Genomic DNA, 57,671 nt, shown 5'->3' on the forward strand with positions numbered 1-57,671 from the left:
TTCTTTAGTCTCTCTGAGTTTACCTTGGACTTTCTTCCTGCTCGACTTCCGTTTTACACGAAATTTCCCTTGTTTACTTTTGCTGCAATAATGGGTAAATCCAAGAAAATCAAAGGTTGCTGGTTTGGTATTTTCTATTCGTTTTGCGTTATGTTCCGCAAACCTCCCGAAGGGAATGACCTTCGTTTTATCCTCTGCTATCTCCAAATTAAATTTCTTTAATCTCGACTTTAAAGACTCATAAAATTGTTGAGCCTCTCTTTTGTGTTGAAAACAACATACGAGGCAAGTAGACCACTGGAACCTCCCCAGTAGTCCCTCTCAGAACCGGACGTGAACCTCTCAGCTCATCCGGCTCCCATTATTCAGCCGTAGGCTTAATACCTAATTCCCAATGTTTAAAGAACTTTGGGTTCTGATTTGCAATTCTACCTAAGAAATATTCAGCTCTTTTCTTGTGACGAGCCAACCTTTTATATTTCTTCCTTGCCCACATTATTAAGGCTTTGTTGATATGCCTTAATGTTGAGTACATTTCTGATTTGTAGAACTTACCATAGAAATTTATCCAGCCTATTATCTTTGAGTTAAACATTTTGGATAGGTCTTCAAGGTCCTTTTCTGCTTTCAACTGTAATTTCCAGTTCCTTACTTCTTGTCGAATTGTTCTCTTTGATTTGTTACTAATCGCAGGTGTAAAGTTGATAAAGTGCTTTCCCCATCTATTCTTAGAACGTCTTGGTCTGAACGTATAGCCTAGAAAATCAAACGAAATATTCTCGTGATTTTCTTTTCTATCCTCATCTTTACAATATATAATTCTTGTTTTGGATGGATGTAGCTCAAGCTTACATTCCTTCATCCTATTGTTTAATGATTCAAGCAATCTAACTGCTTCAGCTTCTGAATTGCAATGGATAACTGCATCATCTGCATATCTAGCAAATGGATTATTGGGATGGTTAATGGTCATCCATTTATCAAATGTGTAATGTAGAAATAGGTTCGCAAGAACTGGACTTATGACTCCACCTTGCGGTGTACCAGAGATACGTTCTTTTATACCTTCTTTAGTTTGAAAAGGAGCACTAAGCCATCTTTCAATATATAGCTTTATCCATTTGATATTTGTGTGCTTTTCCACTGCTTTCATTAGTAATACATGATCAATGTTGTCGAATAAGCCTTTAATATCAAATTCTAGAACCCAGTTGTATCTCCAACACCTTTTGCGAGTTATCTCTAATGCTTGAATGGCACTTTTCCTAGGTCTGTAACCATATGAATCCTCATGAAAGTAAGGTTCCACCGAGGGTTCAAAATACAGTTTTGCAACCATTTGTGCAATTCTATCTGTAACAGTTGGAATTCCTAGTGTCCTTGTGCCACCAGCTTTCTTTGGAATATCTACAGCTTTAACAGCTGGTGGAAAGTAACTTCCTGAAGACATTCTGTTCCACAGTTTATAGAGATTATCCTTTAGGTTTAGTTCGAATTCTTCTATTGACTCCTCATCAATTCCTGCTGATCCTTTATTTGCTTTTACTCTTAGAAAGGCTTCATAAATCACCCTTTTTGATATTGCATATGGCTTTGTTTTATTCATAAGTTCCTCCCATTTTATGATGGTTGACTTGCTCATAAAACTGAATAACATAACCCCTTTGCTCTACCTCCGTTAGGAGGTTTCTTTGCTACTACGAGTTATTCCGCCCCTATACATAGCATTGGTACTCTAATTCTTGTGGGTCTTCCACTTGAATTTCTCCCTTAACATCCATGTCGTAGGTTCCCACGTTCCACACTCAAGCCTATATTAAGTTCACGCCGCCTTTATACCGGTCACCGAACGGACAGTAAACAGGTTTCCTCCGAACTTATCCTGAGTTAACGACTCCCCCTCAGTTTTGATGACAACCCTATGCTTTCGATACTTCCTCGGCGGTTCAATGATTTTCGTCTCCTTAATATGTACCTGACAAAGTCTTGCTCTGCCTTTTCCTTAACGCTCAATACCATAGCTTTTGACTATAGCACCATAAGGTGGTTTGCAATCTCTACCTGTATAGCGATTGCGAGAGGCCCACTCTCATCTTAAGTGCAGCATAGCTTCCTATTGTGCTTAAGCACATTTTGGTTGCTTTCGTGGCACACAATCATCTGCATACCTTACTATATAGGCCTGTCCTTCACACTGTTTCCTAACCACTTTCTCAAACCATAAATCGAGAACATAATGGAGATAAATATTTGCTAAGATAGGCGATACTACTCCACCTTGCGGTGTACCAGTTTCCGTTTTGTATTTCCTACCTTCTTCCATATATCCACCTTTTAGAAACCTACTGATTATTCTCAGAAGGTTTGGGTCGGCTATTCTATGTTTCAAGAACTCCATCATCCATTTATGATCAACATTATCAAAGAAACCTTTAATATCTACATCTACTACATAGCTTACTGCTCTCTTTTCAATATAAAAGTTTAGTATTTTCAACGCATCGTGGCAGTTTCTATTTGGTCGAAACCCAAATGAACAATTTAGAAAGTCATTCTCATAAATTGCATTAAGTATTTTGGCAATCCCTTTTTGTACAATTTTATCCTCGTGTTCTGGTATCCCCAATGGTCTTTTCTTGTCAGAATTAAGCTTTGGGATATACATTCGTCTAACTGGGACAGGGCGATAACTTTTGCTTTTCAGTCTACTTGCTAAGTCCATTATGTTTTCTTCCAGATTTTCGGTGTACTGTTCTTTAGTTGTACCATGCACACCGGTTGCCTTCTTGTTCGGTAGCTCAAAATGACATTGAGTGAGTGATTGTCCATTTAATAGATGCGCAAGAGATGTAAATTTCATTTTGGCATTAGATTTTGCTAATTCTGCTATCCTTAGTAGTTTTGTTTCCATTTATTATCCCTACCTCTGTGTGTAGTAAATGTTTCCCTAATAAGGGTGATAACTGATAGCTAGCCTTTCCTCCATCGGCATTACCCAACTTCATTGGTACTACGCTGCTATCCGACTCCCTAAACAGCATTTGGTTTCCTTGCTTATTATCGCTTGTACACCATACTCTTCTATAAAGAAGAGACCGATAGGGTCTCCCGAGTTGCCGTATCATATCGATGTATAACGTGCCAAGGTCTCTGACTCCAGAGAGGTTTTATCCTTCTTGCCTTTAACAAAGGATAAAATGTTGCTTTCTGCACGCAGGTAAGGCATCAGCCCTCTCGGTTTACTAACGTTTATGGAGCTCAATCCCTTCAACCATATGGCTTTCGGCCCGCTACCTCACTGTCTACGCTTAAAGATTAAAGTTACCTTTAATCCTCCAAGACTCGCTACGAGCGAATGGCTAATTCTTACTCGGCGGGAATCCCACCCGCTATATGATACGACCTAGGCTCGGCCGCACACCTGCCCCGTTTCTTCCATAAGCAAGTTTTTCATTTATTACAGAATTGCTGCCTGTCTTCCCTTTTTCCTTAGTCCTCACAGTTCATTTAAATATAATTAAATGCCTAAACATAATAATTGTCCATTTGTTTTTTTTGTCTGATAATTAAGAGTAGAGGAGAGTGAATGGTAAAAATGAAGAAATTTCAAATACATCTAAGTTTTAGGAATGGTAATAAACATACCTTTATTGAGTGGGCACCAGGAGATCGAGAAATTATAAATAGAATTACAAACTCAGCTCTCGGTCGTTGGTATGTATTTACCGATAACTATGTTAGGTATCAAGTATTAAAAGAAGAAATAGTAAGTATAGGAGTATCCTTAACAAATGAGCAAATGAATGATTACAACAAACAGCAAAATGATTATTTACAACAATATGGTGACAGTGAATCTTATTAAGGAAAGATAAGACATCCATTTTAGAGAAGGATGTCTTTTTATTTTGGGAGCTAGGAAGGTTTAAAACTGTCACTGATGATAAAACACTACACACTCAATGACTTCTTATTATTAACTTTGTGAATAAATATACTTAAATAAAACTGCCTCGTTAGTGATATGACGTTTTGACTAGTCACTAAAATCTTTAAAAAGAGTTTCTATTTCCTTACCATCATAAAATTCTCCATCGCTAATAAACTTTTCAATTTCTACAGTACCATCTTTCATAAACTCCACTTACCAACGTTGACCTGGCACTGCAATTTCAATCATAATGGCATCATCTCTAACTTTATTTAGCTTGTAAAATATATTCCTTAATTCTAATTTATTAAGGAAATCAATTAACTTCTTAAGATCCAACTGAATCTTCCCCCTCTAGGTATATTCTTATATTTTTATCTACCCTTATGGCACTATCCTGCCCCGTTTGTTTTATAAGCTATGTTTTCAGTTTCATTATAGTGCCATAAGACTTTAACAAAAGGGTATTAATCCTTATTGAATCAAATCCCTCTATTATTTAATAGTAACTATTCACAATCTATTAATTAAGTTCTTATAAGAATGCTGTCCAGACTTTTACATAAAGAAAGGTTAAGCCATAAATAAAATGCAGTTTTAAGTTATGTTTTCATTCAATATCTCCATTAATCCTTAGTATGTTACAACACATTAGAAACATCTGTTAATAAATGTAATCGCAAAATAAAAAGCCCGACTCAATTTGAGGGGGCTTTTTACTTTGCAAAAATTAATATTAATTATTAAAAGACCATGGCTTATTAATATCAAAAAATTCAGCAACAACTTCTTGTTTTTCATTTAGTATATCTAGTTTATAATTTGCTGGGTCTAATGCTTGATTAAGTTGATCATCCGATAAGTTTTCAACTAACCCACCATTAAGGTTTATGGAATAAAAACTTTTATTAGTATCCTTTTTTGAAGGTGAATCTAGATTTATACTAACTGGTTTAGGCGGACTTTTAGGGTCAAGTATATCGACTAATATTGAAGATTTTTCAGAGATTGTTACATACCATGCACTATTCAGCTTGGATAACTTCTCAATATAGATATCTCTTATGCCTATATTTATTTTAAAATTCAACCTATTATTTCTTTTTTCAATTTTTAATGGTTCCCATGCAAAATTATCTCCAGTAAGATCGTCTGCAGAAATATATTTGTTAGTTTCTGATGATGAAACTTCTTCTTGTTGATTGTTTCTAATACCCTCTGATGCAGTCTTATCACAACCGACTAGTGTTAAACCTAAGATAATTAGAATAAAGCTTAATGAAAAAGTCCTTTTTAGCATTTAGTTTTATCTCCAATTCAGAGTTTTTTAACTGCTTTTTAGAATACTCTTCATAAGTATATTTAGCATCAACCGGAGTAGATTTAATTAATTTTCCTCGGTTATATTTTACTATACTTCCTGTTGTTTTTACAGCTGAAGAACCATATTCAATTGATGTTTTTGTTCCACCTTCAATCGTCCATGTAAGACTTACTTCAACTGTGTCTGTTTTCCCCCAAGCTTTTTCTCCATTAATACCTATTTTTCCCTGAATCAATTTCCAATTTACAGCCGTTTCGAATTCACCACCAATTTTCCCACTTGAAAACTTTGTTCTAGTAACCTTTCTACTCACACTATTGTCCTTTTTCCCTCCATTACTAAATGAACCTGACCAATCAATATTATGATATGTTTTTTTAGTAGCCATTTGGTAGTATGTACCGCTATAATCTACTGCAAGGGTTGATACAGAACCAGGAGTACTAGTTGGATAACTTTTAAAATCCTTTTCAATAGGGGTAGTAAATACGTTTTCGGAATCCATTACTATATCTGAACTCGCTGCATGTGCTGGAGTAATTGGAGATACTAAAAATGATGCACCTAATAATAGTGATGTGGCTATTAAACTAATTTTTTTCATAATTTACAAACACTACTAATGTTGGTATTTTTTGTTATATCATACATATATCATGTCAATTGCAAAAAAATGTATAATATTGTCAGAAAAAATATATTTTGGAAAAAATGTTGAACTTTTACTTAAAACTTTATAAAAATAACAAAATGCTAATTTTACTTTTTATAATAACTCCCTCACTGCATAGGTAGGCATCCACCTTCTTTCGCTAACCTGCCATTATAGTTGCATAAACAGAATGCCTTACCTTTTTACAGCAAAGCTCCCTCACCTAACAAATACTTTATCTCTCAAATAGGAATTTCACACGAAACAGAGCGGTAACTCCTAATACAAGCGTTAATCCTTCTTAGATTGAATAATTCGCAGAAAAAAACTTCTAACCTCATATATACCAGAGGGTTCGATGGTCCCATTACTGCATCAATTGTTATTTACTGCAGACTTATATTTTCATATTTTTTGTTTATACTTTGTTATAACCAGAAAAAATACCCTATTCATAAGAAATAGGGCTAAAATGTTCTGCGATAATTATTTTATGCAATCATTTTTCGTCATCCTTTTATGCCTAGCCTTTTAACCTTCCATTCACAATGTGAATATAACTTTAGTAAACATTTCGTCACGACCTATAATACGTTCAAATATTTCTGGTCCCATCTTTAGCGGGACACGATGAGAAATAAGTGGTTTTACTTGTAATTGTTTATTGCTCATGGAATTAATAGTTGCGAGAAACTCTCTACCTGGAAACGGTGCCGAGACAGCATTCCAAGACCCAAATACCTTTAGCTCCTGACGGACAATCTTTTCAAAATAGAAGCGTTCTATAGAAACGTCCGAATATGGAATACCTAAAAATACTACTTCTCCCCCTTTTTTTGGTAAGGCGAATATTTGAGCAGATGTAGCTGCAGATCCTGCCGCTTCAACGGCTAAATCAACTCCATATCCTTTTGTAAATGTCATAATTTGTTCAAATGTACTTCCATCTCTAGGATTTACTAATATGTCTGCCCCCACTTGTTTTGCTAGTGTTAATTTTTCTTCTTCGATATCAATGGCGTATACCTTTTCTGCACCAAAAATTTTCGCCCATTGAATTGCAAGTAACCCAATTGTTCCACATCCCATTACCGCTACTGAGTCTCCTGGCTTTAAGCTTGTTTTAAAAAGTCCATGCACAACTACTGCAGAAGGCTCCACAAACGCAGCTTCTTCAAAGGATATACTGTCTGGAATGGAAATTACATTTTCTCTTGGTACCTTTACATATGTAGCAAATCCTCCAGGAACTTTTGCACCTGTTACAAGTAGGTCTGGACATGCTGCAATATAACCAGAACGACAATAATCACACTTCCCACAATATAGTGCAGGACATACAGCTACACGAGCACCTAAACTTAGATCGGTAACATTATCGGCAATTTCTACTACTTCGCCAGCATATTCATGACCCCAAATATTCCCAGGAGTCAAAGGACCTAACTTCTTATACCTAGAAATATCAGAGCCACATATACCGGCCCTTTTTACTCTAATAATTACTTCATCATTGTGTTCAATCGTTGGCTCAGCAGATTCTTCATACCTCAAATCTCGTGCACCATATAAACATAATGACTCCATATGAAAATCCCCCCGTTTTCATGACTAAGAATACTTTGGAATAAAAAATAGCATCATTCCACTCCACCTTCTTCTTGTGAAGTGGAATAAGTTAATTTGGCATTTATACCAGACAGAGCGTTAATGATAGAGCAAATTTCATTAACAGACTATTTAAGGATTTAGCTTAAGAATCCGAAAACTTAATAAGGTCAAACTCTCTTTTTATTTTTGAAAGCGGCATGTAAATCTGTTGATAATACTCATTAAATAGGTTTTTATTTTCTTGTGAAGGAAGATACCTATCATAGGAGTTAACTGGTAATTTATCAATATAGCCTTGTTTAATTGCAGCTAATATTCCAGCACCTCTTGCTACCGCTTCGTCTGTTTTATACGAGAGAATTTCGCAATTAAGAATATCTGCTTTCAGCTGCAGCCATAATGGATTCAGTGTTGCTGGACCTATAACCTTCATGCTTCTAATTGGCTGATCAGTAAATTCAGTATAAGCATCCTTTAAGGTTCTCAGCTCAAAGCAGAGTCCAGCTAAAACGGCAAATAACATGCTTTTGTTATCAGTGTTATCTTGAAGACCATATAAGAGACCCCTAGAGCTAGAATCCCGATATGGGGGGCCGCTTCCTCTTAAGTGTGGAATAAATAACAGTAGGTTTTTGATTAATTCCTTAGAATTTTTCTGATAATCTTGATAAATAGTATTACTTAGCTCAACTAATTCGGCAAAAGAAGCTAAAAAGTTTTTCGTAAACCAGTTCAAGCTATGACCTGCTGTAGGCATTGATCCATATAAACTGAATAAATTGTCCTTCACATACAAGCCATTTGAAATAGCATATTCCTGAAATTTACTATTTAAGAATGGCTTGTTTTTTAGCAAAAGTAATCCCTCCGTCGTCCCAGTTGAATTGAGAAGTTCGTTATCAACAGCTAAATTCGTACATATGGAACCTGCCATATGATCATGACCAGCTATCGCTATATTTATACTCGGATTTAATCCAATTTCGCTAGCTATAGTTTTGCTTATTACAGAGAGAGAGGCGCCTGACTCGACTAGTTGAGGAAATGTCTGAGTATTCAAGTCGAAATATTCAATCATTTCAGTTGACCACTTTTGACTAGATAGGTCGAGCAATAAAGTTCTTGACGCAAGACTTACATCAGTAGCATATTTTCCAGACAGCTTGAAGGCGAGAAACCCAGACAAGCAGGTCCATTTTTTTAATTTTGCATAGCGCTCTGGAAATTTATTTTTTATCCACAGGAGCTTAGTCAGACTATGATTACTATGAGAAACTATCCCTGTTATCGCATATAGTGATTGCTGTCCTACAATATTGTTAATTAGTTCAGCTTCAGATTTTGAACGTGGATCAAACCAAGTAATTGTTGGCTCAATAATTTGATCTTGTTCATCTAATAAAACGATGGATTGAGCTGCGCTGGCTATGGAAATAGACTTCAACTCTGAAGGATTATCTATTTTATTTGATAAGAAGTGAAGACCTTTTTTGACTCCGTTCCAAATCTTTTCCATTTCAAATTTTGAATCATTATTATCCCACTTGGTAGGGGTAGAAAAACGGTATAAATCAACTAATTCAAAATCTGGTAGTTGAAATAAACAGACCTTTACATTTGTTGTTCCGATATCAATCCCAATAACATACATATTTTATCCCGCCTAGACTTATCTGTTTAGCGTACTCAGTTTTTCAATAACTACTTCTTTCACTTCAGATTGTGCTTCTAGTAATACACTAATAAGATTGTACTCATTTGGATTTTGTTCATATCGTTTTCCAACAGATGAAATAAACCGTTTACGGAGATCGCTGGCAAGATTGATTTTCCGGACATTATAATGTTTTAATTGTCCTAGAATTTCACCAGGAATTCCTGATCCGCCGTGTATAACTAATGGAACAGTAACACTATCTGCAATTTCACGCAGTAATTCTAGATTAATATTCGGCTGCTCATCTAATCCGTGTATGTTACCGACTGAAACAGCAAGTAAGTCAATTCCTGTACGCTCTACAAAGTCTTTTGCAAGCAATGGATCTGTTTGAGCAGATTCATCTGAAACATGGTCATCTTCTTTACCACCTAACTCACCTAATTCTGCTTCTACTGCCACCCCTCTTTCATGGCAGTATTCCACTACTTCTCTTGTAAACTTAACATTTTCTTCATACGGCAATTTAGAAGCATCAATCATCACAGAATTAAAACCAGCAGCAACTGCTTGCTTAATGTCTTCAAAGGTCATTCCGTGATCTAAATGTAATGTTACTGGAATATCCACTTTTTCCGCTGCCGATTTAACTATATTAGCGATATAATCATAGCCTGACAGCTTCACATTCGTAGGGGCAATCTGGACAATAACTGGTAACCCTACCTCGTTAGCACCTTGAATAATAGAAAGGGTCATTTCTAGGTTCGTTGTATTAAATGCTGGTGCAATAAGGTTTTTCTCCCCTAATGTATTTAAAAACGATTTCATTTCAACTAATGGCATAGCTTTTTCCTCCTATTAATCTGTGATAACTACTTTTATTACCTTTTCAGCAGGGTTTGCAGCGAAATTAATCGCCTCCCCGACCTGGTCTAGTGACATTTCATGTGTGATCATACTTTTAGCATCGATTGTTCCATTTGAAATGTGTATAATAGCTTCTTCAAATTCAAATGGAGACACACTATAAGTACCTACTATTGATATTTCATCTTTAAAGAATCTGCTTGCATCTATTTGCACCTCTGAATTCTGCTCAAATGGCGAGAAGCAAATTACTCGACCTCCGCGTCTTAACAACTGTATCGCCTCTGGTAATAAAGAGGAGATACCTGCAGCAATGATGACAATATCTACACCCTCATTATTTGTAACCTGATTTACTACAGCTTTTAGATTTTCATTTTTTATGTTTACAGGATAATCAATGCCAAATTTCTTCGCTTTCTTCAACTTATACGAAGAAATATCCGAAATGATTACCTTGCTTACATCCTTATGCTTAAGGAGTTGACCATGAATCAAGCCGATAGGACCAGCACCCATTATTAATACATTATCTCCTGGACGTATATCCGCTGCTTTTTGACCGTGTATACAACAAGCGACTGGTTCTGCTAAGGATGCATGAAGGTAGCTCATACTGTCAGGAATTTTGAAAAGTAAATGGCGGACATGTCTTTCAGATAAATGAATATATTCGGAGAAGCCGCCCGGAACAATATTTGTTTGTTTAAATTCAGGACAGAGTGTATATTGCTGCCGTTGACAATAATGACAGGTGAAGCAAGGCACATGAATGGCTCCAACCACTCTGTCCCCAACATTAAACTTCGTAACTCCCTCCCCTATCATGACAATCTCACCTGCAAATTCGTGACCGAGAACCGTTTCTGGCGGAACACTTCTATGAATCGCCTTATGAATATCCGTCCCACACACTCCACAAGCCTTTAGCTTTAACAGCACTTCCCCATAGCCAATGTTAGGAGTTTCCATGTCTTTTAAACGAAAGTCATTTACATCATGGTATACACTTGCTTTCATTATCTTAATCTCCTTTAATAGAGAATAATTAGGAGAAAGGCTTCTATTCTGTTACCTCTTTAGCAACCAATTATTCTCTAATTGTTAACAATGTTTCCATAAAAATTAAGCTTTAAATTGTCCATTGTCATCAAAGTCTCTTCTTGTAATCTTATATGCCAGCCAAATAAAGAAGGCAATAAAGGGAATAGCTCCTATAGCAAAGAGATTTCCTTGTGAGATCATCACTAACCAGTAGCGGAACGGATTTCCACCATCTAAAAAGCTGTTAACCAATGATGATGCACCTTCCGGAAATTTAAAACTAATGCTTTTAGCTACTTGTGTAACCAATGGCGCTAAATACGATGCGATATAGAGATTGGCGATAATTACTGGTATTCCAATGAAAATGGAGCGAATGATATTTCCTCTACAAGCAAGAACAATCATAGCAAGTGGCACAGTTAAGGTTGACAAATCACCTAGCGGAATAATTTTATTCCCTGGTAAAATCACTGCTAATAATATTGTAATCGGTGTCATTAATAGAGCAGTAGAAATTACAGCAGGGTTGCCAATGGCTACTGCAATATCTAGACCAATTGTAATATCCTCCCGTTCAGGGAATTTCTTTTTAAGCAATGCACGTACAGCATCAGATAACGGAATTAACCCTTCCATTAAGATACGAACCATACGAGGCATAATAAGCATGACAGCGCCGAGATTCATTCCTAGTTTTAATACACCCTCCGTATTAAATCCCGCCAGTATACCAATAACTACTCCTAAAATTAAGCCGATCATCATCGGTTCCCCGAAAACCCCAAAGCGTTTTTGAATGGATTCTGGATCTGCTTTTAGTTTGTTTATCCCTGGAATAGAATCAATAATTTTGTTCCCTAAAATCCCAATCGGGAAAAATATAGCAGATGATAATGTCGGTAAGGATATGCCAGGAAGGTTAAACCTTTTTTGGACATAAGGAGCCGACCAATCTGCAAATTTAAGAATGGTAACAGTTGCTATTGCCGAACCAAGTAATCCTAAGAAAAAGTTTCCTGTTGCACTATAAACCAATGCACCAGCAAAACAGAAATGCCAATAATTCCATAAATCAATATCAACTGTTTTTGTCCAACGCATCATAATCATCGCTATGTTTAACAAAACAACCATTGGAATAACAAATGGTGCTACCGGAGAAGCGAAAGCAATAGCAGCAAGTGGCGGCCAACCAGTGTCGACAACAGGTAGATTTATACCAGTTCTCTCTACCATTGCTTGTGCAGCAGGACCAACACTTTCTATAAGCAAATCAAAGATTAAGAATATCCCAACAAATCCCATGCCTATAACTACAGCAGATCGTAACGCTTTTCCCGGCTTTACTCGAAAGCAAAGTGCCAATATGAAGACAACTATTGGCAACATAACTGTAGGTCCTAAATCAAGAATGTACTGAAAAGCATCTAATATCTTTTGGCCCATATTACTCATCCTCTCAACAGTTCAATTATCTTATCTAACAGCTCATCTTCCCCAATACCTGTAATAATAGGTAATGCATTTACAAGAGGTGTAGTTAATTTTGTTTCTACTTGTGATGTCACGACAAATAAATCGACTGAGTTATCTAATGAAGGCAGTTCTCCAATAATGGCCTGTTGATATGTCACATCTATTCCATTATTTTTACAATGCTCTACAACTTTCTCTGCTACCACTGTTGATGTCGCAATACCACTTGAACAAGCAAATACAATACTCTTTTTCATTTACTGTCACCCCTTCAAAATTCCGACTATTTTATCTAGCAATTCATCCTCCCCAATACCTGTAATGATAGGTAAAGCGTTTACAAGAGGGGTAGTTAATTTTGTTTCTACCTGTGATGTCACAACAAATAAATCGACTGAGTTATCTAATGAAGGCAGCTCTCCAATGATGGCCTGCTGATATGTCACATCTATTCCATTATTTTTACAATGATCTACAACCTTCTCTGCTACTACTGTTGATGTCGCAATACCACTTGAACAAGCAAATACAATACTCTTTTTCATCCTTATTTCCTCCTCTTATTTAGTAGATAATTCCTTTACAAGGTAACTGTACAACTGATCGTTAGACATAGAAGATAACTTTCTAAGGTTTCCTTCTTCTTTTAATAGATCAATAATTTGTTTTAATATATTTAAATGCTTAGTGCTTTGGGATAGGCTTAATAAAAAGATAATTTTAACGGAAATAGTATTCTCCTTATTCACCATATCTTGAAAATCTACTGGCTTATCTAAGACAGCAACAGCAATCGAATCTTGTTTAACATGTTTTGGCTCAGTATGTGGTATGGCAATACCGATATCAAATGCCTCCAATCCAGTTGGAAAGTTTTCTTCCCTGCTTATTAAGCTTTCATAAAAACTATCATAAATAAACCCTTGTTCAAAAAGAGAATCTGTTAAGATTTTCAATGCCTCTTTCTTATCAGAGACTTTTAAATCTGTAACTATCGATTTTTCAGTAATGACAATTTCAGACAAGATCACCACTCCTTTGTACTTACATTAGAGAATTTTTCTATTATAGCTACTATTTCTTCTTTCGTTTCTGCCTTCAATATTTTGTTTATATCCTTTTGGCTTTCTGCAAGTCTTCTAAGCTGCAGAATCGGCTTTATATGTTGTTCCTTATCAACTGCGGCAATGACACAAATTAGGTTCACTGAGTGGTTTCCACTAAATCTAACTGGTTCTTTAAGTTTCAGAAAACTCATACCTACTTTGTAAACTTCATTCTTTGGATTGGAATGAGGAATAGCCATGTTTTTTGCTAACATAATATAGCTACTATCGTTTTGATATTGCTCAATCATTGCTTCCACATAATTAACACCAATAGACTGATTATTCAACAGAGGCTCTGACGCTAACCAGATCGCTTCCTTCCAATCATTCACCTTATCACATGTTGTAATAGTCTTAACATTGATTAAATCTTTCAGGGTTAGCCTAGTTTTCACCTCATCACTGGCTTCACTAACAGGATTATATTTATTTAAATAATTATTTAAACCTTTTAATAATCCTTCCGGATTCTTTATTTCTGCATACTCACTAACTACTTTTAATAGCTCATGGACATTAACATGAATAGGTACAGAACCATATTTTTCATGCAATACTCGTTTCCTAAGCTCTGCTCTCTCTCGCTCATTTAGTACAGTTGGCACTATGAACTGCTGTATACTAGTCGGCAATCTGTGAGTAGTGAACAAGATATCCATTTTCCCTTTATAATTGGAGAAATCCCGATGAGACATGGCCTCAAGAAACAAAAATTCTGGAAATATTGACCGTAAATTTACTTGAAGCAGCTTAGAGACAGATACTCCATTCGGGCAAACAACTGCTGCAACCTTCTTTTGATTGAATTGCACTCCATACTGAATTAACCAACCACCAACAATCATTGTTAAAAACGTATTCTCACTCTCTGGAATGGAGCATCCTAATATGGTTTCAACTGGCCTAGTAGACAGCTTAACTATCTCATGTAAATCCTCCAATTTTTCGTCAAACTCGATAGACATTGAGTTTACTAATCCTAAATTATATTTAATACGATAGTAAGCCGGCTTAAAATGAAGGTAGAGCTTATCAATCAATTCATGCTTATTTGGTACATCGATTGCACTTCCCTTCTCGATAATGTTCACCATCTCAAGTAGTGCAGCTTTTAAGTCAAGTAGTTTATCATCATTCAATACCTGTGAAGACGATACATTCATTGTAAGGAGCTGTAAGGTAAGAAAAAGCTGTTCTTTAGGTGGAATATTATCCAATTTAGCAAAAACCTGCATCACAGCTAAATATTCCTTCGTATCTTTCAAGTCTAAGAAGTCAATATGGAAATTAGGTTCAATTATTTTCCCCATGTTCACACGCTTTTTCCAAACTGCAATGATATAAGGCAAGGCAAGAAATCTCTCATCTGTAAATTTAATACTTAAATAAACTTCAATATGCTCTAACTTCTCCCGAAGGTCTTCCACTTCACTTTCTACCAGTCCTGAATAACTTAAGAGGATTTTTTCCCCATTGAAGAATGAGAGTATTGATTGGATAACCATTACTAACAATCGTCGCTTATCATACTCCTTTCCAGTAATTCTGTATCCTTTTTGGCGAGAGTAATTAATTTTAAGATTATAATTTTCTAGTTCAGCTTGTGCTGCACTAATGGTTCTTAAAATAGTATTCTTTCCTAATCCCAATGCGGATACTAAATGATGTAAAGATAAATCCTCTTCTCTGCAAAGAAGCATAATAAGAATAACGGAAATGCGTTCTTTTTCAGAAAGAATATATGTTTCTACAACAAGATCTAAATCGTCATTATTAATTGGGAGTAAATGAATCAGTGTAGATGGAACTAAAAAATTCCCTGTTTTCGTTCTTTCAATTTTGGGATGATTCATTTCCCTTACCCAATTATTAATTTTTTCCAAGCTATAATTAATTTGGCGACGATTTAAAACGAGTTTTTTCTCCAAGGCGGATAAGTTTGTTTTGGGATCGTTGATAATTTCTTGTAGGATTTGCATGCTTCTTTTATCCATATACACGTTTAACACCTCCTTGTTGTTTCTTATTGTAACCGTTAACAGTCTATCGAGTAAGCCCCATTTCATCCCCACTTTTCTTATTGTGTATTGGTTCACATAAAAATGAATTGTTATCATAAATTAAATTGGTATATATAAATAGCTTTCTTTTCTACCATTTTCTCAAATTCAATAGCTTTCCTAGTGGAATATTGTTATAAAAAAAAAAACGTTTAACCCTCTTTATATCCAGGGTTAAACGGTTATATTGTAATTTCCATTAAGACTTATAGGTTTATATATTCATTGTTGAAGCGTCTTCTCTTGTTTAGAAAAAATCATTCTTGTTTGCAACACAAAATATTTCAGTTTTACACGATTGCTTTCCCTTCCGAACAATAAAAGCTGATTAACTCTTGTTAATCAGCTCTAGTTAATAGTATCCTCTTTATTTGTTGAAATTAAAAATCATGTTTTGAGATGAAAATAGCAACCATTTTTAAAATGAAAATTTAACTACTACATATCTAAATCCGTGAATGCATATGGTAATAAATCTTTTAATGTTAATTCTAATATATCTTTATTCTTATTTGTTAAATAAACAGGCATATCAGGTAAACAGAATTCTGCAAGGACTTGTCTGCAAATGCTACAAGGTGGAAGATAATCTGAAGTATCACCTGCGACAGCTATTGCTTGAAAATCACCTTTTTTATAACCACTTGTTATGGCAGTGAATATGGCTGTTCTCTCTGCACAATTAGTTGCACCTAATGAAACATTTTCTACGTTAACACCATTAATTACAGTACCATCTTTTAGTAGTAATGCTGCTCCAACTGGAAATTTAGAATATGGTATATATGCTTTTTCCTTTATATTACGTGCACTTTCCATTAATAGCTCTTTTTTCATGTTATCGATTCCCTTCAAGAATAATGAACTTTTCATCGTTCCCTTTATACCAACCAATTGATTGGCAGGATTTTCATCATATAATTATTTGAAAAGTTTGTCAATATAATAAATTCCTATTGTTACTGATACTATATACTCATATATTTATACTTACAGCAGTTTGTATTCTTTAGCTATGTATTTAGACAACTTTAGTTTGTAAGAATTCGATTAAATTCAATTCCCTCTTATTGTGTTAAGCCCCTATTAAAAGAATGCGAACTCAATAAAAAAGCTAAGGGATTGCTAATGGAAGCAATCCCTTAATAAAGGAACCCACTGTCACTTAACTTTAAATCCACTCTTTTCCATGCTCATGAATAAATTGAAGTTCCTTTTGATAGTGCTCAAGTTGCCCTTCATCCAGCATCTTTTGAAAAGCAATATCTCCTTCTTCTGCTTTTTTAATCATATATTTACATAATCCTTCAACTCTTAGAATCACCATATCTAAAAAGTCCTTATCCATATTTTCAACACCATAACATTCAAAAAACAATTTAACTCTTTGTTTTATACGATCAGCATCTCTAAATGTATTATAATGTATTGTCTCGCCCTTCTCGGTATGCCAAAGTCTACTTAAAGGCACACAGGTGTAAAGAGTATAAGCTATATCCCAAAGTCTTGGACCAGGAGCTGCCACGTCAAAATCAATAATCCCAACTGGTTTTTCATTATTAAAAATAATATTGTACACAGCAAAGTCATTATGGCATACAACTTCTATTTTGTTTGGAGTATTATCCATTGGTTTCCATTCCTTTAATAAAGAGAAATCACTCACAGCATCATGATAAAGACGAAGCATATTCGCTATTTCTTTTAATACATTATCAGACCACATATATTTTTTTAGAGGATAATTACCTGCTTCCCCTTCAATATAAGTTAATATTTCTCTATTTTTCTCATCAATTCCTATGAACCTTGGCGCATAATCAAAACCTTTATTTTCAAGATGCTTCAATACCTTATGAATTTTTTCACTACCTGGCTTTAAATCTCGCCGAACTGTATTTCCAGAGCGATATACGTCTGAGATATTCCCACCCGTTAGCATTTCTTCCTTTTCGTACTCATTTATCATAATAATCACCCCACAAAAATAAGGAATTCAATCATTGTGTAATAGAGATGTGTTTTTACCCATTATAAGAACAAAAAAACAAAGGTATCTGTCTAGGTAATTGAATTTTTCTTCACACTATATGAATCCCTTGAATGATTGTAGAAGACAAATAAAACGTATCCTTACTTAATAGAAAAGAATCGCATTTTGTCTTTATCACATTAACTAATCATTTCAAATATCTCCACATGAGTAATACAGGTTCCCATTTCTTTACATCTCTAATGTAAACTTTACCAAAGATACCCACAAATCAAAAGGGCTTTCATTATTTTGTGTATTTTATTTAAAAAATTCTTCATATACGCTAAGGAATTCAAAACCAACATTAAGTAAGCCCCTTTCTTAAATAGAAAGGGACTTACTTTAAATTTTGCCAAATTCTATTCTCCTACTTATTTCCAGGATTTTGACATAAGTATGGCTCTCTAGGGGAGACTTCCCTATATTTTACTTTGTTGGTCGCACTAATATTTTTGCTTGTTTTTTATCATTAATCAATGCTTCAAAACCATTTTCAACTATATCTTCCAGATTAATTTTTTTTGTGATAACTCCTTTAACATCTAAACGGCCTGTAGAAATCATATCAATTACTTCAGGGAATACATGTCTATAAGCAAGTCTTGATGTTACATTTGCACCTTTATATAATAGTTGCCCCATATCTATAGCTACTGGGTTTCCAAATACAGCTATTGCCATTACTTGTCCACCTTGTTTTACTGAAGCTACTGCATTGGTCATTGTCGGTTGTACCCCTGCACATTCATAAGCAATACTAACTCCGCCATTTGTCAATTCAAGGATTTGTTGAACAATATCCTCACGCAAACCACTAATGACGGTAGTAGCTCCTAATTCTTTAGCTTTTTCCAGACGCTCCTCAGATATGTCTACTACAATAATCTTTGTTGCTCCTGCAGCTTTTACAGACAATAATGTTAACAAACCAATTGGACCAGCACCAAAAATAGCTACAGAGTCCCCTGGTTTCAAGTCGCTTTCTCTAACTGCATAAAAGGAAACAGCTGTTGGTTCAACTAATGCACCTTCTTCAAAAGATACATTTTCAGGTAGCTCATGAACCATATTTTGATCAACTACTACATATTCAGCAAAACCACCATCCTGATTTAATCCGACAAATCCCACCATGCTGCATTGATTATAATAACCTCTTTTGCATGCGTAGCATTCACCACAATAAATAAGTGGTTCAATAGCAACTCTTTCACCAACTTTATGACTCTTTACATCATCAGAAACCTCCACAATTGTACCAGAGAATTCATGTCCTAGTGTGATTGGAGGTGACTGTTTAGAAATTGGATGTGGCTCTGGAGATTGGCCGTGTGAATATGCATGAAGGTCACTCCCACATATTCCTCCCCATTCAACCTTCACTTTTACTTGACCTGATGAAACAGTTGGTTCTTGCACCTTTTCTATACGCAGATCTTGACTTCCATATAATCTAGCTGCTTTCATTCTAAAGTCTCCTTTTTTATCATTTTATAAAATGTAAGTGCCTACAAAAATAATTATAACAATTTGTATACTTAGGCAAAAGTTAATATAATTAATGATGTTATAAGTTTTACTTAAGGAATGATAATATGAACATAGAACAGTTAACGTATATAGTGGAAGTTGCAAAAGTAAAATCATTAGCGGAAGCAGCAAAAACATTAAATATTAGTCAGTCTGCTTTAAGTCAAGCCATTACCAAATTTGAGGCTGAACTGGACATTAAAATATTTAATCGTACTAGATCTGGTACTATACCAACAAAAGAAGGGGACCTCTTAATAGCAAAATCTCAAAATGCATTAAAAGCGATCTATCAGATTGAAGACGAAGCAAAACAAATGAATCATTTAAATGATTTACTGCGTATAACAGTTATTCCTGGTTTAATTGGTCCAATAGTGGATACTTATCTAGATTTTAAAAAAAATGACTCCACCTTAAAGATTGAGATAAATGAGAAATCAAGTATGGATATCATTGCAGATTTAAAAAATGACAAAATTGATATTGGATTTATCGCCATCAACAGAAAAAATATGGATGCAGTTACCGGATTTCAATTCACTCCGGTTACAAAAGGAAAACTGTTAGTCTTCGCTTCAAAAGATTCAGCTATAGCTAAAACAAAGGAAATCATTAAACCTAATGTGCTGAAAGAACAATTATTTGTATTATATAAAGATGAATATGTACATAGCTTTACATCAGATTTCCACCGCTTATATGGACCTATTAATATTTTTCTTAAAACTACAGATACACAAATAATCACCAATACTATTATAAAACTCGGCGCTATAACAATCGGGCATGACATTTCAGCCGAATTTAATCAAAACTTTCCATATAAAGAAGAAATCATTGCTTTAGAAACGGAAGATTTCTTTGACACATCTTTCACCTTTGGTTGGATTAAAAAATACGACAATAAGCTTGCAAGAGAAACAAACTTATTTATTGAAAAGGTTAGCAATATACTCATTAAATAGAGGGGATATTATATTTCCAATTATCCTCTCATTTTTCTTTATGGTTACATCTGGAGATTCTTTGACAATGCTATACCTTTAACAACGAAAAAACCAAGTTGGCTTTATGTAATAATGCCTTACTATTGAAATTGAATTAATGAAAGTTTTACATTTTCTGTTCCAAAAGCGACTGCAATCTTAATAGATGCCAATGCTTTTTTTCCTGCATTTACGCTTTTCATAATCTTAGGTCTGTAGACACTCCATATAAAAATACTAGAGCCAATAATGGAGTCTTAACATAGTGACCATCCTTAAAAAAACCTGCTTAAATCAGGTGCTTTAATAGTAAATTATGATTAAAACAATGATAGCCTTACATATATAGTGACTATATATAGACACCATAAACAAATCCTTGATAATACTCGCATATTTCAACTAGTTATTCTTCTAACATTTCACATTAAATACGTCAAAAATCCTCATAGACCCTTACACTAGTGACTCTATATGCTAAATCACTCCCTTTTATTTTACAGCTATATTTTCACAAAAAAAGATCCTGTCAGAACAGGATCTTACAGTATGCTTATTTTACTTATACGGTTATAATAGCAGGTAAAATTTATGTCAAACCATTTTTCTTCATGCCTTCTTGAGACGCATCGCTCTTACTTCTGTTTAATATTTTTGCATTCTCGATTTCCCACTTTTCAAATGTAAATATGGTTGGGATAACCTATTTTTTTTACGACCTATCTTTATAGTTGCAATAGTGCTAGGAATTAACACAATAATATGCCAATTCATTATTAGTTACAATATAGTTCTTATTTGCTCTGTTAACTTTACATACGCTTATGCTGTTATTGGCATATGTGATAGGAGGACTATCATGCCGTCTTTGTGTAATGTTTGCGTTATTTTGCTGTTAATAAGGGTTTGCGTACAAATCTACATCGAATTCAGCTTCAATACTTGAAGCAAATTTAATTATTTCTTTATCCAAATATAACCCTGGGGTATTTCCCTCTTCTATTTTGACGACGATAAAGAATTTACAATCCACAGAGTAAGCATCCTTTATCTCGTTAATTATTGATGCCTTATTTTTTAACTTGATAATAATTTTTTGAAGTTGATTATTTACATTAAGTGAAACTTGGTAGCCCGTTCCTAAATCCCAACTTGTCTCTTTTCGATAAAGAGGTATTGACCGATTAGGAATTAAATCGCCTTTTTTATAGGTTTCAGTAGGAGTTATTTCTAACCTTTCTGTTATTTCCTCAATCGGAAACTCCTCTCCAAACAAACTGAAGTAAACCCTTACTAGAGTTTTGTCCACTTTTAATAATTTCCTCCTTATCATTTTCTTTTTTATAGTATTATATCACTCTGGTTGAATAACCCTGCAACGTTTATTCCATAACTATTTAACAATGTTTCGACTGCCAATAGCCAAAAAAAACGATTCACCACGTAGGTGAATCGTCATATTATTAATCAAGGAACTTCTGCATATCCTCATCTAAGTAAGCCCAGCCTTTCCAGCCAATATGAATCGTGTCACGTAAAAAGTGCGAGTCGTATTCATGGCCAGAATAATCGGCGTAAGTAAAGCCGCTATCATTAATTTGTTTTTTTATACGATTATAGTAGTCTTGCCTTCCTTTTTGGGGAAAGCCAGTATAATCATAGTATTCTCCATTCACAGGGATAATAACAAAAAGCGGTTCAGCATCTGATTCCTTAAGAATATCAAGCATCAGCTGGAAATCATCATACTCAAGTGATTCTGCATAGGAATGTCCTTTATTCTTTCCTTTCATCCCCTTTATGCGGTCCTTCTTATGCTTATAGACTTTGTCGTCAATATAGAAGTCTGACTGCTTTGTCCGTTTCTCCCCGTAAGCCTCTGCTTGTGCCTTCAGCTCCTCCCATGTCTTATCCTGCACTTCATCTGACTGATGTCGATTTGGTAGGGAATCATTCTGAAGTGTGAAGTACAAATCCTTTTTCTTCAGTACAGAAATATAAGCCTTTGCAGGAACTGACAGCATATTAAACTTACTTCTGTTGTCATGGAGATACGCATCATATAACTGATTAAGAATCGTATCATTTTTGACTGCATTATAGGTCATCAATCGTTGCATCAGCTTTCGCTTCACCTGCTCGTCCACTTCCTTATTAAAGGGAAGCTGGTACGCTTGCAGGGAAGAATAGTTTGGTGAAAAGTGCTGCTCGTCCGTACCATGCTTAACAAACCATTGCGGTGATACGATGACAACCATTTGCTTGTTCTTTAATTGCTTGGCATGTGTTGCAAAGTTTAAATCATGAATAATAGAGGTTGTTCCGCCTTTACCTATTAAATAAGGTGTGAACGCAGCATCATTCACTTCGAAATAATTCGATGGATGGAATGGATCCCAGCGCGACAATTCAGAAGAACCATAGATTGGAATATAAGTCGAGCTTTCAAGCATTTCACCTTGTAAATAGGTTCCTTGAAACATATTTGGCTCTAAACTGATAGCCGATTCCTTTAAGCGCTCCGCAGGGACTAGCTTGGCCAGCCATGATGCTGGTACGAATACAACCCCGGCAAACAGGACCAATGCAATAATGATTGGTCCAAACATATACTTCTTCTTCATTACTTCAACTCATTCAGTCGATCAACGATAGCATTTGGTGTATTCCAGGTATCTCGGTCGAATTCTGTAATTGGGACAGTGATATTCAGTTGATCATCGAATTGAAACAATAACTCTACTGTCCCAAATGAATCAATTAGCCCAGAGTCAAACAAATCTAAATCCAGCTCTTCCTTTACAACATCATCTTGACAAACTTCTGCAATAACTTGTAGTACTTTTTCTTTAAAATCCATATTTATAATCCCCTTTTATTGAAATGGTCTGCCGGAAAACAGATAAAAGCCGAAACAAACGACATGGAAAGTAATGATGATAGAAACGATTGTCATTGCTCTTCCTGTTGGCCAGCGTTTATGTTTTTTATTCCATGTTTCGAAGAAATTAAATCCGGTCATCATCAAAGCATGATATGCTCCATAAATGATGTATTGAATTTCTAACCCATGCCATACTCCCATCAGCAGGAATAGCAGGATATAACCTAGATTGGAAACGAGCATTTTGTTCTGAATCCATCTTTTTTTCTTCATTAAAAAGACAAAGCGCATGAACACATAATCACGGAACCAGAACGACAATGACATATGCCATCGATTCCAGAAATCCTTAATATTGCGGCTGATGAATGGCTTATTAAAGTTCTCTGGTGACCTAATTCCCATCATATAACTGATGCCGACTGCAAACGCCGTATAGCCAGCAAAGTCGAAGAACAGGTACAGGCTATAACTGTACATATAAAGCAAATGATAGCTAAACCTGCCATCTGCTATCGTATCCAGATTCATAATGAAGTACGTATTAATGCAATAGCCGATAATAAATTTATACAAAAACCCAAGAAAGACTTTGTTGATCCCTTTATAAAGCAGTTCCTTGTATTCCTCCGGTGTCCAGCGTTTCTCTTCATCCTTTTGGAATCTGCGAAAGCGATCAATCGGACCGGATGAAATGGTCGGATAAAACAGCATAAAATTAACAAGCTGATAAATTGAAAGCTGTTTCTTTATTAATCCATCTCTTGTTTCAATAATAATTTGGACAGCTCGGAATGTCAGATAAGAAATTCCAAGAAAGCTAACTAAATTATCCACTGCCAAAATCGGCAAAATCTTCGATAAAATCAACGGCAGGATTGATAGAAAACTTATTATATAGAATACGAGACTACTATTTTTCGTGCTTCGATACGTTATATAGCCTTTGATAAGTACAAGCTGCAGGACAGTAAAGGCTACTAATGAATAGAAGCCGTTCTTTCCGCCTGAAAATATAATAGCCAATACAATAATGGAGACAAACACGTTGTAATAGCGCAGGCGCTTGCCCATTATTCCGAGAATCATCGTCGGCAGCAGCAAGATACCTAGAATAATAAAGAAAAGGAAGGAGCTATATGGGGTCATGCGAATACCTCTTCCTTCAATTTCTTACGGTCAGCTTTTCCGTTCATTGTCATTGGAATAGCCGTATGATACGTGAACTTACGCGGAATCATATATGCCGGCAAGCGTAAAGCAAGATCTTTACGAATAGCAGCCGTCAGCTTGTATTCCTTGTCAAATTCATGTGCTGCAGGTACAACTGCTGCAATCAAATATTCAATTTCTTCATTAGGTGCATGCGGGATAATAATGGCAGACTGAATATAATCAGACTGATTAAGGTGGAACTCAATTTCTTCAAGCTCCATCCGATAGCCATGCAGCTTTATTTGATAATCTAGTCTGCCTTGGCAGTACACCATTCCATCCTGAATAAAGCCTGCGTCCCCAGTACGGTAAGCACTCATTTCATTTATCTTGCCAAACACCTTTTCTGTCAGTACCGGCTCACCTAAATAGCCCTTTGATACGCTTGGCCCTGCAAGGATAAGCTCTCCCTTTTCACCTTCTGGCAATAAATTATCGAATTCGTCTACAACCAAAATACGCATATCAGATTTTGGGTAGCCAACTGGCAGTGCCTTCTCTTGTATAAGTAAATCCTCGGTAATTTCAATAGATGTCACAGCTACAGTTGCTTCTGTTGGACCATAGGTATTAAAAATCCTTGCTTGTGGGAAACGTGCTTTCAGCTCCTTGGCCACAGCTAACGGCAGTACCTCCCCACAGAAAAGGAATACCTCAAGCTTTGGTAGCATCGTTTGATTAAAGTCCGGATTTGGAAAACACATTTGCACGAAGGATGGCGTTGAAGTCCAGATTTGCAAACCAGAATGACTCAAGTTTTCAAATAAAACCTTAGGCTTATTGATTACCTCTTTCTCCAATGTATGAATGGAACCACCGCTTTGGAGGGCAGGATAAAAGTCCATTACAGATAAATCAAAGGAGAAAGGTGCCTGGTTCAGAAATACTTTGCCTTCACCTAAAGGAAAGTCATCTGTCATCCAATCGGTAAAGGATTGCAAATTTGCTGCGGTTATTTGAACACCCTTTGGATTTCCAGTACTGCCAGATGTATATATAATGTAAAAAACTTCATCCTGTTCAACCCAATACTGATGACTAATCGGCATTTGTTGTTCCACCTGCAGTTCAGACATTTGTAATACGGGAATACTGTCGACATCCAGCTTGCTATCTGTTGTATTAATTACTAATGCTGCACCAGACTTTTCGACGATAAGACGCACCCGTTCCAATGGAATGGATGTATCAACCGGTATATAAGGATGACCTGCCTGTACACATGCTAGGAATGATATCGGCATATCAATTCCCATGTGACCATATACTACGACTGGTGTCTGTCGCTCGAACTGCATGGCGTGGATTAAGCTAGCTAGTCTGCTCGATTTGTCCCAAAGCAATTTGTAGTTCAGTACCTCATCATTTGTCCGATATGCTGTCTGTTCCGGTTTTGTTGCCGCATGCTGTGCAATACGTGTTAAAAGTTTCATTTTTTTATCTACTCCATTTAGAAATCATTATAAATATAGTTGCCTGTATTGGCCGTATGGAAGCCGTACATCAAGAACAAGGTAACAAGAATTGCCAAATAAAAACATGTATGTAATGCGAACCGGATACCCGTGTGCGTATACAGCTGTTTAAGCTTATTCATCTTCTCTCTCCATCCATTTCATTCAAATTTATAGCCGGTTCCAATAACAGTCCGAATATGATGTGATTCGCAGCTTAATTTAGCTCTTAGCTTTTTAATATGTGTATCAACAACTCGACTATCACCGTCGAAGTCTATGCCCCATACGTGATTCAAAATCGTTTCGCGTGAAAGAACAATATTTTTATGCTGAAGTAGAAACACCAATAAGTCATATTCCTTTGGCGCCAATTCGACTTGTTGGCCCTCAAGCTGAAGCTGATGTGACTTTGTATTAATGACAGCCTCACCAAAGCTAACCATATGTCCGGTCGGCCGGTACTGTTCTGTTGCTCGCTTCATTAAGGAATTAGCTCGTGCTACCAATACTTTTGGACTGAAGGGCTTTGTAACATACTCATCTGCTCCTAGTTCAAATCCCTGAATTTTATCATCATCACTAGATTTCGCTGTCAGAAGAATAATCGGTACACCAGACCTCATTCGTACTTGTTTAGTAACAGCAAATCCATCCATTTGCGGCATCATGATATCAAGAATGATTAAATCTGGAAAAATGGCATCAAACCAGTCCATTGCACTGCTGCCATTATCCGTTTCATAAACTTCCCAGCCGTCCTTCTTGAAATAATCAGCTACTACTTCGCGGATTCTCACCTCATCCTCGACAAGCAATACTTTCTTCTCCATCGTGAACCTTCCTTCCAATTTATAGATATTAACAAGGCTATATGTCTTTCATGTGTCCAATAAGAAATAATTCCCATTATTTGAATTGTACGTAGAAACGCATACCATCAGGCATATTTTCCGCTCCGTAATGAAAGGCATGCAGATCAAGAATTTGCTGAACAATCGCCAGCCCTAATCCTGTACCACCAGTCATTCGGCTTCGTGAAGATTCAGTTCGGTAGAAACGTTTCCAAATGTTTTCTAAATGCTCTTCAGGAATTTGCTTGCCTTTGTTTTCAATTTCAAAGATACTGCCGCCATTTGTCTGATCCAATCCGATGCGAATCACAATAACAGAATCAGGCTCGCTGTGCCGCACCGCATTCATAAGAAGATTTTGCATAACTCGCTCCATCCACTCATAATCCGCTAAAATATGCTGCTCATTCTTTGGCATGATTTCAATGACTACGTTTTTCTCCTTCGCGATACAGAATAGTTTATATGCCAATACCTCAATCATTTCACTGAGTAAAAAGGATGTTTTTCTTAGTTTAATAGCACCGTTCTCCAACTTAGCCAAATCCAGCATATCCTTAATCAGCACTTCCATCTTTTCTGATTCCTCAATAATCACTTCCACATAATGGTCACGTTTATCTGGACTGACACCATCCTGCAATCCTTCAGCAAAGCTTTTGACAATACTCAGCGGCGTCTTCAATTCATGTGATGCATGCTCGAAAAACTCGCGCTGCTCCTTTTCCATCTTCTCTCGTTTCTTCATATCCTGCTTCAGCTTTTTATTGGCTTGCTTCAGGTCATTTAATGCAATATCCAGATTTTTTGCCATAACAAGCATATTGTTAGAAAGACTCCCTAGCTCATCCTTCTGCTGAATCGGTTTAGCTAAAGAGAAGTCAAGATTAACCATTTTTTTGGCCATATCATTAAGCTTTATCAGTGGTCTGCTAACAATACGGGAGAAAAACAACGACAGTAAAATAATAAGAATGAAGCCTGCAACCCCAATATACACATAAAAAATCCGCAGTGCTTCATTGGTATCTTTGATTTCCTGAATGGATGTGACAGAGAACATATATTGCATTTCCCCGTCTTTCTTGATTGGCTCTATAAGTACTAAGTTATGTTTTCCACTCCATGACTCTACCCAGTTCAACTGCAAGCTTTCTCCATCAGATAGCTGCTTTATCTGCTCCTCCTTTAGCGGAAACCATTCTAATAGTGCATCATAAAGAATTCCTAATCCTCTATTAATCATTCCATCCTTAGGCAGAGATACGCTCTTTACTTTGCCTTCGATTTTAATCTCATCATCATCAGGGTCTTCACCGACACTAAATTTATCCTTATGGATTACAGATGGATAAATAACGGAAGAATCTCCTTCATCTACTTCTCCTTCGACAATCAATGTATCCCCATTTCTGAAATCCAATGCTTGTACCTGTTTTCCATAATTTGCGACAAGCAAGGAAAGCGATACTTCTATTACTGCTCCATCTCCTGTTTCAAGCATGATATTATACGGATCCTGAACTAACTGAAAACCTTCTGCATCGACAACTGTTACAGGGCTTTTTGTTACCTTCATATAAGAGAAGGTCTGTTTTATAAATTCTGCTTCGCTCCAAGATTCTTTCACATAACCTTCTGCTAATTGATGCAGGTGCTCAGCTGCTTCTTTCGTTTTATGATGCTGATAAAACCGATCAAAGAATAATAGCTGAAATATCATAATCATGGCGTAAAACGCCAAAAAGAATATCGCTGTTATTGCGAATAATTTTACGGTAATACCGCGTTTTCTCATGTTGTACTCCTTTATGTCATTCCACAGTTTATTAATAACTTAAGTGACAGGTATGTTTTTTGTGTGTCCACATGCAACCTACTCCATATAGTAACCATCTTTTTCAATTTGAGGAACCTTTTTTTGAATCTATATTATATATGAATCTACTCTAGGAACATAAATACACCATGGTTTGACGCTAGTAATTCATTTAAGGTGCAAGTTTGGCTAATAATAATGCTTTTTGGAAAATTAATCTCTTATAATCCTTAGAAATTAGTAGGGAACCTTATTAACCTTTTAATTATTCAATTCTTCTATTAAATATTACTAATAGACCAATAAACCTATTAAATGAAATATTATCAGAAAAAACGCCCATAATTCTTGACAATAATAATCAACAAAATTTATATTGGTTAAAAGAATTATTTTTGCACCAGGGAAACTTTTTGTCTCTTTTGCATATATTTTAACTCTAAGCAATATTATCGATTGACTTTAATTCAAACCAAAAGGAGGATGTATGGAAAAATGTTAAAAGTAAAGGAGCTTAATGTTGACTATTTTGGCAATCACGCACTTCAGGACATTCATATTGATATTCCCTTAGGACACTCCATCGGAATTATTGGACCTAACGGCGCAGGTAAATCCACCTTTCTAAAAGCTTTATTGGGAATCATTAAAAAAAGCAGTGGAACTATTCTAGTTAATGATTCACCTATTTCTCAGTCCAAAAAAGATATCGCTTATGTTCCACAAAAAAGTGAAGTGGATCTGACTTTTCCTATTACTGTTAGGGAGACAATTTTAACTGGAACCTATCCTAAACTTAAACTGTTTCGTCGTCCTGGAAAAATGGAGAAAGAGCATGTGGAACGTTGTATGGACATGGTGCAAATAAGCGATCTTGCTGACAAACAAATCGGTAATTTGTCTGGTGGTCAGCTTCAAAGAGTATTTATAGCTAGAGCATTGGCTCAACAAGCAGACATATTTCTCCTAGATGAACCATTTGTAGGTATCGATTTAATGAGTGAAAAAATTATAGTACAGCTTCTTAAAAAGCTGAAGAAGCAAGGAAAAACAATCCTTGTGGTGCACCATGATTTACATGAAGTTGAGGAATACTTCGATAAGGTAATCATCTTTAATAAAAAGCTGATTGCTTTTGGGGATATAACAACAACCTTCACAACTGAAAACATTAAAGCTGCATACGGCTCTTCATTAGGAAACATTCAAATTAAAGGGATAGGAGACAACGGTCACCATGATTGAATTTTTGAGTAATTCACTGAATATTCCTACTTATGCGTTGAATGCAGGCTTGTCCTCCATTATTCTTGGGATTGTTTCAGGCGTTTTAGGGAGTTTCATTGTACTTAGGAAGATGTCCTTAATGGGAGATGCACTTTCACATGCAGTATTACCAGGTGTTGCCATTTCTTATATATTGGGAATTAACATATTATTTGGTGCTTCCTTGTTTGGTTTACTTGCGGCTATTTTAATTCAGTTCATTACGAATCGAAGCACAATTAAAAGTGACACCTCTATCGGTATTATCTTAAGTTCCTTTTTTGCGCTAGGCATTGTACTCATTACATTCGCAAGAAGTGGGCTTGATTTAACTCATATTTTATTTGGAAATATCCTAGCAGTTCCTAGCTCTGAAATAACACAATCTTTCATCATCATGCTTATCGTTATCGGAATAGTTACTTTATTTTACAAAGAACTTCTCATAAGCTCTTTTGATCCTATTGTTTCAAAAGGATCTGGTCTCAACACTACTTTCTATCACTACTTGCTTATGACACTACTCTCCTTTGTGACTGTTTCCTTTTTATCACAGGTCGGCATAGTTTTAGTTATTGCCATGCTCGTTATCCCAGCCGCAACAGCTTATTTATGGACCAAAAAGTTATTTCATATGATTGTTTTTGCCTCTCTCTATGGCGCACTTTCTGGTGTAATAGGTGTTTGGATTAGCTTCAACTTTAATTTGCCAACGAGCGCCACGATTGTGTTGGTCGGTGTAACAGGCTTTGCTATTTCGTTCATTCTTTCTCCTAAAAACAACTTTTTTACGAAGGGTAGGTTATTAAATTGAAAAAAATGATGCTTGGATTAATCGCCACTATGATTCTTTTACTTACGGCTTGTTCTAATGGAGAACAAACTTCCTCAACGGATGATAAAACCATTAAAATTGTTGCAACATATTCTATTATTGCGGATATGGTCAAGAATATTACTGGTGATAAAGCAGAAGTTTACAGTTTAGTTCCAATTGGAACAGATCCACATATGTATGATCCGTTGCCAGATGATACTAAAAAGGTATCCAATGCAGATTTGGTTTTTTATAATGGATTCAACCTGGAAACTGGAAAAGGCTGGTTTCAAGATCTTCTCGAGGTTACCGATAAATCAGCGGTGGCCTTTCCTGTCACTGAAGAGGTCACACCAATTTATCTAAGTGAAAAAGGAAAAGAATCGCAGGAAGATCCCCATGCGTGGTTAGATATTCAAAATGCCATCAAGTATGTAGATGTAATTACCAAACAAGTCATTCAAGCTGATCCCGACAATGAAGAATACTACTTACAAAATAAAACAGAGTATGTTGCCGAGCTTAAAGAGATTGATCAATATGCACGAACACAAATAGCTAAAATTCCTGAGGATAAACGCATTCTTGTAACAAGTGAAGGTGCTTTTAAATACTTCGCCAAAGCATATGGCTTTGAATCTGCATTTATCTGGGAAATTAATACTGACAGCCAAGGCACTCCTGAACAAATGAATAGAATAGTAGACATAATTAATACAAATAAAGTGCCAGCATTATTTGTTGAAACAAGTGTCAATCCAAAAACAATGGAGACCGTATCTAAAGAAACAAACGTACCAATCCACTCAAAGATTTTCACAGACTCCCTCGCCAAACAAGGGGAACCTGGAGACACGTATATCTCCATGATCAAATGGAATATAGATAAGGTAATCGAAGGCTTAACACCCTAATTAAGTGATATTTTTTGTGCAACCAGGCTCAGACAAAAATTTATTTTACCTTCTATTCTCTTAAATACGAAAAAAAAAATGTCTAATCCTTTATATTTCAAGGGTTTAGACATTTTTCATGAATTTAACGCTCCTGTTAAAGTACCAGACTTATTCTATTGTTGTTCATTTGTATTCAGGCTCTTCCTTTTGCCTGAACTTTATAATGACTCTTTACTATGATCTTGAAGAATATATAAAAATAAAAATCTAAATAAAATAAAGCCAAAAATAACTGAATAGCCTAATGTTATTGAAAAAAAAATGAATTCATCTGAAGACAAACCATCCTTAAAAAAATGAACTAGGGATAATATATCAGTGCTAAGCGATAACAACGTGGCAGAAGTTAGCTCCACTATTCTTACCGGATTTTTTAATGAGTAATTCACTTTCCCAATATTAAAGATATTTTTTATATCAGGACCAATTCGATTGCCCTTGTATAATCCAACTACTAAGGCCGCTAGTAAAGATGGAAATACCGAATCTACCTGTAATAAGACAATCCAAATATTTAAAAGTACAGGCATAATAATTAGAATAGCTTTCATGTATATACTCCCTATTAGTTATATATATTATTACGTTATTTCTCTAGCATGAAGAATCGCTCCGGATTTCTAATACTATCTATTTATTCTTTAACTTCAAACCACGATTACTTTCATACCCAGTAATACACCTTATATTTTTCAAAATAAGTTCTACTCCCCAAAAAGGAATTTACTTAATAGAAATTCAGATTATAGAGTGCTATAAAAAAAGAGCTGCTAAAGGCAACTTGCATTTGATTAGTTATGGGTTTCTAATTATTGATGCTGATTTTTATTCTTTGATGGAGTATATATAGGTATAAGTAAAATACCTACAAGAAATTCAGCAATCATTTTCCCCACTAGTTGCTTAGACAAAATCCCCTCTCCTCCTGACAATTCTACCAAATATTTACACTTTGTAAAGAGTGAGTAGTTGGGTCTTAACTTAGCGACCTCTTGTAAAGTACTTGCTTTAATCTAATAGTTTATTAAGTAAATTATGAATAAAATAACGGATTGATTTTCATATATAGTGGCTATATATAGACACTATATATGAACTGTTGATACTATTAGTTTCTTTCAACTAATCGTTCCTATAATACTCTACACTTAATTTGCTGGAATTCCTCTTAGGCCCTTACAATAGTGGCTAATATCTGTTTGTGGTTTGTCTTACAAACAATTTCACATTAATAGTCCCTCCCCAGCTAAATTTATTTATCATTTCCGTTAAGATAATTTCCACCAACTAGGGTTACAAAATAGACATAAGAACCAAGTTTTCTTCTATGAAAATAATCATGTAGATAATTAGATAAAAGGGCAAATATGTTGTGAATACAGGCTTTGCCCTTTTAGAAGTTATTTTATTAATAGACTTTCTTCAATAAAGCACTACTATTCATTTTCAGGCAGGGTTAAAAAATAATATTAATTTCAATTATATTCCATAACTCCATAAGGGTTTTTCCCTCTAGTCTAACCTTTTGGAGTAATTCGTTCGTATCTTCTCCTGCTATTTCGCTGTCTGCATCATTGAATTTCCAAAAATTTTGGCCACTAATGTAATAATTTTCTTCTTTATAAATAAAATGAATCTCATGTCCCCTGTTTAAGTCTTCGAGAAATTCATTGTAGCTATAACCCTTCATTTATCTCGCTCTCTTTCTAAAGTTTCTGATTTAACTATCTCTTTCTCTCCAAAAGCTCCGTGATTGTTCTTAAATATGAATTTATCAAAAATACTGTCCTGAGCGTTCCATTGGAGGCTTCTAAAATATACCATACAGAAGAAACTTGTTTCGATATGTATTAATACAAAAAAACACACTGTAGAATAATTCACTCGAGGTTGGGAATTATATGAAAGGTTTGACTTGAATTTCTTAAAAAAAGATATTCCTCACCTATTTTCTCGTTTTTAGTAGCTAGCCTACTTAAAATTTTTGGGAATAAATTTCCTTACTACCTTCGCTACTTTGTATTCTTCCTAGCATATAGGATACTTGCTGGCTGCAGGCGCAATGACTTAGGAAGTTCTAACTGACGATATTATAATATAGAGGTGAATCATATGAAAAAATCAGCATTAACATCTTCTGAAATAGGCTCCTTATGGGCAGAGTATATCAATGGAACAGCAACACATACTGTGAATAAATATATGTATTCTATTATAGAAGATAAAGACATAAAAGAAATATTCCAGCTTGCTATCAAAACATTTGAGCAACAAAAGAAAGCGATTGGTGATTTTTTTAAGGAAGAAGGATTTCCTGTTCCCATTGGCTTTAATGACACTGACTTATATATAGGAAAACAAAGATTATTTTCTGATGCGTTCTGTCTAAACTATTTACATATAATGACTATTCATGGAATATTAGGACATAATACAGCGCTATGTATCTCCGTCAGAAAAGACTTAAGAAGCCACTATGATTCCTCTAGTCTAGCCGGAAATAAAATGTATCATAAAACAATTGATTTATTACTCGAAAAAGGTCTATTTCAAAGGGATCCCCTATACTATTCGAACGAAAACCCAAGTTTTGTTACAAATGAAGATTTTGCTGATGGTTTTTTTGGGAAAGGTAGAACCCTTGCCGCAACCGAAATTATAAGTCTGTCCTTAAATCTTAAGAAAAGTATTATGGCTAAAACACTTTCGATTGCATTCTCACAGATAGCAGGAACCAAAGACGTGAGGAAATTTTTGATTGAATCAGAAAAAACAGCGGATGGTCAAATTAAGGCATTAGCCAAAATACTTCAAGCAGATAACCTACCAGTGCCAAAGTCTCTGGAAACAGAAGTAACCACTTCTACTGAATCACCGTTTTCTGATAAGTTAATTCTTTACCATATGGGCTTCTTGTTTCAAGCTGCTCAAAATTACCATGGTGCTGGTCTAGCTTCAGCCATGAGAACAGATCTTGTAGCCACATATGAGAAGACTATTCTACAAAATCTTTTAGTTACAAAAAATTGGTTCGATCTTATGGTTAAAAATAAATGGTTAGAACAACCACCACTTGCACCAAATAGGAATGAAATTGCAAAAAATAAATAGGAGCCTGGCCCATCCTACCCGGTTGGGCTTTAGTTAACATTAAATTATTCAAAATAGGATAAGACCACAAAAATTGCATCTGGTAATCCTCAATAAGTTTAGCCTATATATCCTTTTTCCACGCTTAAAAGGCGTAACAATATTACAAACTCCCCACTCTTTATTTCACTAAATTACGCTCATCTCGTCCTTTTACAATTTATTTTCTATTGTATTACTAACATGTCTGAATAGTTTGTAATAATTATACAAATAAATAATTACAATAGTTAATTGGTCATTTTCTATGTAAACGTAGGGCATTCCTTTATTTACAATTTAATAATGTAGATTAGAGGATGTACTTTCAATATATTCCCTTTTGATAGCTAATTTCTCTCTTTTTTTACTTTTCAAAAATACAACAATCCATCTATGGTCTTTCCATCTCATTTCGCTATGATGTTAGGTGTTCAAGGGATAGGTCCTAAGAGTTAGAGACAAATATTACAGGACCATTCAATAAAAAAAAGGAGTTGGAGAAATGACTGTATTATCAGAGGGGAAACGCAAACTGACGATACTTGGCATCTTATTTATGATGGTGCTTAGTTTCGCAGTTGCTCCATTGAGCACATCTGCGGAAGCTTTTCCATGGATGAACAAGGATCTTTCTGCAAAGGAAAGAGCTCAATTATTAGTGGAAGCAATGACATTGGAGGATAAAATTGACTTTATCACCGGTAATGTCAACAACTATTATGGATTTTATAATGAAGGATTAGACAAATATGGTATTCCTGCGTTGCAGATGGCTGATGGACCTGTTGGTGTTCGAATAGCTAATCCGGAAGTCCAAAATAAACAATCTACCGCATTACCTTCCGCAATCGGACTTGCGGCAACATGGAACACAGAAACAGCGGAGAAATATGGAGATTTAATCGGGAACGAAGCTCATAACACAACGCATAATGTAATGCTTGGTCCTGGATTAGATATTGCTAGAAATGCCTTTGGTGCCAGAAACTTTGAGTCTTTAGGTGAGGATCCATATTTGCAAGGGCAAATGGCTACAAGCTATGTGAATGCCTTGCAAAGCAATAATGTGTTGGTTACAGCCAAGCATTACCTATTGAATAACCAAGAGAAGGACCGCTTCACAAGCGACTCTCAAGCAAGCGAACGTGCAATCAATGAAATTTATGCTAGACCTTTTGCAAGTGTTATTGAGAATGCTGATCTTGGAAGTGTAATGTGCTCCTTTAATCAGGTTAACAGTACATATGCATGTGAAAATCCAGATCTTTTAACAGATCTGTTAAGAGACAATCTTAACTTTGAAGGTTTTGTCATGAGTGACTATGGTGCCAATGTTAGTACTGCTAATTCTATTAATGCAGGCTTAGACTTAGAAACGCCTGGAGAGCCTTACGGATTATGGGGCGATGAATTACAGCAGGCAGTAGCTGATGGACAAGTTAAAGAAGAAACAATTGATCAAAGTGCCTATCGTATTCTTTACCAAATGTTTGACAAAGGATTATTTGATAATCCTGCACAGAATAATCCGATTGATATAGCTGCACATGGGGAAATCGCTCGTCAAATTGCTGCAGAGACAATGGTATTGCTACAAAATGACAATAAAACATTGCCATTAAATACAGATAAATTAGATTCACTTGCAGTAATTGGACCTGATGCAGATACTGCTTCAGCGGCTGGCGGCGGAAGCTCACTAGTTAATCCAACTTATACTGTTAGTCCTCTTGAAGGTATTAAAAGCCGTGCAGGATCAGATATTCAAGTAGATTATGCACCTGGAACAGACTCAATCAGTGCTGGTGATATTCTACCAGGACCAAATGCAGTCCCTTCTTCTTTCTTATTGCCTCAAGCTGGCTCTAATGAAAATGGACTACAGGCAACATACTGGTCTAATAAAAACATGGAAGGCGATCCAGTATTTGAGCATACTGCTAAACAAGTTAACTTAAACCTTGGTTTTTATAACTATGAAGGCTTTAACGCTCAATCATCCAAATTAGACAGCCTGCCAACAAGCTTAAACGGCATGATGTCTGCAAGATATACTGGTGTAATTAATGTACCGAAATCTGGAGATTATACACTATCAACTACAAGCTATGGTTCAAGCAAAGTGTATATTGATGGAAATCTAGTGATTGATAATGCTGGAGAGAAGTTGGGTACAGTTGAAAAGACAGTCTCTTTAGAAGCAGGCAAAAACTATGATGTTAAAATTGAGTATAAAACAGACTATAAAGATGCAACTGGTAATGACAACGGCGGTCAATTGCGCTTCGGTTGGGAAGCTAGTGACAATGTTGTCGACAAAAACATTGCAGATGCAGTTGAATTGGCGAAAAAGTCAGATGCTGCAGTAATAGTTACAAGAACATATGATAGTGAAGGTTATGTAGACCGTTCTGATATGGAGCTTCCGAATAACCAAGAACAGTTAATAAAGGAAGTAGCAAAAGTAAATAAAAATGTTGTCGTTGTGAATGAAAGCGGCATTGCTGTTAAAATGGGCGATTGGAAGGATAAAGTAGATTCCATTGTACAGGCTTGGTACCCTGGGCAGGAGCAAGGAAATGCTATAGCTGATGTATTATTCGGTGATGTAAATCCATCAGGTAAACTTCCTGTTACTTTCCCTGTTGATGAAGATTCAACTCCAGTTAACTCAGAAGAACAATATCCTGGTGTTGACGAAGTTACAAAATACACAGAAGACATTTTTGTAGGATACCGTGGCTTTGAACAGGATGGCATTAAACCAGCCTTCTCCTTTGGACATGGCCTATCTTATACTGAATTTGGTTATAAGAAGCTAAAAACGAAGGTGACTCGTTCTAATAAAGCCAAGGATCAAGCAGTTGAAGTTACATTGAACCTTAAAAACACTGGTGATGTTACTGGTTCTGAAGTCGTTCAAGTATACACAGGTAAACTACCGACAAATACAGAAACAGCACCTAAGCAATTGGCAGGCTTTGAAAAGGTTGAATTAAAACCTGGAAAAACAAAAAAAGTGACAATTAAGCTTGATCCAAAAGCATTCTCTTATTATGATGAAGCGAAAAACGAATGGGTAACGCCTACTGGTAATGTACCAATTTATGTTGGAAGCTCTTCATCTGATATCCGTTTAAAGGGAAATGTTCAAATCTCAAAAAATACAAGCAACTATTTTAACAAGAAAAACAATTCTGGTTCGACAAATGAAAATATCATTTCATCGAACGGCAGCAACAAAAACACTGCAAAGCATGAGAAAGCAAGCAAGAAAAACAAAAAGGACGATCAGGCAAGACGATAAATTTAGTTCTTAACCATTTCCCCACAAGCCTTTTTTGTGGGGATTTTTTTAGGAGGACAAATGAACAATGAAAATTAAATTCAAAATGGTAACCTTCTTGCTTTTATTAGTACTTCTCCTTACACTTATTACGACCTTTCAATTAAAAAAGCAGGACAACAACTATGCAGAACAAGACGTTGAGGTTTCCGTTTGGCAAACAACAGGAGATAAAAAGGACTTACTGGAGAAAAAAGAGTCCTTGTATCTTTCAAATAGTGATTCCTCCCCTCCCTTATTTATAACGATTGACCCAAATACAGCGTATCAGGAAATGGATGGCTTTGGAGCAGCTGTAACAGGCTCTTCTGCGTACTTGTTTCAAAACATGAATACTGCTGATAGAACTTCTATGTATGAGGACTTATTTACAAGTAAAGGTATTAATCTTTCAGCTATCAGACATACAATCGGTGCATCTGATTTCTCCGTAGATGAAAATGGGTATCCAAGCAGCTATACGTACGATGATACAAAGGAGGCAACAGATTATAGCTTGAAGGATTTTTCCATTGAAAAAGACAGGAACGTCATTAAAAGCCTGCAGGAAATACTTGCCGTAAAACAGGATATGAAGATTATCGGTACACCTTGGACGGCGCCTGCTTGGATGAAATTCGGCGAAAAAACCCTCAACGGCTGGTATTTGGACTATACGAATGACAAAGTGTATGAAACATATGCTGACTACTTTGTTCGTTACATTCAAGCATATCAAAACAATGGTGTTAACATATCAGCTATAACCTTGCAAAATGAACCAGAATTCACCTCAGAGAATTATCCATCTATGAGCATGGGTGCAGAGGAGCAGGCAAGGTTTATTGGACAGTATTTAGGACCTGCTTTTCAAGCGCATAACATTAAAACTAAAATCATTGGTTATGATCATAACTGGCATGGCGCAGGAGATTATATAAACTCTCTTTCTCAAACTGATATTGCCACCGAATATATAGACGGTTTCGCCTTTCATTGCTATGAAGGAGAACCAGCTGCTATGTCACAGGTTCATGAAAGCTATCCAACTAAGCAAATCTATTTAACAGAGTGCAGCTCAGGTAAATGGAGTGAAAGCTTTGCGGATAATTTCAGCTGGCAAATGTCCAATCTTATTATTGGAGGTCCTCGCAATTGGGCAAAGTCTGTCCTTATGTGGAATATCGCTTTAGATGAAAATAATGGTCCAACAAACGGTGGATGCAACAACTGCACTGGCTTACTAACGATTGATCAAGCTACTGGCAATATAGAAAAAAACGCCGAATATTATGCATTAGGACACGCAAGCAAATTTGTTCAAGCGGAAGCTGCACGCATTTATTCCACCAATTTCCCAGGAGCTTTAGAAACGGTTGCTTACCAAAATCCTGACAAATCCATTGTTCTCATCGCACTGAATCAGAGTAACGAAAAGAAGAGCTTCCAAGTTAATTATGAAGGCAAATTCTTTACCTATAGCATTCCTAACAAAAGTGCCGTTACATTTTCTTGGGATATATAAATAGAGAAAAATAGAAAACTAATACAATATGTCTGCTACAGGGATTGCCGACAATAAGGTGCGCTTCAAATGGAAGCGCACCTTTATTTAGAGTATAAAGAAAACATTATCGAGAAGAGTTTTATTAAAAATAAGACAAATACCTAAAAAAACTGCCAAGCGGCAGCAATAAAGTTCAAATGTCATTTTGGTCTAGACTTAATAAAGTAAAAAGTGCTTAACCCTAGTATTAGTCCTCCAGAAATCCCTATAATTGATCCTAAAACAGTCCAATTGGAGGAAATATAAATTCCCGCCATTAACATTAACAACCCAACAATCAATAAAATCCGCCCTATATTCATCTCATCTCTCCTTTTCATCTATTTTTACGAATAACTTAACGATAAGTTCCCTTTAGTGAAGAAAATATTATAATATTACAAAAATTAAATCAGATGGAATGGTAACATTTTTAAGCTAAAGGTGAATGATACAGTACATTATTATCGTAGCGCTTATCATTGGTTTCCTTTTCTTTTAAGTGATAAATTCAACACTTCTTTTGTCGAATCCCTTCCATCCGAAATACTGTTCGTGCATAATAATTATTAGCTACTACAAGAAAGGAAAACTATATGATTCAAATTGAGCTACTATGTCAAGAACTGAAGCGATTGATGGATGATTACTATAAATGTGATGACCCAGTAATCAAGAAACAAATACATAATGATATGAAGCTTTTGAGTGAGGGGCTTTTCCTTAGCGATTTACCTGAAGAGTATCTCTAAATAGCACGTGGACGCTATCTGCTGAGACATATAGTTATCCCACCTTTACACTATTGCCTAGCTAAGCTTTTAACTGGTGAAAAGTTCTAGTTACACGGTGATGCTATTATGTTAAATTATCTATGGTGATATATATTTATGATACTAAAAGAATTATTTGCAAACTTTGCGATATTAACATCATTAATTTTTTTATACACACAGCTAATTAAAACACCATTAAATCGCAGTTCAAAATTAAAACACAAAATTCACGCTGGTATTGTTGCCGGTATCTCTTCAGATATATTAATGTTTTACAGCATCAATATTGGTGATACTATTTTTGATTTAAGGCATGTCCCACTTATATTAGTTGCATTCTACGGAGGTATAACCCCCATTACTATTGCCTTACTGTTTTTTATTGTCGGGCGTTTAATGATAGGGTTTAGTTTTGCTTCTTACATCGCAATAGGCTATATCCTTACTGTTTCAGTTATTACACTTTTACTTTCTTCTAAGGTAAAGATGAGCTTACAGATGAAAATTGCTATTATACTAACTGCAAACAATGTTTTGCTGTCTGTAATGGCTGTTTTTCTTGTTGAGAGTAAGGAATCACTGTATTTGCTGCTTCCGACTTATTGGGTTGCCTCCTATTCTGCCGGTGTATTAGCGTTTTATATGCTCGTATATCTTAGAAAAACGAAGCTGCTTTTGGATAAGTACAAGCTGGAATCGACTACGGATGGTTTAACTGGATTAAATAATGTCAGGAAATTCGATGAGGTTTTTAATACGCTCGCCAATAATGTTGGCCAGAAGGAAGAAAAGCTTTCTCTCCTTTATATTGACATTGATTTTTTCAAGCATATAAATGACACATATGGTCATGGTGATGGTGATATTGTTTTAAAAGAATTAGGTGCCCTGCTTTCCTCTTCCACCCGTTCATTTGATATAGTCAGCAGGAATGGCGGTGAGGAGTTTTCTGTCATTTTATTAGACTGTTCTCTTGAAAGAGCAAATGAGATTAGTGAAAGAATCAGAAAAAATGTAGAACAATTTCCTTTTACATTAAGCTCTGGCGAAGAAATAAATATTACCGTTTCCATCGGTGTTGCAAGCTATCCAGAAACAACTAATGATGTCAGTGTCCTTATCGAAGAGGCAGATAAAGCATTGTATCAAGCAAAAAGATCTGGAAGAAACCGAGTATGTATGAATTATGAAGTCAACCAGCTGCCTATTCTTACATCAGTATAATCAAAAGCAGGACCTTAAATTTTAAGGCCCTTTTTTTCTAACTAAAGGACTTCTCCATTAGTCTCAATTACTTGCTTATACCAATAAAAGCTTTTCTTCCTTAGTCTCTCATTAGACCCTTTTCCTTCGCTGTCCCTATCAACATAAATAAATCCATAGCGTTTCTTTAATTCAGCTGTTGAGGCACTAACCAAATCAATTGGTCCCCATGACGTATAACCCATTATTTCTACACCATCGCCAATTGCGTTTTTCATTTCATTAATATGCTGCTGAAGATAGTCAATTCGATAAGTATCCTGAATTGTGCCATCCTCCTCAAGCTTATCAACTGCACCAAGTCCATTTTCTACAATAAATAACGGCTTTTGGTATCTGTCATACAGTTGATTACAGACCGTTCTTAACCCAACAGGATCTATTTGCCAGCCCCATTCAGACGATTTTAAGTATGGATTCTTGACACCTTCAAATAAATTACCTGAAGTCTTGCCTGCTTGATGTTCTGGGTCAGTGCTTGCAACAAATGACATATAGTAGCTGAAGCCTATATAGTCGACAGTGTAATCCTGCAATAATTCCAAATCACCTGTTTGCATTTCTATATTAATTCCATTATCAGCAAAATAGTTGGTCATATATGTTGGATAGTAGCCTCTAGATTGAACATCTGAGAAAAACAGTGTTTTCCTGTCCTGTGATAATGCTGCAAACATGTCCTCTGGTTTAGAACTGAAAGGATAGGTTATCATCGAGGCAATCATACAGCCTATCTGCGATTCAGGTATCTCCTCATGCCCTGCTTTAACAGCGAGAGCACTAGCAACAAACTGATGATGTGCGGCTTGATAAATTTCCTGTTCATTGTGAACGCCATCCTTGAACAAAAGACCTCCACCAGTGAACGGGGCATGCAATAGCACATTAATTTCATTAAAAGTCATCCAATACTTTACCTTGCTGCTGTATCGTTTAAAAATCGTTTTCGCGAAAGTTTCATAATAATGAACTACCTGTCTGTTTTTCCAGCCACCATATGTTTCGACTAAGTTCAGGGGCATCTCATAGTGAGAAATAGTCACAACAGGTTCAATATTGTATTTTCGTAATTCATCTATCATATCATCATAAAATTGCAGGCCTTTTTCGTTCGGCTGCTTGTCATCACCATTCGGAAATATCCGTGTCCATGCGATGGAAAAACGAAAGGCTTTAAAGCCCATTTCTGCAAATAGGGCAATATCTTCTTTATACTTGTGATAAAAGTCAATTCCTTCATGATACAAGTTAAAATTCTTCATGGAAAAGTCAGGAGGACTCATAATACCGTTAGGAGAAACATCTGCAGTAGATAAACCTTTACCATCTGCTTGATATGCTCCTTCTAACTGATTTGCTGCAACGGCACCTCCCCAGAGAAATCCATCTGGAAATTGCACTGACCTGCTCATTTTCTTCACCTCATTTAATTATTAAGCCTTTACTTTTGTTTCGATTAATTGATCTCCCGCTTTTGCCTGCTTTAGCTCAGTTGATGTTATGCTTATATAATCCCCTTGATTTGTGACAATAACGGGTGTAGAAACAACATATCCCGCTGTTTTTATCTCATTTATGTCAAACTCAATTAGCAGTTGCCCTTTCTTAACTCTTGACCCGTGGCCAACATGTGCATGAAAATGCTTGCCATTCAGCTCGACCGTATCCATCCCAACATGGATTAAAATTTCTGATCCTTTATCAGATGTAATGCCTATTGCATGATTTGTCGGAAATAGGGCTGTTACTGTACCATCTACAGGTGAGAACACTTTTCCTTCTGCTGGTTCAATTGCTACACCTTGTCCCAATGCACCTGAAGCAAATGCCTCATCCTTCAGTTCTGATAAAGATAGTATTGCTCCATTTATCGGGCTATAAATTACCTCGTCACCTAACTGCACAGGAACCTGCTCCTCTTTCGTTACCTGGTTGTTAGCATTAGTGGTTTCTGTTGATTCTGTCTTACTGTTTCCAAATAAGTAAGTTAGAATGAATGCCAGAATAAATCCGACAATAATGGCGATAATTGCTCCCCAGAACCCAAATGTTATGCCTGCCTTTGGATCAATGTAAGTAGGAATTCCAAAAATCCCAAGGCCGCCTACCATAAAAATTTGTGAATTGGCAAACCCAAGAATTCCACCGCCGACAGCTGCAGCAATACAGCTGATAATAAATGGTTTTTTTAATGGTAGCGTAATTCCATAGATAGCAGGCTCTGTTACACCAAAGATCCCTGAAATAAACGCCGGTATGCTCAATGTTTTGTACTTTTGCTGCTTTGTTCTAACCCATACACCAAGTACTGCACCGACTTGTGCAAAGGATGCAGCAAACATCGTACCAAGGATTGGATCTGATCCACTTACTGTCAGGTTATTGATCGCAATTGGCACAAGCCCCCAATGAAGCCCGAAGATGACAAACACCTGCCATAGGCCTCCAACGAACACACCTGCAATAATTGGGCTAAGATTATATAGCCAAAGTGTTGCTTGTCCAATTAATACACCTGCCCATGTTGCAATTGGTCCAATTACCAGGAACGTAATCGGCACTGCTATTAATAGGGTGAAAAAAGGAACTAAAAAGGCTTTTACCACATCTGGAATTACCTTTCGGAAGAACTTCTCCAGCTTTGCCCCAAAGTAAGCAGCCAATATAATGGGTATAACGGATGATGAATAGCTCATTAGTATTACTGGAATACCTAAAAAAGTAATATATACTGGCGACTGAAAAACGGTACCTGAAAATAATGTAGTAATGGCTGTTCCTGTCGATAAGGTTGTTAATGTCGGGTATACGAGTGAAGCACCAATTACCATTCCAATAAAGGTAGTCCCGCCAAATTTTTTACTTGCTGTATATCCTAAAAATATCGGGAAGAAATAAAATAAGGAATCACCAAGCGCATTTAATATTTGATAGGTTCCTGACGTTGTTTCTAGCCAGCCTAATGCTAAAAATAACGCATTAAACCCTTTAATCATCCCAGTTGCTGCCAGCACTCCTAATACAGGTGTAAAGATGCTGGAAATGATATCAATGAATTGATTAAAAAGGCCCTGAGACTTCTCATCTTGTTTATCTTCAGAGGTTTGGTTATTAAACCCGCCTATCTCCACTACCGCCTTGTACACGTCAGGTACATGATTTCCAATGACCACTTGATATTGGCCACCGCTTTTCATAACGGTAACTACACCCTCCATATTCTTAATAACATCTGTATTCGCCTTACCTTCATCTTTCAGCTTAAAACGCAAACGAGTGATGCAATGAACTACACTGTTGACATTTTCTTTACCTCCAACATTTGCAATAATATCCTTTGCCAACTGTTCATATTTCACCATAAGCACCTTCTTTCCAATATTGTTGTAACTCCACATTATTGTGCTACAACAATAATGAACTTATCCTACTCCCTCTTCCTTTCAACCCATCAAATAAGAAACTTTAATTGCCCTTATATATTCATTGCTTATATAATATAAGTTAAATAAACAATCAAACACATTTATTACTTGCTAAAGGGGTATTTGACATGAATCCAATCGAGAGCATTAGGGAAGAAATAAAGCAATTTATTAACGAAAGTGGAGATCAATTCGAAAATAAATTACTTTCTGAAGCAGTAAACGTCTCAACAAAAATCACGGATATTTTAAATAGGGGTAATATTGATTTATTAAAAAATGCAAAACTAATGGTTTTTTATATTATTGATAATAAAGAGGAAGAATTGGTTTCCTTCGCAAAACAAGAAGGAATTGCATGGGCGATGCATTCCTTGACACTTGAGCTTAAATTGGAATGGGTTCAGGCTATTCGGAGAACCATTTGGCATTTTATCCATATCCTTGATGAACAAAAAGATATTATTACTGACCGAAAAAATTATTATATTTTAGAGAAAGCCATCAACGAAAAGATGGATCGTTTTTTAAACAGCTTTTTCCTTAACTATTCAAACTATAAGGATGAAATGATCTTCCAGCAAAGAGAAATGGTCGAGCATTTATCTGTGCCGATTATCCCTGTGAAGCAGTCTGTTTCCGTTTTGCCATTAATTGGCGCAATCGACTCTTTTCGGATTAGAGTTATTGAGGAAAAAGTATTAAATGATATTGCAGAATCAAGAATCCAAACCTTAATTATCGACCTTTCAGGCATTGCAGTTATGGAAATGGATGTTATTGATTATTTTGAAAAGATATTAGCTGGTATCTCCATGATGGGATGTAAAGCAATACTTACTGGCCTTAGACCAGAACTCGTCAAAAAAATGGTTCACGCTGGTATTCGTTTTGAAAAGGATGCAGAAACTAGAGGCACACTTCAAGATACATTGAAGACATTCCTATAATAAATTAACATTCTCCTTCTAAAGAGAGTAACATCATTAAATTTGTGGTAGTTACCTTATTTGGAGGGATTTTTTTAGGATAGAGACGTAAGTAAAAAGTACGATGGAATCTTAGACGGATTCCTTTTTATAGTGTAAAATTTGTATGGACAAATAATACTTATAATCAGCAGGGGGATTGAAAGTGTATTCGAATAAAGAACTTTATCAGTTTTTTGTTGAACAGACATGGCAGCTCACAGAAAATTGGTATAAAAATTTAGATAAGAAAAATTCAAGCGGAGTTTACGCATCTAATGACCCAGTAGTAATCCAAGAAGTGAAGCAGCAGAACTATGAGTTTCATGAAAATTTCGCAGAGGTTTTTACGAAAGAAAAGGACAGCTTTTTAGCCGATTTTGAAAAATGGATTTTAAAGGTTGCCCAAGATCAGGAGCATGCACAAACACCGATACACTTTATTATCCGAGAATTTCACAGAACTCAGCATCAGTACCTTCAATTAATGACTGCTTTTATAGAAGAAAATAAAGACAGCATCTCAGTAAATGAAATACATACTATTTATCAAATTATCACAGACACGATGGGTTATGTGATTGAATGGTTTACAAAGGAGTATAATAAAAGCTCTGAAAAAAGACTTCATGCCCAGCAGGAATTAATTCTTGAATTAAGCACACCTGTTATCGCGTTAAATAAGAAGACAGCTTTATTACCATTAGTAGGAGAAATAGACACTGCACGTGCAAAAATCCTACTAGAGAAAACATTAGAACAATGTAATCGACTAGGTGTAAACAGACTTCTGCTTGACCTTTCTGGTGTAGTTATCATCGATACAATGGTTGCACACCAAATCTTTCAGCTAATTGAAGCATTATCACTAATTGGTGTGAAAACAAATCTTTCTGGCATCCGTCCAGAAGTAGCCCAAACCGCAATTCAACTCGGTTTGAAATTCGATAATATAGAAGTCAATTCCTCCCTCGCAAATTCAATCAAGCTAGCTAATATATAAATAAAACAGGCGGAATATTCTCCGCCTGTTTTCACCTTTACTAACATTAATCAGGATTTTTTTTGCTTTTTGTTTGAGGAATCAGACTTTCTGTTCCCCGTCTCTTTCATCGTAGTACCTTGTCCTTGTACTTCTGTCGAACCTAAACCAATTGTTGATGGATCAGCTTTTCTGTTTGACACTGTCTTCACCTCCATGGTTTAGTGTTCCTTAAAAAGAGGTTGTTATGAAATAATACTTCACAAAAAATGCAACGCTTGCTCCTACCTAGCAAAAAATGTATTGTACCTATTTAGTTCCTACTATTTTCATACTCCACAATGATAAACATAATATTCCCCATCCAACAACCTCTCGGACATAGCAATGACTTTTTCCAGTTGTCTAACTATTTCGTCCCGATTCAGGATTAGCCTTTCATACTCCCCATTCTGATGATTATCCTCCCCTACAAAATCACCTGTTAACTCTATCTTCTCTGGTGCAATATTAAATAAATCTCGCCATGCCGAAAATATATTTCTTAAAGGTACTGCTGAATGTTTATCCAGCAGTGTGACGCCATGATAATTAATTCCGAATCCAGCGGTTATTGCACGCATTCCTGGATTTTTTGTTGGTATCCATTTTAAGGTGTCTGTTATATAGAGTATTAAATCATCATGCAGGGCAATATGTTCAATATATTTACTATTATCACTTGTATACTGCCAAAAGCTTATGATATCTGTTGTCTTGGGAATAAGATAAAAGTCGTGCTTTAATGCCATGTATTCCTCCGATTCTCCATTCTAAATACCCTGATTTCAATATTCTAGATGATATTACTAAATTTTTTTCCGCGGGCAACCTCATAGAAATAGCCCCCTCTTCTATTAGTAAAGGAGCTAACACAAATCATATATTTAATTGAACGAAAGAGATTCTTATTCTCCCTCTTCCTCATAAGGTTTATGCTTAATATCAATTGTTTTAGTAGCAAAATCTATTGTATGCTGCAAATTATAAATACTGTGCTGGAAGGCTACTGATGAATCATCCAGTGTAAAAATGGCAATTAAGTCATTATCAACGTCAATGATGCTGTATTTGTGCATAGATTCGATATCAACAAATAGTGAATAGTTTTCATGAAAAATAAGATTCCATTCAGAAGCAAGAGTTACTTGTTTAATTGACATAATAACCTCCAAAAATATAAGATAATTCCATTTAATTGTAGTTCATTATGAATGAAGTTGGCAATTAAAAATTGGGCAGCTATCATATTTGTTTTTCTTCTTGATTACTGCCGATGTTAGCATCCATCACATAATCTGCTAGCGCTAAAATGAGTGAAACTATCACCCTTGTGATTGCCTCCATTTCAATCGAATTCATTACATTGTCTAGAAATGAGATAATAATAAGATTTACTAGAAAGGATGATAAAATAAAGACTGCTTTGATTTGTGACTCTCGCCATTTTTGCGCTTTTCGCATGAATATTCGCATGACATTTGTGAAGAGCTCACCAATTCCTCCTATTAGCAAATATCCACCAATAAACCATAATAAGGAACCAAAGGAATCGTATTGAACACCCAACAGCCGAAATAAGCCAATGATGCCAAAGAAGTAACCTGCGGTTATCACCCCTAGCACAGTGATAGCAATAACGGCGATTGCTATGATAATAATTAGTTTTGTTCGAAGCGTCTCTTGCTTAAAAGGTTTGTTGTCACTCATCAATTTCACCTCTATTGTTCCCTTTATGTAATGTACGGTTACTCTGCCAATAAGTTTCGTTTTCCTGCAAGCTTTACATAAAGAAAAGAACTTAAAGATGTGCAGATCCTTAAGTTCTAAACAGTTTCTCTTTCTATTAACTTAACAGAGATTTGCTTATTTGAATTATATCCATGATATGCCTGTAAAAATAAGTCTCCCCCTAATTCAACAAGCGGTATATCTATAGTGGTAATATTCATCATTTTAGCTATAGGCTCATTATTGAATCCAATAACTGCAAGTTGTTCTGGGATGGATATCCCCTCCTTTTGGCATTCTATCATAATACCTGCAGCCACTTGGTCACTAGTAATAATAAGTGCGGTTGGTTGAATATCCATGCTTCTCAGCCTCTGCATTACCTTTTCTCCGTCCTCGAAATACAAACAATCATCCATAATGTAATCAGAATAAAATGGAAGCTTATATTTTTCTAAAAAATCCCTATATGCTTGCTCACGCAGCGAACTGTTCGAACCAGTTTTTCTTCCAACACTATAGCCAATTTTTTTATGGCCCTTTTGATACAAATACTCTAGTGCTTGGAAGAAAATCTCATAATGATCGATAAAGACGGAGGGAAGGCTTTTTTCAGTTGTCTTTTCACAAAGAACAATGGTTCCATATTGTATATGTTCTTGGATAAGGGCTAATTCACATTTTCTTGAACAAATAATCAAGGAATCAATTTGCTTTTGCTTTAGCATCTGTAATGCTTCGATTTCCTTTTCTTCGGCATAATCTATTTGAAACAAGACGAGCTTATAATCATTTTCTAAAGCTCTTTTAGCAATCCCTTTAAGCAGCAATGCAAAATAAGGCGTATCGGTGACAGGCAGCACGACACCCATAAGCTGTGTTTTTCCCCTGCTTAAATGAACGGCATTAATATTTCTATTGTAGTTCGTGCATTCAATCGCTTTCAAAACAGCTGCTTTCTTTTCAGCGCTTACATATGGGTGGTTATTTAAGACACGAGATACCGTTGAGACAGATACGCCTGACATTTTTGCCAAATCCTTAATGTTTGTCATTTTCTCACCTTATTTACTTCAATATACTTTATTACGATACTAACGTATGAAACGGGTACCAGGTCAATTCAGCAAAAAAGGCCCATTAAGGCCCTTTGCGCAAAAGGATCTGCTTATCTTTTGTTAGAAGTTGTATTTGAATCTAAGAAATAATCATCAAATGTTTCAATTGGTGTGACGTTAATTGTTCCTCCTGATGCTTTTATACAAGCATATGTGCCGCAAAAGATAATGAAGCAAAGTAAAATGAGTGCCAGCATATCGTCCCCTCACCTTCTTATCATTTGCTTAAATTGTAATTTATGAAACGAGTACCAGGTCAAATACAAATTTAAAGTCTAAAAGTCTTATTGACTTGAAATGCGTTCCATAACTTATTCTTAAGTCAAAAATAGGAAGGATGGGTCCCTCATGGAAAACATCAACGGAAAAGTTTTTTTGTCTATTCATCATGAAAATGCACAGGAATTATTATATAATGCCATCTTTCACTTTACGCAGGAAAATGACATTATTACTGCAAGCTTTTATAGTAAGAGCATTTGTTATGGGGAGCTTGTGGGATTAGTAAACAAGACAGGGATTCTTCACGTAATTTTGAACTTATTCTGCACAGATTCAACCTTTTACAGCGGCACTTGTGATTTCCAGTTAAAAAGAATGGAAGATGTCTCTATATTATATGGCAACATTACACTTTCCAGCGAGAATCAGCTACATCAAAAAATTATCCTCCAGGAAATAACTCCTTCCTGAAAATGAAGACGTATTCATTCACTTGAGTAATTATTCCTATTTTCCCCTTCCCTGACAAATGTTTACACATTCTTTACAATCTATTAACTTAGTCGCTTTATACTAAGAAGCAATTGATTATTAAAGGAGTGATTCTCTAATTCAAATTGTCCTAGTCCAAATAGCAGAAATCATATCTAGCTTTTAGAAGTGAAAGGGGAAACGATTAACATGAAAATAAATAAAAAGGTTATGGGAATCACTCTAGCAAGCTCTTTAGCACTTGGATCGTTTGCATATACTTCAGCAAATGAGAAGGTAGAAGCGAAAAAAGAATCGCAGCAGGCTAAAAATGTTATTGTCCTTGTCAAGGATGGAGTCAGCTCAACTACTACTACACTTGCGAGATGGTATAAAGGGGAGCCACTTGCGATGGACGAAATCATGTCTGGTGGTGTGCGTACATATTCTGCTGAATCTGCTGTCACTGACTCTGCTCCAGCTGGAACAGCGATGGCAACAGGTAATAAATCAAACGATAAATTTGTCGGCGTTCTTCCAGAAAAGATAGCGTCACCGGGAGTAGATTCTTCCCTTGCTGATGATCCGCTTAAACCTGTTGCAAATGTATTGGAAGGTGCTAAGCTTGAAGGGAAAGCAACTGGTATTATCGCTACATCAGAAATCCAGCACGCAACACCAGCAGCTTTTTCTTCACACGCAACACATCGTACTGATTATGACAGTATCGCTGAACAACAAGTCTATCAAAACATAGATGTTGTGTTAGGCGGCGGGAAAAACTCAATTGAAGCTAAAAACCGTAAAGACGGTGAGAACCTTGTAGATGTTATTGAGGAGAAAGGCTATGACATAGTAGAAACACGTGATGAATTATTGAAGTCAAAATCAAACAAGCTATGGGGGACTTTCGCGCCAGCAGCATTAGCATATGATATGGATCGTGCACAAACAAATCCGGAAGAACCAACTCTTGCAGAAATGACGAAAAAAGGGATTTCAACACTTTCAAAAGATAAGGACGGATTCTTCTTATTTGTTGAAGGAAGCAAGCCAGACTGGGCAGCACATGCAAATGACCCAATCGGAATGATCAGTGATACACTAGCTTTTGATGAAGCAGTCAAAGAAGCTGTAGCTTTTGCGAAGAGAGATAAAAACACATTAGTTATTGCCGTATCTGATCATGGGAACAGCGGAATTTCAATCGGTAACCAAAATACAAATTCTTCTTACCCTGCTACCCCAGTTTCTGCTTATATTGATCCATTGAAAGAAGCGGAAATGACATTAGAGGGTGCATTAAAGCAGCTTAAAAAAGACAATTCAAATGTTTTAGAAGTAGCAGCATTATATGGAATTACTAATCCTACTGCAGACGAAACGAAAGCATTAAACTCTTCTACTAACTTAAGTAAAACGCTTGTTCAGCTTCTTGCAAACCGCGCAAATCTTGGCTTTACAACAGGTGGACATACAGGCGAAGACCTATTCATGTATTCTTATGGACCAGGCAAGCCGACTGGTTTAATCGAAAATACAGATGTTGCAAAATCTACGGCAACTGCATTAGGCTTCAGCTTAGGCAAAGTGGATAAAGAGGTATTCGTGGAAGCAGAAAGTGCATTCAAAAAAATCGGAGCAAAAGTCAGCATTGATTCATCTGACAAAACCAACCCTGTTCTAGTAGTTAAAAAAGGCAAAACTACAGCAGAAATCCCAGTAAATAAAAATATTGTCACAATCAAAGGCAAGGATAAAGAGTTAAAAACAGTTACAGTTCAAAGCAATGGCAAGTTTTATGTGTCACAGGAAGCTGTTAAAATCGTGAAAAAAGGTAAATAAGCTAGGATAGTAGAAATGCTCCCGTGTTCCGGGAGCATTTTTAATTTATTATTGATTAACGTTTAAAGCTTTATATTCCCTTTGTTAATTTGTTCTCTCCAGCAAATCTAGCAAAATCTATCATTCTCCTAATAAAAGGTCCTTTTCTCTCTGTATAAGCATGTCGATCTAATTTATGTACATGGGCAAGTTCTTCCTTTAATGAAGCATATTCACTTACAGCTTCAGGATGTAATCGGAGAAAATCACGAAAAAGTATTTTATCCTGCCATTCTGTGCTGTCGTATTCACAAATATGCAGATGACAAATCCCCTGACCCCATGGACCTTTCCTAAAAAATCTTCTATCAATAAATTCTGGTTTAGGTACATATTCGTACTTAATATCGAGTAATGATGGTATCCATTCAGCTACTTGGTTAAGATTATCAACACCTACCATTATATCAATTATAGGCTTAGCTGCTAATCCTTTAATGGACGTACTGCCTATATGTTCAATTGCTAATGTCTTATCGCCTAGTGCCTCTAAAATCCTTGTCTTTTCCCGTTCAAATTTGGATACCCATTCAGGATTGTGTGGGTGTAATTCTACAATAGATACTGACATGCCTCTTCTCCTTTTAGCAAAACATTGTCTTATTATTACAACCTTAATAACCTGCTGTCTGTACGACAACAGGTTATTATATCTGGATTCTGTCAGAATTCATTAAGCTTCAGTAACAACAGGCTCTCCTGCTTCAATTAATGCCTTATTCCGGCTTAAGAAAACGGTAAGCACAAGCATGAATAATCCAGTGCCTATTAACAGCCATTCAATTCTAATAATATCTGCTAACGGACCGAAAATAAGCATACCGATTGGCATCATGGAGGTAGAAATCATTCCTAACACGCCAAAAACTCTTCCTAAATATTCCTCAGAGATTTTCTCCTGCAAAAGTACAGTAGTTGGTGTGTTAAAAATCGGCATCGCAATGCCGAAGACTCCCATGAAGATTAAATATAGCCAAAATGACGGCGCTATTCCGAGAGTTAATGTGCATACACCCATAATGACACTTGCAAGCGTCATTGTGCTGATCTTATTGCGGAAGCCGCCCCAAGCTGCAATAATGCCGCCGCCTGCAATCATCCCGATGGAAAAGGCAAGTTCAACTGCTGTCAAACGCCACACATCACTGCCAAAGCTGCGAGTAACCTGGAGCGGTGTCAAAAATGCAGCAGGTGCCATTAACACAAAGAAAATCGCAAAAAACACGAAAAATGACTTCAAAAAGCTGTTGCTGTTCACATAGCTCAAGCCCTCTTTAAAATCGGCAAAATAACTTGTTGTCTGTTTTTCCGCTGCCTTTTCATGTACAGAAATTTTCACAAAGGAAAGCATTGTAACAATCGCTATTGCTGCTGTAATGACATCTATAAAGAAGATAATCTCAATGGCTGTAGTTGCCAATAATGCAGCACTTACCATCGGTGATACGAACATGATGATAGCCTGAATGCTGCCATTCACTCCATTTACCTTTGTCAGCTTTTCCTTAGGAACAACCTGTGGCAAGATGGCACCAACAGCAGGTGTTTGAATTCCCGCCCCAAATGCCCGAATCGCCGCCATAACAAACAAGAGCCAGATTGAATCAAAGCCCATTATAAAAAGGATGGCCAGGATTAATGTAGCAAATGCGATAAGCCCATCAGAAAGTACAATCAAGATTTTCCGATTATATCTGTCTGCCCAAACTCCTGCGATTGGTGACAGAATAAACGTCGGAATAAAACCACAGATGATATACAATGTCATCATCATTCCTGATTCTGTTGTTAATGTGATATGCCACATGATCGCATACTGAACAAGAGATGATCCAAAAAGCGAAATAGTCTGGCTGCTTAAAAACAGGACGATGTTTTTTAACCAAGTTTCATTTTGCTGATTATTAACTAAGTTCATATTTCCCCACTCATTTCATCTTATATTTTTAGAAATGGTGCTTCACCTACATCCTTAGAAAGGCTCTGTCCTAACAATAAAAGACAGCAAAAAAGAGGGCAGACTATTCCCTCTTTAAAACTACCCGTCAAATAAAGGCTTCCTTAAAAATAGACAGACCATTCCCTACTCTAAAATATAGGCAGAGCTTCATACGTATTCAATTAACGAATGAATGGTGAGAATCTTAATCTCATGGATGCTGTCAAAAGGAAAACCTCCATTTCCTGTAAAGTTGCTTTAAGCATAACAAAAACACTAGTTAAATTCAACCGCTTTCAGATGCAAAATCTGGCAATTTATTTAGTTTATAATCCTCTGCAAGTCCATCTACATCAAGGAAAAATCTACTTAGCAAACCTCTTTCTTTTTCTTTGAAGCAAAAGACAAAAAGAGGACTAAATTAGTCCTCTTCCTAAATATGTCCACACCAAGAATCAACCGATATTTAAAGCAGCACTTAAGCTACTGACGGGGTTTCCAACTTCTATTTCAAAGTCTCCCTGTTCCACCTTGTAGGTATTGTGACTGCTGTACACTTGCAGCTCCTCTGCTCCTAGCTCAAAGTGAACTTCTTTTGTTTCTCCTGCCGCAAGCCATACCTTCTTAAAGCCCTTTAATTCTTTAACTCTCCTAATAATGCTTCCAGCCTTCCCCTTTATATAAAGCTGAAGCACGTCATAACCGTCATTATCACCAGCATTTGTAGCATTAACAGATATACAGAACTTTTCCCCGTCCGCTAATGTTTCTGCTGCAATTGACTCTCTTTTAATTTGAAGATTATCATATACGAATTCTGTATAGGAAAGACCAAAACCAAATGGATATAAAGGTTCACCAGACATATCATAATAGTCCTTCCTGTATCCTCCATCCTTGTAATTATAAAAGACTGGCAGCTGCATGGCAGACCTTGGGATCGAGACAGGTAATCTTCCGCTTGGGTTAACTTCTCCAAATAAAATCTCCGCGATGGCCTGACCGCCCATTTGCCCTGGATACCATGCGCTTACGATTGCTGGCGCATGCTCTGCAATCCAAGGAATTGCATGGGGTCTGCCAGAAATCAGTACCACTACAACCGGTGTCCCTGTTTCTATTACCTTTTGTAAAAGCTTAAGCTGCAAACCACCAAGCTCCAAATCGGCAATATCGACATTTTCGCCGCAATCCATTTCTTCCTCACCAGTTGTATTAATAACTGCACCGTTCTGATCAAACTGGGCATTAAAATCCCTTGCACTTGAACCGCCTAAAACAACAACAGCAACATCTGAACTACTGGCAAGACGAACTGCCTTTTCCAATCCTTCCTCATTATCAGATCGAATGCCGCAGCCCTGTTCATATAGCACCTCTGCCTCTTTTGCCAATGAATCGATACCCCTCAAGACGGTGAGGACTCTGCTTTCTCTTTGAAATGGTGTATAATCGCCAAGCTGATTATACATAGCATCTGCATTCGGGCCAATGACCGCGATTCTTTTCAGCTCCTTTTTTAAAGGAAGAATACCATCATTTTTTAACAGCACAATCGACTGCCGAGCTGATTCCAAATTGATTTTTTCTGCCTGTTCCTTATTTCTCTGCGGGTTCTCCTCCACGAAAGGATTGTCAAACAACTCCATTTTGTATTTAAGTGTCAACACTCTTCTTACAGCGTCATTAAGCTTTTCCTCACTAACAAGTCCTAATTCGACTGCAGCTTCCAAAGCAGGATACACATCATCCCACAGGCTTATATCTACACCGCTTTCAAGTGCTAATGCTGCTGCCTTTTCTCTGCTTTCCGTTAAGGCAACTAAATTATCAAGTGCACAGCCGTCGGCCATTACCGCTCCATTAAATCCTAATTCCTCTCTCAGAATCTGCTGAAGAAGTTGACCGTTAGCATGGCAGGGTATGCCATCAATTTCATTATAGGCGGCCATGCAGGCGAGAGCACCTGATTGGATAGCCGCTTTCATCGGCGGCAAGTGAATTTCCCTCAATTCTCTTTCGCCAATGGAAGCAGGTGCTGCATTTTTGCCTCCCGCACCGTTTCCCTGTGCCGCAAAGTGCTTTAATACGGCAATCATTTTGTCCGCTGGAATCAGATCAGCTTGCTTCCCTTGCATCCCTTTAACAACAGCCTCTGTTAACTGCGCTGCGAGAAAAGGATCCTCACTAAAGCATTCCTCCGATCTACCCCAGCGCGAATCACGCAATATATCCAATGTAGAAACTAGTGCAAGATGAGCACCTTTTGCACGGACTTCCTCTGCAACAGCTGCCATTAGTTTCTCATGCAGCTCTGGATTCCACGTTGCACCAATCCCTAAATTAACAGGTGTTATCATACTATCTAAGCCTTGATGACCGTGTGAGCATTCTTCTGACAGCAGAACTGGTATGCCTAGTCTTGTATTTTCCTTAACATATTGCTGAATCATATTGGCTACCTCAGCACTAGCTTCCACTGTTATGCCATTATCAAAATGGATTGCCGACCATGGATCAGAACGGAATAACCCATAGAGAACGCCAAGTCCATCCCACCGCTGTACATGTTCTTTAAACTTTTCTGTTAGAACATAGCCAGTGTCTGTTTTTTCGTAGACCTCCCAGCCATACAGCTTCTGATTAACCTGGCCAACCTTTTCCTTTAATGTCATTTTTGCCAATAATGCTTCCACTCGACTATTTATCGTTTCGTGTGCTTGATTGGAATGAACCATTTTCCCACCTAACTCTTATCATTTTATTTGTTGTATGATTTACAGGTTTACGACAATTGTTTTTACTTCAAACGGCTTTAATGCTGCAGACAGCTTATTACCCTGCAGCGAAATATCCGCTTGTTTCTCTTCCAACAGATTTGTTTCATATGCGGAATCAGCCTGCCCTGCCAAGGATAGGTGAATTTGCTCTCTGCCACCACTCGATTCGTACATTCTCAGCGTAAGACCATTGCCATCCTCAGACACTTTGACCGTATCAAGGATAGTCTGTTTAGCCTCTGTTTTAATGAAGGAATACGAATTTGGAAGACTTCCACGATGTGCTGTTGCCTGAATAACAAGAACAGGATGATTTAGTTCATAGCCTTGCTTCACCACTTCAGCTTCTCTCCAGTCTCCTTCATGTGGGAAAAGGGAATAGGTGAATTCATGCAGACCAATATCCGCTCCCTTGTCTGGCCATTTCGGTGCACGCAATAAGGATAAACGTAAAACATTTTGTTTCACATCATAGCCGTATTTGCAGTCATTCAGCAAGCTGACACCATATCCT

The 57,671-nt window shown here is 36.4% G+C and carries 53 protein-coding genes and 1 pseudogene (1 of these 54 running past the window's edge); 13 read left to right on the forward strand and 41 right to left on the reverse strand.

Features of this window, described 5'->3' with window-relative positions; translation table 11 throughout:
- The 3 genes and pseudogenes from EM808_RS28930 to EM808_RS17085 all read right to left on the reverse strand — a co-directional run.
- A pseudogene (locus EM808_RS28930) lies at window positions 1-207 on the reverse strand (group II intron reverse transcriptase/maturase); the annotation flags it as partial.
- A gap of 154 nt (window positions 208-361) precedes the next feature.
- Entirely contained in the window at window positions 362-1,606 is a 1,245-nt protein-coding gene (gene ltrA / locus EM808_RS17080) for a group II intron reverse transcriptase/maturase (RefSeq protein ID WP_127739415.1), read from the reverse strand.
- A gap of 516 nt (window positions 1,607-2,122) precedes the next feature.
- A complete protein-coding gene (locus EM808_RS17085; RefSeq protein ID WP_205685868.1) occupies window positions 2,123-2,911 on the reverse strand; it encodes a reverse transcriptase domain-containing protein in 789 nt (262 codons plus the stop codon).
- Between the two features lie 684 nt (window positions 2,912-3,595).
- Here EM808_RS17085 and EM808_RS17090 point away from each other — a divergent pair.
- Window positions 3,596-3,865, forward strand: coding sequence for a hypothetical protein (locus EM808_RS17090; RefSeq protein WP_127739416.1), 270 nt, complete (start codon window positions 3,596-3,598; stop codon window positions 3,863-3,865).
- A 279-nt stretch (window positions 3,866-4,144) separates the two neighbouring features.
- Here the strand turns inward: EM808_RS17090 and EM808_RS29565 are convergent, their stop codons facing one another.
- From EM808_RS29565 to EM808_RS17165, 15 genes are all read right to left on the reverse strand, one after another.
- Window positions 4,145-4,270 carry a hypothetical protein gene (locus EM808_RS29565; protein WP_268926523.1) on the reverse strand — a complete coding sequence of 42 codons (126 nt, stop codon included), beginning with the start codon at window positions 4,268-4,270 and terminating at the stop codon, window positions 4,145-4,147.
- Between the two features lie 397 nt (window positions 4,271-4,667).
- Window positions 4,668-5,231 carry a hypothetical protein gene (locus EM808_RS17100; RefSeq protein WP_127739417.1) on the reverse strand — a complete coding sequence of 188 codons (564 nt, stop codon included), beginning with the start codon at window positions 5,229-5,231 and terminating at the stop codon, window positions 4,668-4,670.
- The gene (locus EM808_RS17105; RefSeq protein WP_127739418.1) at window positions 5,164-5,859 is read right to left on the reverse strand and encodes a hypothetical protein; all 696 of its coding nucleotides are present in this window, start codon (window positions 5,857-5,859) and stop codon (window positions 5,164-5,166) included. Before EM808_RS17105 ends, EM808_RS17100 begins: the two co-directional genes overlap by 68 nt.
- A 591-nt stretch (window positions 5,860-6,450) precedes the next feature.
- Window positions 6,451-7,494 (reverse strand): galactitol-1-phosphate 5-dehydrogenase, encoded by a 1,044-nt coding sequence (locus EM808_RS17110; RefSeq protein ID WP_127739419.1) that lies wholly within the window; start codon window positions 7,492-7,494, stop codon window positions 6,451-6,453.
- 166 nt (window positions 7,495-7,660) lie between these two features.
- On the reverse strand, window positions 7,661-9,169 hold the full coding sequence (locus tag EM808_RS17115; RefSeq protein ID WP_127739420.1) for an FGGY-family carbohydrate kinase: 1,509 nt from the start codon (window positions 9,167-9,169) through the stop codon (window positions 7,661-7,663).
- 18 nt (window positions 9,170-9,187) lie between these two features.
- Window positions 9,188-10,021, reverse strand: coding sequence for a class II aldolase (locus EM808_RS17120; RefSeq protein WP_127739421.1), 834 nt, complete (start codon window positions 10,019-10,021; stop codon window positions 9,188-9,190).
- A gap of 15 nt (window positions 10,022-10,036) precedes the next feature.
- On the reverse strand, window positions 10,037-11,065 hold the full coding sequence (locus EM808_RS17125; RefSeq protein WP_127739422.1) for an alcohol dehydrogenase catalytic domain-containing protein: 1,029 nt from the start codon (window positions 11,063-11,065) through the stop codon (window positions 10,037-10,039).
- Between the two features lie 105 nt (window positions 11,066-11,170).
- Window positions 11,171-12,538, reverse strand: coding sequence for a PTS galactitol transporter subunit IIC (locus tag EM808_RS17130; protein WP_205685869.1), 1,368 nt, complete (start codon window positions 12,536-12,538; stop codon window positions 11,171-11,173).
- Window positions 12,539-12,543: 5 nt separating this feature from the next.
- Window positions 12,544-12,825 carry a PTS sugar transporter subunit IIB gene (locus EM808_RS17135; RefSeq protein ID WP_127739424.1) on the reverse strand — a complete coding sequence of 94 codons (282 nt, stop codon included), beginning with the start codon at window positions 12,823-12,825 and terminating at the stop codon, window positions 12,544-12,546.
- 6 nt (window positions 12,826-12,831) lie between these two features.
- The gene (locus tag EM808_RS17140) at window positions 12,832-13,113 is read right to left on the reverse strand and encodes a PTS sugar transporter subunit IIB (RefSeq protein WP_127739425.1); all 282 of its coding nucleotides are present in this window, start codon (window positions 13,111-13,113) and stop codon (window positions 12,832-12,834) included.
- Between the two features lie 15 nt (window positions 13,114-13,128).
- The gene (locus EM808_RS17145; RefSeq protein WP_164849696.1) at window positions 13,129-13,593 is read right to left on the reverse strand and encodes a PTS sugar transporter subunit IIA; all 465 of its coding nucleotides are present in this window, start codon (window positions 13,591-13,593) and stop codon (window positions 13,129-13,131) included.
- Between the two features lie 2 nt (window positions 13,594-13,595).
- Window positions 13,596-15,671 carry a BglG family transcription antiterminator gene (locus tag EM808_RS17150; RefSeq protein WP_235856644.1) on the reverse strand — a complete coding sequence of 692 codons (2,076 nt, stop codon included), beginning with the start codon at window positions 15,669-15,671 and terminating at the stop codon, window positions 13,596-13,598.
- A gap of 504 nt (window positions 15,672-16,175) precedes the next feature.
- Window positions 16,176-16,574 carry a cytidine deaminase gene (locus EM808_RS17155; RefSeq protein ID WP_127739428.1) on the reverse strand — a complete coding sequence of 133 codons (399 nt, stop codon included), beginning with the start codon at window positions 16,572-16,574 and terminating at the stop codon, window positions 16,176-16,178.
- A 334-nt stretch (window positions 16,575-16,908) separates the two neighbouring features.
- On the reverse strand, window positions 16,909-17,703 hold the full coding sequence (locus EM808_RS17160; RefSeq protein WP_127739576.1) for a phosphotransferase: 795 nt from the start codon (window positions 17,701-17,703) through the stop codon (window positions 16,909-16,911).
- A 495-nt stretch (window positions 17,704-18,198) separates the two neighbouring features.
- Window positions 18,199-19,239 carry a 2,3-butanediol dehydrogenase gene (locus EM808_RS17165; protein ID WP_127739429.1) on the reverse strand — a complete coding sequence of 347 codons (1,041 nt, stop codon included), beginning with the start codon at window positions 19,237-19,239 and terminating at the stop codon, window positions 18,199-18,201.
- A 128-nt stretch (window positions 19,240-19,367) separates the two neighbouring features.
- Here EM808_RS17165 and EM808_RS17170 point away from each other — a divergent pair, with 128 nt between their 5' ends.
- Complete coding sequence (locus tag EM808_RS17170) at window positions 19,368-20,270, forward strand: LysR family transcriptional regulator (protein WP_127739430.1); 903 nt, start codon at window positions 19,368-19,370, stop codon at window positions 20,268-20,270.
- Window positions 20,271-21,186: 916 nt separating this feature from the next.
- Here EM808_RS17170 and EM808_RS17175 read toward each other — a convergent pair.
- The 8 genes from EM808_RS17175 to EM808_RS17210 form a co-directional block, all read right to left on the reverse strand.
- Window positions 21,187-21,600, reverse strand: a complete 414-nt coding sequence (locus tag EM808_RS17175; RefSeq protein ID WP_127739431.1) for a DUF4279 domain-containing protein — start codon at window positions 21,598-21,600, stop codon at window positions 21,187-21,189.
- A 154-nt stretch (window positions 21,601-21,754) separates the two neighbouring features.
- Window positions 21,755-22,915 (reverse strand): D-alanyl-lipoteichoic acid biosynthesis protein DltD, encoded by a 1,161-nt coding sequence (gene dltD / locus EM808_RS17180; RefSeq protein ID WP_127739432.1) that lies wholly within the window; start codon window positions 22,913-22,915, stop codon window positions 21,755-21,757.
- Window positions 22,915-23,151 carry a D-alanine--poly(phosphoribitol) ligase subunit DltC gene (dltC, locus tag EM808_RS17185; RefSeq protein ID WP_127739433.1) on the reverse strand — a complete coding sequence of 79 codons (237 nt, stop codon included), beginning with the start codon at window positions 23,149-23,151 and terminating at the stop codon, window positions 22,915-22,917. The genes dltD and dltC overlap by 1 nt, the downstream gene beginning before the upstream one ends.
- A gap of 15 nt (window positions 23,152-23,166) precedes the next feature.
- The gene (gene dltB / locus EM808_RS17190) at window positions 23,167-24,324 is read right to left on the reverse strand and encodes a D-alanyl-lipoteichoic acid biosynthesis protein DltB (protein ID WP_127739434.1); all 1,158 of its coding nucleotides are present in this window, start codon (window positions 24,322-24,324) and stop codon (window positions 23,167-23,169) included.
- A complete protein-coding gene (gene dltA / locus EM808_RS17195; RefSeq protein WP_127739435.1) occupies window positions 24,321-25,823 on the reverse strand; it encodes a D-alanine--poly(phosphoribitol) ligase subunit DltA in 1,503 nt (500 codons plus the stop codon). The genes dltB and dltA overlap by 4 nt, the downstream gene beginning before the upstream one ends.
- Before the next feature lie 17 nt (window positions 25,824-25,840).
- The gene (locus EM808_RS17200) at window positions 25,841-25,987 is read right to left on the reverse strand and encodes a teichoic acid D-Ala incorporation-associated protein DltX (RefSeq protein WP_127739436.1); all 147 of its coding nucleotides are present in this window, start codon (window positions 25,985-25,987) and stop codon (window positions 25,841-25,843) included.
- A gap of 18 nt (window positions 25,988-26,005) precedes the next feature.
- Window positions 26,006-26,677 (reverse strand): response regulator transcription factor, encoded by a 672-nt coding sequence (locus tag EM808_RS17205; protein WP_127739437.1) that lies wholly within the window; start codon window positions 26,675-26,677, stop codon window positions 26,006-26,008.
- A 76-nt stretch (window positions 26,678-26,753) separates the two neighbouring features.
- A complete protein-coding gene (locus tag EM808_RS17210) occupies window positions 26,754-28,496 on the reverse strand; it encodes a sensor histidine kinase (protein WP_127739438.1) in 1,743 nt (580 codons plus the stop codon).
- A gap of 516 nt (window positions 28,497-29,012) precedes the next feature.
- On the opposite strand from EM808_RS17210, the gene EM808_RS17215 reads away from it, so the two are divergent.
- From EM808_RS17215 to EM808_RS17225, 3 genes are read left to right on the forward strand one after another with little or no spacing between them, the layout of a single operon-like run.
- A complete protein-coding gene (locus EM808_RS17215; RefSeq protein ID WP_127739439.1) occupies window positions 29,013-29,762 on the forward strand; it encodes a metal ABC transporter ATP-binding protein in 750 nt (249 codons plus the stop codon).
- The gene (locus EM808_RS17220) at window positions 29,755-30,597 is read left to right on the forward strand and encodes a metal ABC transporter permease (RefSeq protein ID WP_127739440.1); all 843 of its coding nucleotides are present in this window, start codon (window positions 29,755-29,757) and stop codon (window positions 30,595-30,597) included. The genes EM808_RS17215 and EM808_RS17220 overlap by 8 nt, the downstream gene beginning before the upstream one ends.
- Window positions 30,594-31,514 (forward strand): metal ABC transporter substrate-binding protein, encoded by a 921-nt coding sequence (locus tag EM808_RS17225; protein WP_235856640.1) that lies wholly within the window; start codon window positions 30,594-30,596, stop codon window positions 31,512-31,514. The genes EM808_RS17220 and EM808_RS17225 overlap by 4 nt, the downstream gene beginning before the upstream one ends.
- Window positions 31,515-31,714: 200 nt before the next feature.
- Here EM808_RS17225 and EM808_RS17230 read toward each other — a convergent pair whose 3' ends face one another.
- Together EM808_RS17230 and EM808_RS17235 are read right to left on the reverse strand one after the other, a co-directional pair.
- Window positions 31,715-32,107: a hypothetical protein gene (locus tag EM808_RS17230; RefSeq protein WP_127739441.1), complete on the reverse strand. Its 393-nt coding sequence runs from the start codon at window positions 32,105-32,107 to the stop codon at window positions 31,715-31,717.
- 905 nt (window positions 32,108-33,012) lie between these two features.
- Window positions 33,013-33,246: a hypothetical protein gene (locus tag EM808_RS17235; protein ID WP_127739442.1), complete on the reverse strand. Its 234-nt coding sequence runs from the start codon at window positions 33,244-33,246 to the stop codon at window positions 33,013-33,015.
- Window positions 33,247-33,668: 422 nt separating this feature from the next.
- On the opposite strand from EM808_RS17235, the gene EM808_RS17240 reads away from it, so the two are divergent.
- The 3 genes from EM808_RS17240 (at window position 33,669) to EM808_RS17250 (ending at window position 39,538) form a co-directional block, all read left to right on the forward strand.
- Window positions 33,669-34,667 carry a DUF3231 family protein gene (locus tag EM808_RS17240; protein WP_127739443.1) on the forward strand — a complete coding sequence of 333 codons (999 nt, stop codon included), beginning with the start codon at window positions 33,669-33,671 and terminating at the stop codon, window positions 34,665-34,667.
- Between the two features lie 523 nt (window positions 34,668-35,190).
- Window positions 35,191-37,995 carry a beta-glucosidase gene (locus tag EM808_RS17245; protein ID WP_127739444.1) on the forward strand — a complete coding sequence of 935 codons (2,805 nt, stop codon included), beginning with the start codon at window positions 35,191-35,193 and terminating at the stop codon, window positions 37,993-37,995.
- 67 nt (window positions 37,996-38,062) lie between these two features.
- A complete protein-coding gene (locus EM808_RS17250; RefSeq protein WP_127739445.1) occupies window positions 38,063-39,538 on the forward strand; it encodes a glycoside hydrolase family 30 protein in 1,476 nt (491 codons plus the stop codon).
- A gap of 182 nt (window positions 39,539-39,720) precedes the next feature.
- On the opposite strand, the gene EM808_RS28630 is transcribed toward EM808_RS17250, so the two are convergent.
- Window positions 39,721-39,882 (reverse strand): hypothetical protein, encoded by a 162-nt coding sequence (locus tag EM808_RS28630; RefSeq protein WP_164849698.1) that lies wholly within the window; start codon window positions 39,880-39,882, stop codon window positions 39,721-39,723.
- Between the two features lie 567 nt (window positions 39,883-40,449).
- Between EM808_RS28630 and EM808_RS17255 the strand changes: the two genes are divergently transcribed.
- Window positions 40,450-41,559 carry a GGDEF domain-containing protein gene (locus EM808_RS17255; RefSeq protein WP_127739446.1) on the forward strand — a complete coding sequence of 370 codons (1,110 nt, stop codon included), beginning with the start codon at window positions 40,450-40,452 and terminating at the stop codon, window positions 41,557-41,559.
- Between the two features lie 41 nt (window positions 41,560-41,600).
- On the opposite strand, the gene EM808_RS28935 is transcribed toward EM808_RS17255, so the two are convergent.
- Both EM808_RS28935 and EM808_RS28940 read right to left on the reverse strand, forming a co-directional pair.
- The gene (locus tag EM808_RS28935; RefSeq protein ID WP_205685871.1) at window positions 41,601-43,010 is read right to left on the reverse strand and encodes a glycoside hydrolase family 1 protein; all 1,410 of its coding nucleotides are present in this window, start codon (window positions 43,008-43,010) and stop codon (window positions 41,601-41,603) included.
- Between the two features lie 21 nt (window positions 43,011-43,031).
- A complete protein-coding gene (locus EM808_RS28940) occupies window positions 43,032-44,957 on the reverse strand; it encodes a beta-glucoside-specific PTS transporter subunit IIABC (RefSeq protein WP_205685875.1) in 1,926 nt (641 codons plus the stop codon).
- Between the two features lie 194 nt (window positions 44,958-45,151).
- Here EM808_RS28940 and EM808_RS17265 point away from each other — a divergent pair, with 194 nt between their 5' ends.
- Window positions 45,152-45,973 carry an STAS domain-containing protein gene (locus EM808_RS17265; RefSeq protein WP_127739447.1) on the forward strand — a complete coding sequence of 274 codons (822 nt, stop codon included), beginning with the start codon at window positions 45,152-45,154 and terminating at the stop codon, window positions 45,971-45,973.
- Between the two features lie 184 nt (window positions 45,974-46,157).
- Window positions 46,158-46,994 carry an STAS domain-containing protein gene (locus EM808_RS17270; RefSeq protein WP_127739448.1) on the forward strand — a complete coding sequence of 279 codons (837 nt, stop codon included), beginning with the start codon at window positions 46,158-46,160 and terminating at the stop codon, window positions 46,992-46,994.
- Window positions 46,995-47,044: 50 nt separating this feature from the next.
- Here EM808_RS17270 and EM808_RS17275 read toward each other — a convergent pair whose 3' ends face one another.
- The 6 genes from EM808_RS17275 to EM808_RS28635 all read right to left on the reverse strand — a co-directional run bounded on the left by EM808_RS17275 (window position 47,045) and on the right by EM808_RS28635 (window position 50,058).
- A complete protein-coding gene (locus EM808_RS17275) occupies window positions 47,045-47,176 on the reverse strand; it encodes a YuzL family protein (RefSeq protein ID WP_127739449.1) in 132 nt (43 codons plus the stop codon).
- A gap of 126 nt (window positions 47,177-47,302) precedes the next feature.
- Complete coding sequence (locus tag EM808_RS17280; RefSeq protein WP_127739450.1) at window positions 47,303-47,764, reverse strand: coproporphyrinogen III oxidase; 462 nt, start codon at window positions 47,762-47,764, stop codon at window positions 47,303-47,305.
- Between the two features lie 156 nt (window positions 47,765-47,920).
- The gene (locus EM808_RS17285) at window positions 47,921-48,175 is read right to left on the reverse strand and encodes a hypothetical protein (RefSeq protein ID WP_127739451.1); all 255 of its coding nucleotides are present in this window, start codon (window positions 48,173-48,175) and stop codon (window positions 47,921-47,923) included.
- Window positions 48,176-48,257: 82 nt separating this feature from the next.
- Window positions 48,258-48,722, reverse strand: coding sequence for a YrvL family regulatory protein (locus tag EM808_RS17290; protein WP_127739452.1), 465 nt, complete (start codon window positions 48,720-48,722; stop codon window positions 48,258-48,260).
- Between the two features lie 116 nt (window positions 48,723-48,838).
- Window positions 48,839-49,798, reverse strand: a complete 960-nt coding sequence (locus EM808_RS17295) for a LacI family DNA-binding transcriptional regulator (protein WP_127739453.1) — start codon at window positions 49,796-49,798, stop codon at window positions 48,839-48,841.
- A gap of 113 nt (window positions 49,799-49,911) precedes the next feature.
- A complete protein-coding gene (locus EM808_RS28635) occupies window positions 49,912-50,058 on the reverse strand; it encodes a hypothetical protein (protein ID WP_164849699.1) in 147 nt (48 codons plus the stop codon).
- 151 nt (window positions 50,059-50,209) lie between these two features.
- On the opposite strand from EM808_RS28635, the gene EM808_RS17300 reads away from it, so the two are divergent.
- Window positions 50,210-50,554 (forward strand): hypothetical protein, encoded by a 345-nt coding sequence (locus EM808_RS17300; protein WP_127739454.1) that lies wholly within the window; start codon window positions 50,210-50,212, stop codon window positions 50,552-50,554.
- A 210-nt stretch (window positions 50,555-50,764) separates the two neighbouring features.
- Window positions 50,765-52,399, forward strand: coding sequence for an alkaline phosphatase (locus EM808_RS17305; RefSeq protein ID WP_127739455.1), 1,635 nt, complete (start codon window positions 50,765-50,767; stop codon window positions 52,397-52,399).
- Between the two features lie 70 nt (window positions 52,400-52,469).
- Here EM808_RS17305 and EM808_RS17310 read toward each other — a convergent pair whose 3' ends face one another.
- The 4 genes from EM808_RS17310 to EM808_RS17325 form a co-directional block, all read right to left on the reverse strand.
- Window positions 52,470-53,009, reverse strand: a complete 540-nt coding sequence (locus EM808_RS17310) for a GrpB family protein (protein ID WP_127739456.1) — start codon at window positions 53,007-53,009, stop codon at window positions 52,470-52,472.
- 102 nt (window positions 53,010-53,111) lie between these two features.
- On the reverse strand, window positions 53,112-54,356 hold the full coding sequence (locus EM808_RS17315) for an MFS transporter (protein ID WP_127739457.1): 1,245 nt from the start codon (window positions 54,354-54,356) through the stop codon (window positions 53,112-53,114).
- Between the two features lie 476 nt (window positions 54,357-54,832).
- Entirely contained in the window at window positions 54,833-57,115 is a 2,283-nt protein-coding gene (locus EM808_RS17320) for a glycoside hydrolase family 3 N-terminal domain-containing protein (RefSeq protein ID WP_127739458.1), read from the reverse strand.
- 39 nt (window positions 57,116-57,154) lie between these two features.
- A protein-coding gene (locus EM808_RS17325; protein WP_328590385.1) for an alpha-mannosidase crosses the window boundary here: on the reverse strand, window positions 57,155-57,671 show its end. The gene runs 2,609 nt beyond the window's last position; the window shows 517 of its 3,126 coding nt (coding positions 2,610-3,126); the start codon falls outside the window, past its right edge; the stop codon is at window positions 57,155-57,157.

The organism is Niallia taxi (assembly GCF_004005475.1).
Lineage (GTDB): Bacteria > Bacillota > Bacilli > Bacillales > Cytobacillaceae > Niallia > Niallia taxi.

What these genes read in the sequence shown, in the direction of transcription:
- ltrA (WP_127739415.1), bottom strand. Translation starts at nt 1,606, where the DNA reads ATGAATAAAACAAAGCCATATGCAATATCAAAAAGGGTGATTTATGAA.
- EM808_RS17085 (WP_205685868.1), bottom strand. Translation starts at nt 2,911, where the DNA reads ATGGAAACAAAACTACTAAGGATAGCAGAATTAGCAAAATCTAATGCC.
- EM808_RS17090 (WP_127739416.1), top strand. Translation starts at nt 3,596, where the DNA reads ATGAAGAAATTTCAAATACATCTAAGTTTTAGGAATGGTAATAAACAT.
- EM808_RS17100 (WP_127739417.1), bottom strand. Translation starts at nt 5,231, where the DNA reads ATGCTAAAAAGGACTTTTTCATTAAGCTTTATTCTAATTATCTTAGGT.
- EM808_RS17105 (WP_127739418.1), bottom strand. Translation starts at nt 5,859, where the DNA reads ATGAAAAAAATTAGTTTAATAGCCACATCACTATTATTAGGTGCATCA.
- EM808_RS17110 (WP_127739419.1), bottom strand. Translation starts at nt 7,494, where the DNA reads ATGGAGTCATTATGTTTATATGGTGCACGAGATTTGAGGTATGAAGAA.
- EM808_RS17115 (WP_127739420.1), bottom strand. Translation starts at nt 9,169, where the DNA reads ATGTATGTTATTGGGATTGATATCGGAACAACAAATGTAAAGGTCTGT.
- EM808_RS17120 (WP_127739421.1), bottom strand. Translation starts at nt 10,021, where the DNA reads ATGCCATTAGTTGAAATGAAATCGTTTTTAAATACATTAGGGGAGAAA.
- EM808_RS17125 (WP_127739422.1), bottom strand. Translation starts at nt 11,065, where the DNA reads ATGAAAGCAAGTGTATACCATGATGTAAATGACTTTCGTTTAAAAGAC.
- EM808_RS17130 (WP_205685869.1), bottom strand. Translation starts at nt 12,538, where the DNA reads ATGGGCCAAAAGATATTAGATGCTTTTCAGTACATTCTTGATTTAGGA.
- EM808_RS17135 (WP_127739424.1), bottom strand. Translation starts at nt 12,825, where the DNA reads ATGAAAAAGAGTATTGTATTTGCTTGTTCAAGTGGTATTGCGACATCA.
- EM808_RS17140 (WP_127739425.1), bottom strand. Translation starts at nt 13,113, where the DNA reads ATGAAAAAGAGTATTGTATTTGCTTGTTCAAGTGGTATTGCGACATCA.
- EM808_RS17150 (WP_235856644.1), bottom strand. Translation starts at nt 15,671, where the DNA reads ATGGATAAAAGAAGCATGCAAATCCTACAAGAAATTATCAACGATCCC.
- EM808_RS17155 (WP_127739428.1), bottom strand. Translation starts at nt 16,574, where the DNA reads ATGAAAAAAGAGCTATTAATGGAAAGTGCACGTAATATAAAGGAAAAA.
- EM808_RS17165 (WP_127739429.1), bottom strand. Translation starts at nt 19,239, where the DNA reads ATGAAAGCAGCTAGATTATATGGAAGTCAAGATCTGCGTATAGAAAAG.
- EM808_RS17170 (WP_127739430.1), top strand. Translation starts at nt 19,368, where the DNA reads ATGAACATAGAACAGTTAACGTATATAGTGGAAGTTGCAAAAGTAAAA.
- dltD (WP_127739432.1), bottom strand. Translation starts at nt 22,915, where the DNA reads ATGAAGAAGAAGTATATGTTTGGACCAATCATTATTGCATTGGTCCTG.
- dltC (WP_127739433.1), bottom strand. Translation starts at nt 23,151, where the DNA reads ATGGATTTTAAAGAAAAAGTACTACAAGTTATTGCAGAAGTTTGTCAA.
- dltB (WP_127739434.1), bottom strand. Translation starts at nt 24,324, where the DNA reads ATGACCCCATATAGCTCCTTCCTTTTCTTTATTATTCTAGGTATCTTG.
- dltA (WP_127739435.1), bottom strand. Translation starts at nt 25,823, where the DNA reads ATGAAACTTTTAACACGTATTGCACAGCATGCGGCAACAAAACCGGAA.
- EM808_RS17200 (WP_127739436.1), bottom strand. Translation starts at nt 25,987, where the DNA reads ATGAATAAGCTTAAACAGCTGTATACGCACACGGGTATCCGGTTCGCA.
- EM808_RS17205 (WP_127739437.1), bottom strand. Translation starts at nt 26,677, where the DNA reads ATGGAGAAGAAAGTATTGCTTGTCGAGGATGAGGTGAGAATCCGCGAA.
- EM808_RS17210 (WP_127739438.1), bottom strand. Translation starts at nt 28,496, where the DNA reads ATGAGAAAACGCGGTATTACCGTAAAATTATTCGCAATAACAGCGATA.
- EM808_RS17215 (WP_127739439.1), top strand. Translation starts at nt 29,013, where the DNA reads ATGTTAAAAGTAAAGGAGCTTAATGTTGACTATTTTGGCAATCACGCA.
- EM808_RS17220 (WP_127739440.1), top strand. Translation starts at nt 29,755, where the DNA reads ATGATTGAATTTTTGAGTAATTCACTGAATATTCCTACTTATGCGTTG.
- EM808_RS17230 (WP_127739441.1), bottom strand. Translation starts at nt 32,107, where the DNA reads ATGAAAGCTATTCTAATTATTATGCCTGTACTTTTAAATATTTGGATT.
- EM808_RS17235 (WP_127739442.1), bottom strand. Translation starts at nt 33,246, where the DNA reads ATGAAGGGTTATAGCTACAATGAATTTCTCGAAGACTTAAACAGGGGA.
- EM808_RS17240 (WP_127739443.1), top strand. Translation starts at nt 33,669, where the DNA reads ATGAAAAAATCAGCATTAACATCTTCTGAAATAGGCTCCTTATGGGCA.
- EM808_RS17245 (WP_127739444.1), top strand. Translation starts at nt 35,191, where the DNA reads ATGACTGTATTATCAGAGGGGAAACGCAAACTGACGATACTTGGCATC.
- EM808_RS17250 (WP_127739445.1), top strand. Translation starts at nt 38,063, where the DNA reads ATGAAAATTAAATTCAAAATGGTAACCTTCTTGCTTTTATTAGTACTT.
- EM808_RS28630 (WP_164849698.1), bottom strand. Translation starts at nt 39,882, where the DNA reads ATGAATATAGGGCGGATTTTATTGATTGTTGGGTTGTTAATGTTAATG.
- EM808_RS17255 (WP_127739446.1), top strand. Translation starts at nt 40,450, where the DNA reads ATGATACTAAAAGAATTATTTGCAAACTTTGCGATATTAACATCATTA.
- EM808_RS28935 (WP_205685871.1), bottom strand. Translation starts at nt 43,010, where the DNA reads ATGAGCAGGTCAGTGCAATTTCCAGATGGATTTCTCTGGGGAGGTGCC.
- EM808_RS17265 (WP_127739447.1), top strand. Translation starts at nt 45,152, where the DNA reads ATGAATCCAATCGAGAGCATTAGGGAAGAAATAAAGCAATTTATTAAC.
- EM808_RS17280 (WP_127739450.1), bottom strand. Translation starts at nt 47,764, where the DNA reads ATGGCATTAAAGCACGACTTTTATCTTATTCCCAAGACAACAGATATC.
- EM808_RS17285 (WP_127739451.1), bottom strand. Translation starts at nt 48,175, where the DNA reads ATGTCAATTAAACAAGTAACTCTTGCTTCTGAATGGAATCTTATTTTT.
- EM808_RS17290 (WP_127739452.1), bottom strand. Translation starts at nt 48,722, where the DNA reads ATGAGTGACAACAAACCTTTTAAGCAAGAGACGCTTCGAACAAAACTA.
- EM808_RS17295 (WP_127739453.1), bottom strand. Translation starts at nt 49,798, where the DNA reads ATGACAAACATTAAGGATTTGGCAAAAATGTCAGGCGTATCTGTCTCA.
- EM808_RS28635 (WP_164849699.1), bottom strand. Translation starts at nt 50,058, where the DNA reads ATGCTGGCACTCATTTTACTTTGCTTCATTATCTTTTGCGGCACATAT.
- EM808_RS17300 (WP_127739454.1), top strand. Translation starts at nt 50,210, where the DNA reads ATGGAAAACATCAACGGAAAAGTTTTTTTGTCTATTCATCATGAAAAT.
- EM808_RS17305 (WP_127739455.1), top strand. Translation starts at nt 50,765, where the DNA reads ATGAAAATAAATAAAAAGGTTATGGGAATCACTCTAGCAAGCTCTTTA.
- EM808_RS17310 (WP_127739456.1), bottom strand. Translation starts at nt 53,009, where the DNA reads ATGTCAGTATCTATTGTAGAATTACACCCACACAATCCTGAATGGGTA.
- EM808_RS17315 (WP_127739457.1), bottom strand. Translation starts at nt 54,356, where the DNA reads ATGAACTTAGTTAATAATCAGCAAAATGAAACTTGGTTAAAAAACATC.
- EM808_RS17320 (WP_127739458.1), bottom strand. Translation starts at nt 57,115, where the DNA reads ATGGTTCATTCCAATCAAGCACACGAAACGATAAATAGTCGAGTGGAA.